Annotated in this window: 47 protein-coding genes and 5 tRNA genes (1 of these 52 running past the window's edge); 31 read left to right on the forward strand and 21 right to left on the reverse strand. The window is 56.7% G+C overall.

The features are described 5' to 3' along the window. The 8 genes from purF to QVF59_RS05690 form a co-directional block, all read left to right on the forward strand. The coding region (gene purF, locus QVF59_RS05655) for an amidophosphoribosyltransferase (protein ID WP_287877949.1) at positions 1–1498 on the forward strand (1498 nt) is incomplete at its 5' end. 185 nt (positions 1499–1683) lie between these two features. After that, positions 1684–2868, forward strand: coding sequence for an O-succinylhomoserine sulfhydrylase (locus tag QVF59_RS05660; RefSeq protein WP_287877952.1), 1185 nt, complete (start codon positions 1684–1686; stop codon positions 2866–2868). 206 nt (positions 2869–3074) lie between these two features. Then, the gene (locus QVF59_RS05665) at positions 3075–3716 is read left to right on the forward strand and encodes a TetR/AcrR family transcriptional regulator (RefSeq protein ID WP_159880843.1); all 642 of its coding nucleotides are present in this window, start codon (positions 3075–3077) and stop codon (positions 3714–3716) included. A gap of 26 nt (positions 3717–3742) precedes the next feature. Further along, positions 3743–6196, forward strand: a complete 2454-nt coding sequence (locus tag QVF59_RS05670; protein ID WP_287877954.1) for an acyl-CoA dehydrogenase — start codon at positions 3743–3745, stop codon at positions 6194–6196. A 109-nt stretch (positions 6197–6305) separates the two neighbouring features. Next, positions 6306–6686 carry an acyl-CoA thioesterase gene (locus QVF59_RS05675; RefSeq protein ID WP_159878034.1) on the forward strand — a complete coding sequence of 127 codons (381 nt, stop codon included), beginning with the start codon at positions 6306–6308 and terminating at the stop codon, positions 6684–6686. 173 nt (positions 6687–6859) lie between these two features. Next, on the forward strand, positions 6860–8194 hold the full coding sequence (locus QVF59_RS05680) for an OmpP1/FadL family transporter (RefSeq protein ID WP_159878032.1): 1335 nt from the start codon (positions 6860–6862) through the stop codon (positions 8192–8194). A gap of 122 nt (positions 8195–8316) precedes the next feature. After that, a complete protein-coding gene (locus QVF59_RS05685) occupies positions 8317–10692 on the forward strand; it encodes a 3-hydroxyacyl-CoA dehydrogenase/enoyl-CoA hydratase family protein (protein WP_287877963.1) in 2376 nt (791 codons plus the stop codon). A 65-nt stretch (positions 10693–10757) separates the two neighbouring features. After that, positions 10758–11960: an acetyl-CoA C-acyltransferase gene (locus QVF59_RS05690; protein WP_287877964.1), complete on the forward strand. Its 1203-nt coding sequence runs from the start codon at positions 10758–10760 to the stop codon at positions 11958–11960. 93 nt (positions 11961–12053) lie between these two features. On the opposite strand, the gene QVF59_RS05695 is transcribed toward QVF59_RS05690, so the two are convergent. Continuing rightward, the gene (locus QVF59_RS05695) at positions 12054–13487 is read right to left on the reverse strand and encodes a cyclic-di-GMP receptor FimW-related protein (protein WP_287877965.1); all 1434 of its coding nucleotides are present in this window, start codon (positions 13485–13487) and stop codon (positions 12054–12056) included. A gap of 190 nt (positions 13488–13677) precedes the next feature. On the opposite strand from QVF59_RS05695, the gene QVF59_RS05700 reads away from it, so the two are divergent. Beyond that, positions 13678–15903 (forward strand): patatin-like phospholipase family protein, encoded by a 2226-nt coding sequence (locus QVF59_RS05700; RefSeq protein WP_159878030.1) that lies wholly within the window; start codon positions 13678–13680, stop codon positions 15901–15903. 92 nt (positions 15904–15995) lie between these two features. On the opposite strand, the gene trpC is transcribed toward QVF59_RS05700, so the two are convergent. The 4 genes from trpC to yjgA form a co-directional block, all read right to left on the reverse strand. Next, the gene (gene trpC, locus QVF59_RS05705; RefSeq protein WP_287877966.1) at positions 15996–16799 is read right to left on the reverse strand and encodes an indole-3-glycerol phosphate synthase TrpC; all 804 of its coding nucleotides are present in this window, start codon (positions 16797–16799) and stop codon (positions 15996–15998) included. A gap of 105 nt (positions 16800–16904) precedes the next feature. Continuing rightward, positions 16905–17855: a YheT family hydrolase gene (locus QVF59_RS05710; RefSeq protein WP_287877967.1), complete on the reverse strand. Its 951-nt coding sequence runs from the start codon at positions 17853–17855 to the stop codon at positions 16905–16907. Continuing rightward, positions 17855–18436, reverse strand: a complete 582-nt coding sequence (gene mog, locus QVF59_RS05715) for a molybdopterin adenylyltransferase (protein WP_287877968.1) — start codon at positions 18434–18436, stop codon at positions 17855–17857. The genes QVF59_RS05710 and mog overlap by 1 nt, the downstream gene beginning before the upstream one ends. Continuing rightward, complete coding sequence (gene yjgA, locus QVF59_RS05720; RefSeq protein ID WP_159878027.1) at positions 18436–19002, reverse strand: ribosome biogenesis factor YjgA; 567 nt, start codon at positions 19000–19002, stop codon at positions 18436–18438. Before yjgA ends, mog begins: the two co-directional genes overlap by 1 nt. 127 nt (positions 19003–19129) lie before the next feature. On the opposite strand from yjgA, the gene pmbA reads away from it, so the two are divergent. From pmbA to QVF59_RS05735, 3 genes are all read left to right on the forward strand, one after another. Beyond that, on the forward strand, positions 19130–20488 hold the full coding sequence (gene pmbA / locus QVF59_RS05725; RefSeq protein WP_205677432.1) for a metalloprotease PmbA: 1359 nt from the start codon (positions 19130–19132) through the stop codon (positions 20486–20488). A 125-nt stretch (positions 20489–20613) separates the two neighbouring features. Beyond that, entirely contained in the window at positions 20614–21753 is a 1140-nt protein-coding gene (locus tag QVF59_RS05730) for a patatin-like phospholipase family protein (RefSeq protein WP_287877969.1), read from the forward strand. A 60-nt stretch (positions 21754–21813) separates the two neighbouring features. Beyond that, positions 21814–22314, forward strand: coding sequence for a disulfide bond formation protein B (locus QVF59_RS05735; protein ID WP_287877970.1), 501 nt, complete (start codon positions 21814–21816; stop codon positions 22312–22314). Positions 22315–22414: 100 nt separating this feature from the next. Here the strand turns inward: QVF59_RS05735 and QVF59_RS05740 are convergent. Together QVF59_RS05740 and QVF59_RS05745 are read right to left on the reverse strand one after the other, a co-directional pair. Continuing rightward, positions 22415–22491, reverse strand: a tRNA-Asp gene (locus QVF59_RS05740). A gap of 5 nt (positions 22492–22496) precedes the next feature. Beyond that, positions 22497–22572 (reverse strand) — tRNA-Val (locus tag QVF59_RS05745). 218 nt (positions 22573–22790) lie between these two features. Here QVF59_RS05745 and QVF59_RS05750 point away from each other — a divergent pair. Beyond that, a complete protein-coding gene (locus tag QVF59_RS05750; RefSeq protein ID WP_287877971.1) occupies positions 22791–23756 on the forward strand; it encodes an acetyl-CoA carboxylase carboxyltransferase subunit alpha in 966 nt (321 codons plus the stop codon). After that, on the forward strand, positions 23746–25056 hold the full coding sequence (tilS, locus tag QVF59_RS05755) for a tRNA lysidine(34) synthetase TilS (RefSeq protein ID WP_287877972.1): 1311 nt from the start codon (positions 23746–23748) through the stop codon (positions 25054–25056). Before QVF59_RS05750 ends, tilS begins: the two co-directional genes overlap by 11 nt. Before the next feature lie 57 nt (positions 25057–25113). On the opposite strand, the gene QVF59_RS05760 is transcribed toward tilS, so the two are convergent. Continuing rightward, positions 25114–25803, reverse strand: a complete 690-nt coding sequence (locus QVF59_RS05760; RefSeq protein WP_159878018.1) for a Bax inhibitor-1 family protein — start codon at positions 25801–25803, stop codon at positions 25114–25116. A 176-nt stretch (positions 25804–25979) separates the two neighbouring features. On the opposite strand from QVF59_RS05760, the gene QVF59_RS05765 reads away from it, so the two are divergent. The 9 genes from QVF59_RS05765 to QVF59_RS05805 all read left to right on the forward strand — a co-directional run bounded on the left by QVF59_RS05765 (position 25980) and on the right by QVF59_RS05805 (position 34942). Continuing rightward, positions 25980–26064 (forward strand) — tRNA-Leu (locus QVF59_RS05765). Between the two features lie 488 nt (positions 26065–26552). Beyond that, positions 26553–27860, forward strand: coding sequence for a trigger factor (tig, locus tag QVF59_RS05770; protein WP_159878016.1), 1308 nt, complete (start codon positions 26553–26555; stop codon positions 27858–27860). A gap of 24 nt (positions 27861–27884) precedes the next feature. Continuing rightward, entirely contained in the window at positions 27885–28517 is a 633-nt protein-coding gene (clpP, locus tag QVF59_RS05775) for an ATP-dependent Clp endopeptidase proteolytic subunit ClpP (RefSeq protein ID WP_159878014.1), read from the forward strand. Positions 28518–28533: 16 nt separating this feature from the next. Then, entirely contained in the window at positions 28534–29814 is a 1281-nt protein-coding gene (gene clpX / locus QVF59_RS05780) for an ATP-dependent Clp protease ATP-binding subunit ClpX (RefSeq protein WP_159878012.1), read from the forward strand. Positions 29815–29957: 143 nt separating this feature from the next. Beyond that, a complete protein-coding gene (gene lon / locus QVF59_RS05785) occupies positions 29958–32372 on the forward strand; it encodes an endopeptidase La (RefSeq protein ID WP_287877973.1) in 2415 nt (804 codons plus the stop codon). Positions 32373–32548: 176 nt separating this feature from the next. Then, the gene (locus QVF59_RS05790; RefSeq protein WP_043572292.1) at positions 32549–32818 is read left to right on the forward strand and encodes an HU family DNA-binding protein; all 270 of its coding nucleotides are present in this window, start codon (positions 32549–32551) and stop codon (positions 32816–32818) included. A 42-nt stretch (positions 32819–32860) separates the two neighbouring features. Then, positions 32861–32936, forward strand: a tRNA-Val gene (locus tag QVF59_RS05795). A gap of 6 nt (positions 32937–32942) precedes the next feature. Beyond that, a tRNA-Asp gene (locus tag QVF59_RS05800) sits at positions 32943–33019 on the forward strand. 78 nt (positions 33020–33097) lie between these two features. Beyond that, positions 33098–34942, forward strand: coding sequence for a SurA N-terminal domain-containing protein (locus QVF59_RS05805; protein ID WP_287877989.1), 1845 nt, complete (start codon positions 33098–33100; stop codon positions 34940–34942). A 104-nt stretch (positions 34943–35046) separates the two neighbouring features. Here QVF59_RS05805 and sodB read toward each other — a convergent pair whose 3' ends face one another. Beyond that, the gene (gene sodB, locus QVF59_RS05810; protein ID WP_159880838.1) at positions 35047–35628 is read right to left on the reverse strand and encodes a superoxide dismutase [Fe]; all 582 of its coding nucleotides are present in this window, start codon (positions 35626–35628) and stop codon (positions 35047–35049) included. 129 nt (positions 35629–35757) lie between these two features. On the opposite strand from sodB, the gene QVF59_RS05815 reads away from it, so the two are divergent. The 4 genes from QVF59_RS05815 to QVF59_RS05830 are packed head-to-tail and all read left to right on the forward strand — an operon-like array spanning position 35758 to position 39382. After that, on the forward strand, positions 35758–36939 hold the full coding sequence (locus tag QVF59_RS05815; protein ID WP_287878005.1) for a BaiN/RdsA family NAD(P)/FAD-dependent oxidoreductase: 1182 nt from the start codon (positions 35758–35760) through the stop codon (positions 36937–36939). A gap of 52 nt (positions 36940–36991) precedes the next feature. Next, positions 36992–38401: a replicative DNA helicase gene (gene dnaB, locus QVF59_RS05820; RefSeq protein ID WP_159878004.1), complete on the forward strand. Its 1410-nt coding sequence runs from the start codon at positions 36992–36994 to the stop codon at positions 38399–38401. Beyond that, positions 38355–38774 (forward strand): (2Fe-2S) ferredoxin domain-containing protein, encoded by a 420-nt coding sequence (locus QVF59_RS05825; RefSeq protein ID WP_287878006.1) that lies wholly within the window; start codon positions 38355–38357, stop codon positions 38772–38774. The genes dnaB and QVF59_RS05825 overlap by 47 nt, the downstream gene beginning before the upstream one ends. Continuing rightward, entirely contained in the window at positions 38774–39382 is a 609-nt protein-coding gene (locus tag QVF59_RS05830) for an alpha/beta hydrolase (RefSeq protein WP_287878008.1), read from the forward strand. Before QVF59_RS05825 ends, QVF59_RS05830 begins: the two co-directional genes overlap by 1 nt. Positions 39383–39442: 60 nt before the next feature. Here the strand turns inward: QVF59_RS05830 and rnk are convergent, their stop codons facing one another. The 6 genes from rnk to dinG form a co-directional block, all read right to left on the reverse strand. Continuing rightward, positions 39443–39853, reverse strand: a complete 411-nt coding sequence (rnk, locus tag QVF59_RS05835; protein ID WP_159877998.1) for a nucleoside diphosphate kinase regulator — start codon at positions 39851–39853, stop codon at positions 39443–39445. A gap of 115 nt (positions 39854–39968) precedes the next feature. Beyond that, entirely contained in the window at positions 39969–40823 is an 855-nt protein-coding gene (locus QVF59_RS05840) for a flagellin N-terminal helical domain-containing protein (RefSeq protein WP_159877996.1), read from the reverse strand. 125 nt (positions 40824–40948) lie between these two features. Beyond that, positions 40949–41746, reverse strand: coding sequence for a type I methionyl aminopeptidase (gene map / locus QVF59_RS05845; RefSeq protein ID WP_159877994.1), 798 nt, complete (start codon positions 41744–41746; stop codon positions 40949–40951). A 107-nt stretch (positions 41747–41853) separates the two neighbouring features. Further along, on the reverse strand, positions 41854–43020 hold the full coding sequence (locus QVF59_RS05850) for a porin (protein ID WP_159880837.1): 1167 nt from the start codon (positions 43018–43020) through the stop codon (positions 41854–41856). Between the two features lie 170 nt (positions 43021–43190). Next, positions 43191–43505 carry a DUF3579 domain-containing protein gene (locus QVF59_RS05855; RefSeq protein WP_089085335.1) on the reverse strand — a complete coding sequence of 105 codons (315 nt, stop codon included), beginning with the start codon at positions 43503–43505 and terminating at the stop codon, positions 43191–43193. A gap of 126 nt (positions 43506–43631) precedes the next feature. Beyond that, positions 43632–45758 carry an ATP-dependent DNA helicase DinG gene (dinG, locus tag QVF59_RS05860; RefSeq protein ID WP_287878014.1) on the reverse strand — a complete coding sequence of 709 codons (2127 nt, stop codon included), beginning with the start codon at positions 45756–45758 and terminating at the stop codon, positions 43632–43634. A 266-nt stretch (positions 45759–46024) separates the two neighbouring features. Here dinG and QVF59_RS05865 point away from each other — a divergent pair, with 266 nt between their 5' ends. From QVF59_RS05865 to QVF59_RS05880, 4 genes are all read left to right on the forward strand, one after another. Continuing rightward, positions 46025–47983, forward strand: coding sequence for an aminotransferase class I/II-fold pyridoxal phosphate-dependent enzyme (locus QVF59_RS05865; RefSeq protein WP_287878016.1), 1959 nt, complete (start codon positions 46025–46027; stop codon positions 47981–47983). Between the two features lie 191 nt (positions 47984–48174). Next, positions 48175–49098 carry an ornithine carbamoyltransferase gene (gene argF / locus QVF59_RS05870; RefSeq protein WP_159877988.1) on the forward strand — a complete coding sequence of 308 codons (924 nt, stop codon included), beginning with the start codon at positions 48175–48177 and terminating at the stop codon, positions 49096–49098. 44 nt (positions 49099–49142) lie between these two features. Next, the gene (locus QVF59_RS05875; protein WP_159877986.1) at positions 49143–50369 is read left to right on the forward strand and encodes an argininosuccinate synthase; all 1227 of its coding nucleotides are present in this window, start codon (positions 49143–49145) and stop codon (positions 50367–50369) included. Positions 50370–50575: 206 nt separating this feature from the next. Beyond that, positions 50576–50749 carry a DUF2788 domain-containing protein gene (locus QVF59_RS05880; RefSeq protein ID WP_420837523.1) on the forward strand — a complete coding sequence of 58 codons (174 nt, stop codon included), beginning with the start codon at positions 50576–50578 and terminating at the stop codon, positions 50747–50749. Between the two features lie 83 nt (positions 50750–50832). Here QVF59_RS05880 and QVF59_RS05885 read toward each other — a convergent pair whose 3' ends face one another. From QVF59_RS05885 to QVF59_RS05910, 6 genes are all read right to left on the reverse strand, one after another. Next, positions 50833–51471 carry a LysE family translocator gene (locus tag QVF59_RS05885; protein ID WP_287878023.1) on the reverse strand — a complete coding sequence of 213 codons (639 nt, stop codon included), beginning with the start codon at positions 51469–51471 and terminating at the stop codon, positions 50833–50835. Positions 51472–51624: 153 nt separating this feature from the next. Continuing rightward, positions 51625–53163: an amino acid permease gene (locus tag QVF59_RS05890; RefSeq protein WP_287878024.1), complete on the reverse strand. Its 1539-nt coding sequence runs from the start codon at positions 53161–53163 to the stop codon at positions 51625–51627. 223 nt (positions 53164–53386) lie between these two features. Beyond that, positions 53387–54094: a gamma-glutamyl-gamma-aminobutyrate hydrolase family protein gene (locus tag QVF59_RS05895; RefSeq protein ID WP_287878026.1), complete on the reverse strand. Its 708-nt coding sequence runs from the start codon at positions 54092–54094 to the stop codon at positions 53387–53389. Continuing rightward, the gene (locus QVF59_RS05900) at positions 54091–55254 is read right to left on the reverse strand and encodes an iron-containing alcohol dehydrogenase (protein ID WP_287878028.1); all 1164 of its coding nucleotides are present in this window, start codon (positions 55252–55254) and stop codon (positions 54091–54093) included. The genes QVF59_RS05895 and QVF59_RS05900 overlap by 4 nt, the downstream gene beginning before the upstream one ends. 3 nt (positions 55255–55257) lie before the next feature. After that, positions 55258–56643 (reverse strand): aldehyde dehydrogenase family protein, encoded by a 1386-nt coding sequence (locus QVF59_RS05905; RefSeq protein ID WP_287878029.1) that lies wholly within the window; start codon positions 56641–56643, stop codon positions 55258–55260. Beyond that, positions 56644–57671 carry the 3' portion of a glutamine synthetase family protein gene (locus QVF59_RS05910; RefSeq protein WP_287878030.1) on the reverse strand. It continues 340 nt past the right edge of the window, so 1028 of the gene's 1368 nt are visible here — the last part of the coding sequence; its start codon lies beyond the right edge, outside the window; its stop codon occupies positions 56644–56646.

The raw sequence follows: 57671 nt of genomic DNA on the forward strand, positions 1-57671 counted from the left end.
CGTCAACCAGTTGTTGTATGACGGACTGCAAGTGCTGCAGCACCGTGGGCAGGATGCGGCGGGTATTGTCACCTCCAGTGGCAAGACCTTTCACATGCACAAGGGCAGCGGCATGGTGCGCGACGTTTTCCGCACCCGCAACATGCGCTCGCTGATGGGCAATGCCGGTATCGCCCACGTGCGCTACCCGACGGCTGGTTCTGCTTCCAGTCTGGCCGAGGCCCAGCCGTTCTATGTCAACTCGCCCTTCGGCATCGTGCTGGCGCATAACGGCAATCTGACCAATACCGACGAACTCAAGGCGGATATGTTCCGTCACGACCTGCGTCATATCAACACCAATTCCGACTCGGAAGTCCTGCTTAACGTGTTTGCCCATGAACTGGCAGAGCGTGTGGTGGGCTTTGAGCTGAGTGTGGATGCCATCTTCGGCGCCGTTGAGGCGGTACATCGCCGCGTGCGTGGTGCTTACGCAGTGGTGGCGCTGATTGCCGGTTATGGCCTGGTGGCTTTTCGCGACCCCAATGGCATCCGCCCGCTGGTCATCGGCAGTACCAACGGTAGTGGCAAGACCGAGTACATGTTTGCCTCCGAATCGGTGGCATTGGATTGCTCCGGTTTCAGCACCCTGCGCGATGTGGAACCGGGTGAAGCTGTTTTCGTCAGCTTCGATGGTGATTTCCATGCCCGCCAGTGTGCCAAGGAAGTACGCCACGCGCCTTGCTTGTTCGAGTATGTCTACTTTGCCCGTCCGGATTCGGTCATTGACGGCGCTTCGGTCTACCAGTCGCGCATCGTGATGGGGGAGAAGCTGGGCGAAAAAATCCGCCGGGTACTGCCGGAACTGGATATCGACGTGGTGATGCCGATTCCGGATACCAGCCGCCCCAGCGCACTGGCACTGGCCAACAGCCTGGGCTTGCCGTATCGCGAAGGTTTCATCAAGAACCGTTATATCGGCCGCACCTTCATCATGCCGGGCCAGGCAGTGCGCAAGAAGTCGGTTCGCCAGAAGCTGAATCCGGTTGCCTGCGAGTTCAAGGACCGCAATGTGCTGCTGGTGGACGACTCCATCGTGCGTGGCACTACCTCCAAGGAAATCGTGCAGATGGCGCGTGATGCGGGTGCCCGCAAGGTGTACTTTGCTTCAGCAGCCCCAGCGGTGCGTTTCCCCAATGTCTACGGTATCGACATGCCAACCCGCGCCGAGCTGCTGGCTACCGGTCGGACCGAGCAGGAAATCGCGGCCGAAATCGGTGCGGATGCGGTGATCTACCAGGACTTGTCCGCTCTTCAGGAAGCCGTGCACTCGGTCAATCCGAAACTGCACGAGTTTGAAACCTCCTGCTTCGACGGCAAGTACATTACCGGCGATATCACCGCCGCTTATCTGGATGCCATCGAGTGCGCGCGCGGAGCTGACAATAAAGAGGAAAACCCGGTCAGCACCCAGATGATCGATTTGAATCTGAATGTGGCTGAGCAAAACCTGATGTAAATCAGGCTCAGAAAAAACCGGCTTCGGCCGGTTTTTTTTATGGCAGTCCGGGTATAGCGCCAGCGGCTGACATCGTTATGCCGCAATTTCATTTAGATAATGGGTACTGATCAGGCAAGATAGCCTGCACAAGGCGGTGGCAAGCCATGGTGGCTTGCGGCCGATAACAAGATTCGAGAATCATCATGTCAGTTGAAAACAACCCCCTGCAATACCATCCGGAAACACTGGCGATCCGTGGCGGGCGCGAGAGCAGCGAATATCGCGAACACAGCCAGGCGCTGCATTTGACTTCCAGCTTCTGTTACGAGTCGGCAGAGCAGGCTGCTGCCATGTTTATGGGAGAGATCGAAGGGTATACCTATTCCCGCTTTACCAACCCCACCGTCAGCGCCTTCCAGCAACGCTTGGCACTGATGGAGGGGGGCGAGCGGGCTATCGCGACTGCCACCGGCATGGCTGCCATTCAGGCCATCATGATGAGCCTGCTCAAGGCCGGCGATCATATTGTCTCCTCGCAAAGCCTGTTCGGCTCCACCACCAATCTGTTTGCCGGCCTGCTGGCCAAGTTTGGCGTGGAAACCACCTTTGTCGATGCGCGCGACCTGGCCGCTTGGGAAGCTGCGGCCAAGCCCAACAGTAAGCTGTTTTTCCTGGAAACACCCTCCAATCCCCTCACTGAGATTGCGGATATCGCGGCCATTGCCGACCTTGCACATCGTCACCATGCCTTGCTGGTGGTGGATAACAGCTTCTGCTCGCCAGCCTTGCAGCAGCCGCTCAAACTGGGGGCTGATCTGGTGATGCACTCGGCAACCAAGTATCTCGATGGCCATGGCCGGGTGATGGGTGGCGCGGTGGTCGGCAGCAATGCGCTGGTGGAGCAGGTTTATCTGCATGTACGTACGGCAGGTCCGACGCTGGCACCGTTCAATGCCTGGGTGTTGCTCTCTGGTCTGGAAACCCTGGCACTGCGTATGGACAAGCACAGCGCCAATGCATTGGAACTGGCGTGCTGGCTGGAGGCGCACCCGGCCATCGAACGTGTCTATTACCCGGGCCTGCCCAGTCATCCGCAGCATGAGCTGGCGCTACGTCAGCAGAAAGCGGGTGGTGCGGTGGTGTCTTTTGTAGTGAAGGGCGGTCGAGCTGGCGCATGGAAGCTGGTGGATGGCGTAGAGCTGATTTCACGGACTGCCAATCTTGGTGATGTAAAGAGTACAATTACCCACCCGGCATCCACCACGCATGCGCGAGTGGCAGCGGAGGTGCGCCAGAAAGCCGGCATCGAAGAGGGCTTGATTCGCGTTGCCGTGGGCCTGGAGAATGTGCAAGACCTGAAGGCCGATCTGGCACGTGGGCTTGACTAAATATTGATACCTGCGTTTCATTCAAACGAACGGCAGTCTAGACTTTAGACTGCCGTTTTCGCGATGGTGTACTGGAAATCCATCCACGCAGTAAGGAGGATGTTCTTGACACTGATCAAATTAAAACGTAAGTTTGAAACGCTTGTTCGAAAGCTGAGATGGACAAGACTAAATACTCTGCAAGTACAAAAAAGGCACAAGAGAACATGGAAGCCAGCCGCCCGGATACGGCAACACGCATTCTTGACGTTTCCGAGCGGCTGTTCGTGGAGCACGGTTTTGAGGCTACCTCGCTTCGCATGATTACTCAGCAGGCCGAAGTCAACCTGGCTGCGGTGAATTATCACTTCGGCTCAAAGGATGCACTGTTTGAAGCCGTGTTCATGCGCAGGCTGGCGCCCTTGATTGCGTCCTGCCTGGCGGAACTGGATGAGCTGGAGACAAGAGAAGAGAAGCTGTCGGTGGAGGGGCTGGTCACGACGTTTATCCGTCCGTGTCTGGCACTGTCCAAGGACCCTGCGAGGGGCGGGGCCCTGTTTGTCAGACTTCTGTCGCGCACGCTGGTGGAAAATCACCGTCTGCTGCGTGAAACCATCTCTCAGCAATACAGTGTGTTCGTGCAACGCTACTCGCGCGCATTTCATCATGCGCTGCCAGAGCTTGGGGTGGAGGAGCTGGCCTGGAGGATGCACTTCGCATTCAGTGTCATGTTCAACGCCTTTGCCGGAAATGATGTGCTGAAAATCTTCACCCGCAGCCAGATCGTTTCCGCCAGGGATCCTGACATGATCGTGAAGTATCTTGTGCCATTTGTGGTTGCCGGGTTGGTCTCGCCTGTCGAAGGTTAGCAGGGTCAACACGAGGGTAATTCACAATGTTTGCTGCTGTTCTTCTCATCGCACTGATCGGTGCGTTGGCGTACTATCGCGCGCCGGTGCTGGCGTGGACTGTGGGGCTGGCTGCCTGGCTTGCCAGCCTGCAATTTGCGTTTGGCTGCCCGGTTTCCACCATTGCCTGGGGCGTGTTTGCACTCTTCGCCGTGGTGCTGAACGTCGTGCCGCTGCGACGTGCCGTTTTTACTGGTCCGGTTTTTGGTATCTTCAAGAAGATCACCCCGGCGATGTCGCAGACCGAGCAGGAGGCAATCAATGCCGGCACGGTGTGGTGGGATAGAGACCTGTTTTCCGGCAAGCCGGATTATCAGCGCCTGCTATCTTTTCCGGATGCAAAACTGAGCGCGGAAGAACAGGCGTTTCTGGATGGTCCGACCGAACGGCTGTGCGCGATGATCGATGACTGGAAGATCACGCATGAACTGAAGGATCTGCCGCCGGAAGTATGGCAGTTCATCAAGGACAACGGCTTTCTGGGCATGATCGTCAAGAAGAAGTACGGCGGCCTGGAGTTCTCCAACTATGCCCACGCCAAGGTGGTAACCAAGATTGCCACCCGTGGCGGCTCTGCAGCGGTGTCGGTCATGGTGCCCAACTCGCTCGGTCCGGGTGAGTTGTTGCAGCACTACGGTACCGAAGCACAAAAAGACTACTACTTGCCGCGTCTGGCCAAGGGCGTGGAAGTACCTTGCTTTGCCCTGACCAGCCCATATGCTGGTTCTGATGCTGGCAGCATTCCTGACTACGGCATTGTCTGCCGTGGTAGCTATACCGATCCGCGTACTGGCCAGCACCATGAAAATGTGCTGGGTCTGCGCGTCAGCTGGGAAAAGCGTTGGATTACCCTGGCACCTATTGCCACCATTCTGGGCTTGGCATTCAAGATGTACGATCCGGATCACCTGCTGGGTGACAAGGAAGAAATCGGCATTACCTGCGCACTGGTTCCTACCGAGCATGAAGGCGTATGTATCGGTCGCCGCCACTTTCCGGGTGGTGCTGCCTTCATGAATGGCCCAACCTGGGGCAAGGATGTGTTCATTCCGCTGGAGTGGATCATCGGCGGGCGCGAGTTTGCCGGTCAGGGCTGGCGCATGCTGGTAGAGTGTCTGTCGGTTGGTCGTTGCATTTCCCTGCCGGCCATGTCGGTGGCCTGCGGCAAGGTGACAACCTTCACCACCGGTGCTTATGCCCGTATTCGCGACCAGTTTGGTCTGCCCATTGGCAAATTCGAAGGCGTGGACGAAGCCATGGCCCGCATTGGCGGCTACACCTATCAGATGGAGGCATCCCAGGATCTGGCGCTGACCGGTCTGGACATGGGCGAAAAGCCATCCGTGCTGTCCGCCGTGCTCAAGTACCACAACACCGAGCGCATGCGCAAAACCATCAATGACGCGATGGACATCCATGGTGGCAAGGCGGTGGTGCTGGGCCCGCGCAATTATCTGGCCCGTGCCTATCAATCCATTCCGATCGGTATTACGGTAGAAGGTGCCAACATTCTCACCCGTTCGATGATCATCTATGGTCAGGGTGCCATCCGCTGTCATCCCTTTGTGCTGCGTGAAATGAAGGCAGCCATGGCCAATGATGGTGCCGAGTTTGATCGTGCCATTACCGGTCACATCAACTTTGTCATCAGTAATGTGTTCCGTTCGCTGTGGCTGGGCTTGACCGGTGCGCGTTTTGCCGGTGCGCCACGCAGTGGTGCCACTGCACCTTATTACAAGCAGATCACCCGCTTCTCCAGTGCCTTTGCCTTGCTATCCGATATGGCCATGTTCAGCCTGGGTGGTTCGCTGAAATTCCGTGAAAAACTGTCGGCCCGTCTGGGTGACATGCTGTCCAATCTGTACATTGCCACGGCTTGCCTCAAGCGCTTCGAGCGTGAAGGCGCGCAAAAGGAAGACCTGGCCGTACTGAGCTGGGCTGTTGAAAATGCGCTGTTTGATTTGCAGCAGGCCATGGACGGCTTCCTGGCCAACCTGCCCAGCCGTGGTCTGGCTGTGGTGTTGCGCAAGATCATCTTCCCGTGGGGGCTGACGCTGAAGCCGGCATCCGACCGCATTGGCACCAAGGTGGCACGAGCCATGATGGAGCCGGGTGGTATGCGCGAGCGACTGACGCACGGCATGTATGTGCCGCCTTCCGAAGATGATGCGGTTGGTGTTCTGCAGCATGCGCTGACGGCGATTCTGGCTACCGAGCCGCTTGAGCAGAAGCTGCGCAAGCTGGTGCGCGAGGGCAAGTTCCAGACAATTACCGCCAAAGAGCGTCTGGGAGAGGCTTTGCGTGCAGGTCTGGTGACGCAAGCCGAATTCGATGCGGTAACGCGGGCGCGTAAGCTGAAGCGTGATGTCATCATGGTAGATGATTTCGACATGGCGCTTGAGCAGCACGATGCGGCACTACTGAAGCGGCACATCTTCTAAACTGATTATCTAGACTGAATGCATTGCCGGGTGGTTTTCCATCCGGCCGTTCAGTCAAGCTGCTGTGCGACGGCGGCTTGGCTAAGCGATTGCTCACCAGGAGTACCACATGGATTCCAATTCACCTCGCCTGCCCACGTTGCGGGTACGTGCTCTGCCAACCGCCACCAATGCCTACGGGCGCGTACAGGCAGGCTGGCTGATGGGGCAGATCGATATGGCAGGTAGTCTGGATGCAGAGCGCCTGGCGCGGGGGCCGGTGGCGACGGTGGCGGTGAATGCATTCCAGTTCACTCATCCCATCCTGCTGGGAGATGTAGTCAATCTCTATGTGGAAAGGCTGCGTGTAGGACAGAAGTCGGTAACCTTGAAGATATCGGTGGAAGCAGAACGGCTGGATGGCGAGCTTGTGTTTGTCACTGAAGTGATAGCCACTTTTGTGGCAATTGATGTTGACGGTAAATCGCGAAACTTGGCAGAAGTTGGTTGAATTTAAGAGTATTTGTTGCTTGTTTGTTGTGTAAAACGATCGTTTGGAACAAACGCTCTTATTTTGGTGGACATGCTTAGATTCTCTGGTAGTATCCAATTTGATCCGTAGTAATACGGACATAAAAAGCGACTAGGACTACATACAGATATATTCGCAGAGAGGGATGACACATGAAACTCAAGCACCTCAGCCAATCCGTGATGCTGATGGGAGTTGCCGTCGGGGCGTTCTCTTCCACAGCACTGGCTTCCGGTTACCACTTCGGCTCGCAAAGCGTTTCCGCGCAAGGTACGGCATTTGCCAATAGCGCAGAAGCCAATGACGCTTCCACCATCTTCTATAACCCGGCAGGCATGTCGCGACTGACTGGAGACAATATCTCCGGTGGCCTGACCCTGGTTGTTCCGGATTCCAGCTATACCGATAACGGCTCTAAAAAACACTCCGGCGCTTCTACAGGTGGCGGTAGCGCTAGCGGCTATGCGCCGGACTATGTGGTGGCCCCGTCGTTCTACGTAACACATCAGGTTAATGACAAGTGGACGGTTGGTCTGGGCATATTCGTCCCGTATGGTACGGATCTGAATTATGGCGAAACCTGGGCCGGTCGTTACGCGCTGGAAAGCATCAAGCTGGATACGCTGAACTTCAACCCGTCGGTGTCTTACAAGCTGGATGACCATCATGCCTTTGGCTTTGGTCTGTCTGCCCAGTATATGAAAGCCTATTTGAGCAAGGCTGTGGATTTGTCAGCTGTAGGTGCTGCCGATGGCCATGCTGCTCTCAGTGCTGACGGCTGGGGTTTCGGTTTCAATATGGGTTATATGTATCAGCTGGATGAGGCTACCCGTTTTGGCGTGGCCTACCGTTCCAATATCCGTCAGAAACTGGATGGTAAGGCTTACTGGGATTTGAGCACCATTACCAACAGTGCAGTGCTCCAGTTTGTTCAGAATACCTACCACCACGTGAATTCCGATGGTTCTGTCACCGTGGATACGCCTGAGTCGGTTTCGGTCAATGCTTTCCACAAGTTGAATGACAAGGTTGATCTGATGACCGATCTGACCTGGACTCGTCATTCTCGTCTGGATCAGATCGATATCAAGTTCAGCCAGGCAGGTGAGGGTGATCTGGTGATCAAGCAAGGCTGGCGCGATACCTTCAAGCTGTCGCTGGGTGCCAATTATCACTACAGCGACAATCTGCTGTTGCGTACCGGTATCGCCTGGGACCAGTCCCCGGTCAAAAATACGGATGAGACCCATCCTGCTCTGCCGGATAGCGACCGCTACTGGTTGTCCTTTGGTGCCAACTACAAGCTGAGCAAGCAGTCTTCGATCGATTTTGCCTATTCTTATGTGTTCTTCAAGAATACCAACGTCAACTATACCGACAACTGCTCGTCTACCTCGACAACTTGCACGGGTAACGGCGAAACCACAACCGGTTCTTACAAGACCAATCTGCAATTCCTTGGTCTGCAGTACAACTACAGCTTCTAAACAGACAGTAATGGTTTAGGGGCGTGGCAGGGGCATGGCCGTGTGACGGTCATGCCCCGACAGCAAGGCAGGCATGAGGGGCCTGCCCCATGATTGATGAGTTTCAACATAACGAGGAAACCATGTCTCAAACCAAGTTCAATGTACGCAAGGTGGCAGTGCTGGGTGCTGGCGTGATGGGTGCGCAGATTGCCGCTCATCTGGTCAATGCCAAAGTGCCGACCATCCTGTTTGATTTGCCCGCCAAAGAAGGCAACAAGAACGGCATCGTGCTCAAAGCACTGGACGGGCTGAAAAAGCTCAAGCCGTCCCCGCTGTCCAACAAGGATGCCGTGGCTTATATCGAGCCGGCCAATTACGAAGATCACCTGCACCTGCTCAAAGACTGTGACGTTGTGATCGAGGCCATTGCCGAGCGCATGGACTGGAAAGCCGACCTGTATCACAAGGTGGCACCGCATCTGGGCGAGCACACCATTTTCGCCACCAATACCTCCGGCCTGTCCATCAACAAACTGGCTGAGAGCTGCCCCGATTCCGTGCGTCCGCGCTTTTGCGGTGTGCACTTCTTCAACCCGCCGCGTTACATGCACCTGGTCGAGATCATCCCGTGCGTGACGTCCGATGCGGGCATGCTGGACAATCTGGAACGCTTCCTGGTTTCCGTGCTGGGCAAGGGCGTGGTGCGTGCCAAGGATACCCCCAATTTTGTTGCCAACCGCATTGGTGTGTTCTCCATGCTGGCAACCATTGCCAATGCCGAAAAATTCGGCATCCGCTTTGACATTGTCGATGACCTGACCGGTCCGCGTCTGGGTCGTCCCAAGTCTGCCACCTTCCGTACTGCCGACGTTGTAGGCCTGGACACCTTTGCCCACGTGGTAAAAACCATGGACGACACGCTGCCGGGTGACCCGTGGCATGCCTTGTTCAAATCGCCGGAATGGTTGCAGAAGCTTATTGCAGCTGGTGCGCTGGGTGCCAAGACCAAGGTTGGTATCTACAAGAAAGACGGCAAGAAAATGTTCGTGTTCGACGCGGCCAGCGGCGAATACGTTGGTGGCGGGCAAAAGGGTGATGATGCGGTCAAGGACATCCTGAAAATTGCTGACCCGGCCGAAAAATTCCGTCAGCTGCGCGCGAGTGAGCATCCGCAGGCGCAATTCCTGTGGGCCTGCTTCCGCGATGTATTCCATTACATCTCTTACCATCTGGCAGATATTGCCAACTGCGCCCGTGATGTGGATTTTGCCATTCGCTGGGGCTTTGGCTGGTCGGTTGGCCCGTTTGAAACCTGGCAAGCTGCCGGTTGGCAGCAGGTAGCACAGTGGATTGATGAAGACATCAAGGCAGGCAAGGCCTTGTCCGGTGCCGCATTGCCTGCCTGGGCATTGCAGGCCGACCGTGCCGGCGTGCATTTTGCTGATGGCTCCTACAATGCGGCAGGTCAGAACCTGGTAGGCCGCTCCACGCTGGACGTATACCAGCGCCAGTTGGCCCCGGCCCGTGTGCTGGGTGAGGTGGCTGCTCCGCTGGGTGAAACCGTATTCGAAAACGACGGTGTACGTGCCTTCACCACGGGTGACGAAATCCTGGTGGTGTCGTTCAAGTCCAAGGCGCATGCCATTGGCCCGGATGTCATCACCGGTTTGAACACCGCACTGGATATTGCAGAGCAGCGCTTCAAGGGGCTGGTGATCTGGCAGACCGAAGAGCCGTTCTCGGTTGGTGCCGATCTGCAATCCATGCTGCCAGCCTTCATGACTGGCGACTGGGCTGCCATTGACGCTACCGTGCGCCGCTTCCAGGAAACCTCCATGCGCCTGCGTTACAGCCAGGTGCCCACCGTGGCGGCAACCCAGGGCTATGTATTCGGTGGCGGTTGCGAATTCGCCATGCACTGCGACAAGACCGTTGCGGCATTGGAATCTTATGTTGGTCTGGTGGAAGTGGGTGTCGGCCTGCTGCCGGGCGGTGGCGGTTGCAAGGAGTTTGCCCTGCGTGCCGCACAGGAAGCCAAGGGTGATGTGCTGGCTGCGCTGAAAGATTACTTCATGGCCATTGCCACTGCCAAGGTGGCCACCAGCGGTCAGGAAGCGCAGGAAATCGGCTTCTTCCGCAAGGGTGACCCGGTGGTATTCAATGCTTACGAACTGCTGTATGTCGCCAAGCAGCAAGCGCTGGCCATGGCCGAATCCGGCTATCGCCCGCCGCTGAAAGTGAAGGGCTTCCCGGTGGCTGGCCGCTCTGGTGCCGCTTCCATCAAGGGCTCGCTGATCAATATGCTGGAAGGACACTTCATCTCCCAGCATGACTTCTTCATTGCTTCGCAAATCGCCGATGTCATGACCGGTGGTGATGTTGAGGCCGGTACGCTGGTGAACGAGCAGTGGATTCTGGATCTGGAACGCAAGGCCTTCATGACCCTGCTGCAAAATTCCAAAACCCAGGACCGCATTGCCAACATGCTCACCACCGGCAAACCGCTGCGCAACTAATACGAACAATGCATCAGACCGACGGCCGCGAGGGGCGGAGCCGTCGGCTGCAAGGAGATTGAAAAATGGTCAAGCAAGTACAGGAAGCTTATATCGTCGCTGCCACCCGTACCCCGGTGGGCAAGGCACCGCGTGGCATGATGCGTCATGTGCGTCCGGATGACATGCTGGCGCATGTGATTACCGGCGCGCTGGCCCAGGTGCCGACGCTGGATCCGAAACTGATTTCCGACTGCGTGGTGGGTTGTGCCTTTCCGGAAGCAGAGCAGGGCCTGAACATGGCGCGTATCGGCGTGTTGCTGGCAGGGCTGCCCAATACCGTGGGTGGCATCACCATCAACCGTTACTGCTCGTCCGGTATCAATGCGGTACAGATGGCAGCTGACCGCATTCGCCTGGGTGAGGCTGATGTGGTGATTGCTGCCGGTGCCGAGTCCATGTCGCTGGTGCCGATGATGGGTAACAAGGTATCGCTGAACCCGGAAATCTTTGCCAAGGACGAAAACTATGCCATCGCCTATGGCATGGGCCTGACAGCAGAAAAAGTGGCGCAGCAGTGGGGTGTGTCACGTGAAGATCAGGACGCATTTGCCGTTGAGTCGCATCGCCGTGCCATTGCCGCCATTGATTCCGGTGCTTTCAAGAGCGAAATCACCCCGCTGGAAGTGACCTACCGTACCCCGAATCTGGAAACCGGCGAAGTCCTCAGCAAGACCAGGTTGCTGGATACCGACGAAGGTCCGCGTCGCGAGACCACGCTGGAAGGTTTGGCCAAGCTGAAGACGGTATTTGATGCCAAGGGCTCGGTGACTGCTGGTAACTCTTCGCAAATGTCCGACGGTGCCGGCGCGGTGATTCTGGTGTCCGAGCGGGTACTCAAAGAGTTCAACCTGGTGCCGTTGGCGCGCTATGTCACCTTTGCGGTGAAGGGTGTGCCGCCGGAAATCATGGGTATTGGCCCGAAAGAAGCCATTCCGGCTGCTTGCCAGCAAGCGGGTATCACGCAGGATGATCTGAAATGGATCGAGCTGAACGAAGCTTTTGCCGCGCAAGCATTGGCGGTGACGCGTGATCTGGCACTGGATACCAGCAAGATCAACCCGCATGGCGGGGCGATTGCTCTGGGCCACCCCTTGGGCGCTACTGGTGCCATCCGTACCGCTACCTTGGTACATGGCATGCGTAATGCCGGCCAGCAGGGCTATGGCATGGTGACTATGTGTATCGGTACCGGCATGGGTGCAGCTGGCATTATCGAAGTGTTGTAAGCCAATCCGGCTGTCATGAAAACGCCCGCATATGCGGGCGTTTTTTATTGTGATGACGATGTAGTCGATAAGCCGCTGCCAGCGTTGGCGTGATCAATCCACTTTTGACAGCGTGTCAAAGTCGCTGTTGCTACAGTCTTCAAACTCCTGCTGCGGGGTTTTCAGCCTGATCAGATATGATTTTCCCTGTGCAGTCAGAATCTGCTCCTTGCCGGGGGCTGCGAGTAATTTCGGCATCAGGAACCAGCGCTGTCCTTTGCGAGAGTTGGGCTGGGTAATGTAGATGGCGGTGGTAGGCTGCTCACGGTCACCACCAGGTTCGGTCAATGAAACACCTACCGGACTTTGTCCCAAGATTTCGATACCGACTTTGGTGCCGTTCTGCTGCCGCAGAATACGGCGGATGGCACCCAGCAACAGGGGGTGGTTTTCAGTCTTGACCAGTACGATACGGCCAATGGCCAACTGTTCCACACTCTTGCCGACAAAGGTCAGCCCCATTCCGCTGCTGCTGATGTCGTTGACCTTCCATTCCTGAATATTGTTGCTACTGTTGTTTTCGATATCCTGGATTTTGACAGCAAAGGCTACGCGTTCGAAACCAATGGTCACTTGCGCAGAGGAGGTGTGCAGCGAGCGCTCGGATTTACGTAGTGACTTTCCACCATCATCCGACCAGCGGATGGCCAGTTTTTCACATAGTGCAAGCCATTCCTCACACTCCAGTTTTGCGTCCAGTGCCCGCAGAGTCGGCGGAATCGAGCGATCCAGATCAAACATCAGGTCTGCCAGGCGGCTGGTGAGATCATTGGTGGACCAGTAGCGTAGCCACTTGCCCGCCATGCCACGCAAGATGGGTTGTGGATGTTCCGGCATGCTCAGATTGATGACAAACACCGGCTCCTGCGCTGGCGGCTGTTTTTCCAGGTGAATTCCCTGGCTCAGCGGCATCATTAACTGGTCGACTGCAATGATTTCCCGGTGCAGCATGTTGTCGGTCTGTGCCAGGTACAACATGCAGCCTTGCAGCAGCAATTGCTCGCAACTGACTTCCACCTTGGCATCTGGATACAGCATGAGCGGTGTACGGGCCACACCCGCATCTTCAGCCTGCATGTAAAAGCGGAAGCCCTGCTGCCAGACCGAGCCTTCCGGCTTCAGGTAGCGCAGGGAGTTCCATGCGATCAGGCGCATCTGGTGATGTAGCCCACGTGCCGTGATCAGCCGGATATCTGCTTCCATTGCATTGTTTGGCGCAGCCTGATACAGGCGAAGGCAAATCTGGTATGCATTGGCAAGCTCGTGCCAGAAGGCCAGAATGGTGGGCAGGTAGTTTTTGCTGCCCGGTGTGGCGGCCAGGAAATCCTGGCACAGCTGATGGTGGATGTTATGGGCCTTGTCATCGACATAGACCAGTGTCTTGATGCGCTCCTTCAACGGAATGTCGGTATCCGCGTTGATCTTGGAGATGGCCTTGATGATTTCGACAAGTGCCGTGAAGTATTCAGTCTGCGGCAGGTCCCTCACCAGCAAGGTCGCAGATTGTGCGATGCCCGTTGCCAGGGAGTTTTTTGTGAGCAGGGAGCTGACCAGAGATTTAAAATCGAACATTGTGCCTTAGCTTTATTGGGCTCTATGTTTTGTCGAATGTATGTCACTATATCTTACGTCACCGTGATGCTTAGGTGAAATAGTAAATTTCCCTTTTTTACTGAATATGCATTTTCGCGCAAAAAGAATTTCTGATTTCCTGCTGGGAATGTTGTTCCTTGGCAGCTTGCTATTACTGAACTGCCAGTCAGCCCACTCTGAGGAGCTAGGTCCCGATGAGGGAGTTGGTGTAGTGCTTGGCGGAGGTGGAGCACGTGGATTCGCCCATCTGGGTGTGCTGCGTGAATTACAGCGGCTGCATGTCCCGATTCGCTGCATTGCCGGAACCAGTGCTGGGGCGCTGATTGGTGGTGTTTATGCTAATGGTATGGATTTGGACCGAATGGCAGAGGATTTCAAAAATGCCAACTGGGATCAAATGTTGTCCGGTCGCTTGCCCAGAAGTGATATCCCCTATGACAAGAAGCGGGATGATTACAAGAACTATCTGGACGTGACTTTCGGTTTGCAGGATGGTCAGCTGCGTGTGCCACGCAGTGCCATCAATTCGCAAGAAATCGAAATGTTCATCCGTAAACTAACCCGAGATCGGCAGCTCGACTCTTTTGATCAGTTGCCCATTCCATTTCGTGCCGTTGCCACTGATCTTGCCAATGGTGAGGCGGTGGTGTTCGACAAGGGACCACTGGCCGAGGCGCTGCGTGCCAGCATGGCAGTCCCTGGCCTGTTCGACCTGGTGGAAACCAATGGTCGTTTGCTGGTGGATGGTGGTCTGGCCCGTAATCTGCCCATCCAGGATGCACGGCAGTGCGCCCAGCATCTTATCGTGGTGGATGTGGGAACGCCCCCCCTAACCAAGGATCAGATCAACAGCCTGTTTGATGTGGTGGCTCAGACCTCCAATCTGATGGTTGGCCGCAATGTCAAAGAACAGATGGCGCTGATGGAGAAGGGGGATGTCCTGATCCGGCCAGACCTGAATGGTTACAATTCTGCTGCCTTTGGCGACAACCAGGCGATCATCCAGCGCGGCACTGTGGCCGCGATTGCACAGACCAAAGAGTTGAGCCGTTTCTCTGTCAGTCCGGAACGTTACACCGCCTGGCGCAGACGGCTTCAACTGCCGTCTTATCCAGTTGTGGATGAGGTGCAAGTTAAGAGCGGTAGCCGTTTTGTCAATGTAGATGGGCTGGCTAAAAGTATTACCGGATTGCAGGGAGATGAGGCGGTCGGTGAAGTGCGCAAGAAATTGCGCGACACATTTGCCACGGGCGATTACGACCAATTGAGCTACTCACTTGATGCCAGTAGCGGTCGCAATGTCATGACGGTCATGCCACTGGAAAAGAGCATAGGTCCCAATACGGTGCATTTTGGCTTGAGCCTGAGTAGCTCGACGCCGGGAGACTCCAGCTTTAGCTTCCTTGCTGCACATCAGCGGAACTGGCTGAATGCTTCGGGTGGCTCCTGGCGCAATGAAATGGTGATCGGCAAGAATAAGCTGTTCAAAACCGAGCTATACCAGCCATGGTCCTATGACAGTCCCTTGTTTGCGGCAGCATCGATCAGCTATCACCAGCAGCCCTTGTCCTTTTATGATGACAATCACATCAAATATGCAGAAATCAGTAATGATGTAACTTCGGTGAATGCTGATGTCGGTACCGTTCTGGGGCGTTACGGTGAGTTCCGGATTGGTCTGTTTGATTCACGGGTTGAAAGTTATCTATCCCAGGGACAGTTCTCGTATCTGTCGGACAACATCACGCACAGCTACGCAGGCGTACGTGGCAAGTTGGTGATCGATCAGTTCGATAATCCGCGCTGGCCACGTTCGGGTTATTTCATGAATACGGTGCTGACATCCTCCCTGCCGGCAATGGGCAGCTATACCGCCAGTCGTGATTACGATGCGATCGTGGAAGGGGTCAAGACTTTTGGGAATATTACCTTCCGGCTTACCGGTAAGGCGCGTGGCATTGTCAATCGCAAGCAGGATGATTACCGGCTGGAGTCGCTAGGTGGTTTCCTGAATCTGACCGGATATCAGGCGGGAGAGCTATTGGGTGAGAAGGTGGCGCTATCCCGGTTGATGGTGTACTGGCGGGCGTCATCACTGCCTTCGGTGCTGGGAAGCGGACTGTATGCCGGGATGTCGGCTGAGGTTGGCAGAGTATGGGGAAATCCGTTCAATGGTAGTAATACGGGCTGGATTCCTGCCGGCTCGGTATTTCTGGCGGCAGACACCATACTTGGGCCATTTTTTCTTGGCGTAGGCAATGCCAGGAATGGCAAGCTCAGTGGCTATCTGTATCTGGGGGCGGATTACTGAGTTGCTTGGTCTGGAACAGCAAAACGGCCACTGTTTCAGTGGCCGTTTTATTTGGGTTGCAGTTGCGGTAAGTCAGTCGCTTATTGTCTGATTTACTGTGCAGCAGGAAAGAACAGGTTGGCCAGCGCTGCGCCGGGATCGTCCTGACGCATGAATGCCTCTCCTACCAGGAAGCTGTGGACATCGTGGCTGCGTATCAGGCGTACGTCGTCCACACTGAGGATGCCACTTTCGGTGACGGCGATGCGACCATTGCTGATACCCGGCAGCAATTTGAGCGTGGTGGTGAGGCTGACTTCAAAGGTGCGCAAATTGCGGTTGTTGACGCCGATCAGTTCGGTATCCAGCTGCAGCGCCTGTTCCAGTTCTTCCTCATTGTGTACTTCGACCAGAACAGCCATGCCCAGCTCGCGCGACAGGGCTTCGAAGTCACGCATCTGTACCAGCGGCAGGGCGGCGGCAATCAGCAGGATGCAGTCCGCCCCCATGGCGCGGGCTTCATACAGCTGGTATTCGTCCACCATGAAGTCCTTGCGCAAAACCGGCAGATGGCAGGCGGCACGGGCAGCTTCCAGATAGCTGGCATCACCCTGGAAATACTGCTTGTCCGTCAGGACCGACAGGCAAGCTGCGCCAGCGCTGGCATAACTTGCAGCAATGGCTGCCGGGTTGAAGTCAGCACGGATCACGCCCTTGCTGGGGCTGGCTTTCTTGATTTCAGCAATCACCGCCGGCTGGCCCAGTACATGCTTGGCGCGCATGGCGGCAACAAAGTCACGCTTGTCAGTGCGACGTGCTTCGGCCGCTTCACGTACTACACTGAGCGGACGGGTTTGCAGGGCGGCAGAGACTTCCTGATGTTTGGTGGCAACAATGGTATTGAGGATGTCGGACATTCTGTAAGCCTGTGGTAATGCGTTCAGCCAAAACGGACATCATGCAGAACTGTACGGGCTTTGGCAATGAGAGCGGCAGTTTGTTTGCCAGCATGCGAGCTAGCTTCAGGGCTGCAGATAGGGCTGGAAAAAATTCAGTACGCGTTGTGGCAGCCAGTTGATGTGGCCGGGAAAGCGGCCACTGACAAAGCCGACGTGGCCGCCATGCCGCGGGAACTCCAGTAGTACGGCCGGGCTGGTTTCATGCGGCGAGGGCAGGGCGCTTGCCGGTAGAAATGGATCGTTCTGCGCATTGAGTACAAGGGTGGGGCAGGTAATCAGCTGCAGCCGGGATTTGCTGCTGGCAGTTTTCCAGTAGTTCAGCGCGGTGCCATAGCCATGTAGCGGGGCAGTGACCAGGTCGTCAAATTCGATGAACGTATGGGCGCGTCGCAGCCGCTGGCCGTCGAACAGGCCGGGGTGGCGCTGCAGTGTTGCCAGCGCTTTGGGCTTGAGCGTGTGCATGAACATGCGGGTATATAGCAGTCTGCCAAGGCCGCGATCCAGCCGTGTGCTGGCCGCAACCAGATCCAGCGGAGTCGATATGGCCGCTGCCGCGCGCGGAATGGCCTGTCTGCCTTCTGCTGCCAGGTAGTTGAGCAGCATGCTGCCACCTAGTGATACCGCTGCGACTGCCATGACCGGGTAGCGCGCCGTGAGCGCCTGCACTATCCAGCGTATCTCGTCCGCATCGCCGGCGTGGTAAGCGCGCGGCAGCGGATTGTCCATGCCGCCGCAGCCACGAAAATGTGGTACTACCCCATGCCAACCACGCTCGGTCAATTGCAGCATTAGTGCGCGGGCATAATGGCTGTCACTGCTGCCTTCCAGTCCATGAAACAGCACGACCAGCGGACTGCCTGGCTTGCCATCGACAAAATCAAGGGCAATGGTGCCGCCATCCGGCGTGGGCCAGTGCTCACGCCGATAGGACGGGAGTGGCGGGCGTATCATCAAGGCTGGCCAGATCGTCTGGCTGTGTCCTTCCGGTAGCCAGGTTGGCGCGGAGTAGTTCATCAGGCGGCTGAAGGCCTCAGTGCCGATTTTGGCCGGAATGTCTTGCTCACCTTCGGATCGGTTTCGATGTAGGGGCCACCGATCAGATCAATGCAATAGGGTACAGCGGCAAAAATGCCGGGGACCAGTGTTTCTCCTGCATCGTTCCTCAGCCCTTCCAGGGTTTCCTTGATGGCCTTGGGTTGGCCTGGTAGGTTAAGAATCAGTGCATTCTTGCGAATGACCCCTACCTGACGGGACAGGACGGCCGTGGGGACAAAGCGCAGACTGATCTGGCGCATCTGTTCGCCAAAGCCGGGCATCTCGCGATCGGCTACGGCCAGGGTGGCATCCGGCGTGACATCGCGCGGTGCCGGACCGGTGCCGCCGGTAGTCAGTACCAGTTGACAGCCTTCTTCATCTACCAGTTGGCGTAGGGTAGCTTCGATTTCTGTCTGCTCGTCTGGAATCAGCCGGGTCAGCGTGGAGAACGGGCTGCAGATGGCGCTGGACAGCCAATCCTGCAGCGCTGGAATACCCTGGTCCTGATACACGCCAGTACTGGCGCGATCGGATACCGATACCAGACCGATTTTCAGCATTATTCATTTTCTCCATAGGCATCGTCAGCCGCTTCGTCAGCCTGCTGGCGTGGCTTGCCCGGCTCGGGAATGGCTTGCTTGATCAATTGGAACAGCAGGCGGAAGGACTTGGGTGGTTTGCTTTCAGCTTGCTCTTTACGGGCATTGCGGATAAGCGTGCGCAATTGCTGGGGGTCAACGCTGGGAAAATCATTGATGAAGGCGGCGGACATCTTGTCGTCGCTCATCAGGCGTTCGCGCCAGCGTTCCAGCAGATGCTGCCAGGCAATGTGTTCGGCCGACTCGCCCTTGATCACCAGCAGGTACTGGCGGATGGGTTCCGGGTCGATGTCGCGCATCAGCTTGCCGATATACTGTAGCTGGCGGCGCAGGGCACCATGGGCGGTAAAGCGTTTGTAGTCCAGAATGGCAGTCAGCAAATCCTCCGGCAGCTGCATTTTCTTCAGCGTATCCTTGGAGAGTTCGACCAGCTCCTTGCCCAGATCCTGCAGCGCGTCCATGTCGCGTTTGCGCTGGGACTTGCTGATCATGCCGTCAGGTAGGCTGTCGTTCTGGTAATCAGTCATCGTTCAAAAGTCTCTACGGTTTTCAAGGCTGGTATGATACCGGAAAAGGCGGGCCGATTCCCGTGCAAACACGCCTGGCGTGGTACTGTGCCGACAGGGTCGCGTCATGGGCAAGGCAACATTCATCATGGTAGATAAGACATTGGCAGACAACACATTCAGTTTCAGTAAAAACGTATTGCAAGGCATCGCCAGCCGGGTGCTGGAACTGGCCGGTCAGCTTGGTGCGACAGCAGCCGAAACCGATGTTTCCGAAGGCCTGGGGCAAACGGTAAGCGTGCGTCTGGGTGAAGTGGAAACCATTGAGTACAACCAGGACAAGGGTGTGTCGGTTACCGTTTATCTGGGGCAGAAAAAAGGCCATGCCAGCACTTCTGATTTTTCTGATCAGGCATTGCAGGATACGGTGAAGGCTGCATTGGATATTGCTCGGTTTACTGCCGAAGATGCCTGCGCGGGCTTGGCTGATCGTCAGTTGCTGGCGACGGACTTTCCGGATCTGGATCTGTTCCATCCCTGGAATCTGCCAGTCGAGCAGGCCATCGAGTTGGCGCGCAGTTGTGAAGACGCAGCCCGCGGTGTGGATGCGCGCATCAGTAATTCAGAAGGCGCATCGGTGTCGGCACAGGCCAGTCACTTTATCTATGCCAACAGTAATGGCTTCATGGCCGGTTATCCGGGCAGCCGGCACAGTATTTCTGCTGCCGTGGTGGCGGAAGAGGCTGGCTCCATGCAGCGCGATTACTGGTATTCGGCCGCACGTCACCCTGCTGATCTGGATGATCCGCTCAAGGTGGGCCGTACTGCGGGCGAGCGTGCGGTACGCCGTCTGTCTGCACGTCGGGTGAAGACCGGGCAGTATCCGGTCTTGTTTGAGGCGCCGGTGGCTGCATCGCTGATCGGCCATCTGGTTTCAGCCATCAGCGGTGGAAATCTGTATCGCAAATCTTCTTTCCTGCTGGATGCATTGGGGCAGCAGGTGTTTCATCCGAATATCATCATCGACGAAGATCCGTTTGTGCTTCGCGGTATGTCTAGTGGTGCATTCGACAGTGAAGGCGTGGAAACTTCCGCGCGTCGTCTGATTGATGCCGGTGTATTGCAGGGTTATATGCTGGCCAGCTATTCGGCGCGCAAGCTGGGTATGCAATCGACTGGTAATGCCGGCGGCCCGCATAATCTGCTGGTCCACACCACGGGTGAAAGCTTTGCCGAGTTGCTGCAGCAAGTTGGTACGGGCTTGTTGGTGACTGAGTTGCTGGGGCATGGCATCAATACGGTGACGGGTGATTATTCGCGTGGTGCCGCTGGTTTCTGGGTGGAAAACGGGGTGATTGCTTACCCGGTTGAGGAAATCACCATCGCCGGCAATTTGCGAGAGATGTTCCAGCGCATGGTGGCGGTTGGTACTGATACGCTGGCACGTGGTGGCAAGGTGATGGGGTCGGTGCTGATCGAGTCAATGATGGTTGCTGGCGAGAGCTAGGCTCTGGCTGCTGGAGCGCGTGGATGAGATCGGACAGACAGGCTTGACCTGCGGTTGCTTGCTAAGTCTGTCGTTTTGCAGCTATTTCTAAAGCAATAAACAATGCATCCAGGGCGAGGTGCAAAATGGCGGGGAAAAGCAATATTGGCCTGGTACTGTCGGGAGGCGGTGCCAGGGCGGCCTATCAGGCCGGAGTGCTGCTGGGTATTGCCAGGATGCTGCCGGATCCCGCACATAATCCCTTCCCCATTATTTGCGGTACCTCGGCTGGTGCCATCAATGCCGTTGCGGTTGCCTCCGGTGCCAACAACTACCGCCAGTCGGTACATTATCTGGCCCAGATGTGGAAGCAGTTGCACATTCATGATGTGTACGATGCCAGCCTGAGTTATTTCATCAAGACGTTTTTCCATTTCGGCATTTCGATTGCGACTGGCGGGCATGGCTGGCGCAATCCGAAAAGCTTTCTGGACAATGCGCCCCTGCGTGATTTTCTGGGCCGTGCCATGCCGTTTGATGGTATCCGCCATTCACTGGAGCAGGGCAATCTGCAAGCGCTGGCTTTGACCGCATCCTGTTTCAGTACCGGCATGTCGGTCACCTTCTTTGAAGGTCAGCGCCATCTTGATGAATGGTCGCGGCATCAGCGCATGGGTGTGCGGGAGCAGATTGGCCTGGATCACCTGATGGCAACTTCGGCCATTCCGCTGATTTTTCCGTCCACCCAGATCGGTAATCTGCATTACTGTGACGGTGCCATCAGGCAGATGACGCCCTTGTCGCCAGCCTTGCATTTGGGGGCAGACAAGCTGTTTATTGTCGGCTTGACCAGTCAGCGACCCGCTGTGGTCGAACGGCGTGCCGCCAGCGTGGTGCCAACACCGGCTCAGGTTTTTGGGCATCTGCTCAATAGTGTCTTTGTGGATAGCATGTCGATGGACATGGAGCGCCTGCTGCGTGTCAATCACACCGTTTCCCTGCTGCAGGGGAATCAGGATTTGTGTGCGCAAACCAGTCTCAAGCAAGTGGATATCTTCATGCTCAGTCCCAGCCAGTCGCTGGAAAGTATTGCTTATCAGCACGCGCACGAATTCCCGCCGGTATTACGCTTCCTGATGAAAGGGGCGGGTGGAACCAAGAAGCGTGGTATGACACTGGCCACTTATCTGCTGTTTGAACCAGGATATTGCCGCGCGCTGATTGCGCTGGGTTACAAGGATGCGCTGGCGCAGAAAGACGCCATCAGACAATTTCTGGAACTTTAAATCAGGACTAAAATCCTAGGTGTTCCATATTCAAGCCCAACACTAAGACAAGGGGATGTTGTGAGTATTCGTTTATCGCGCCGGCAGGGTTTTTTACTGGTTGCAGTTGGCTGTGCTGCGGCAATGGGTTTTGCCCTGTATTCGCAGTATGTATTGCATCTTGAACCCTGCCCTTTATGCATCTTTCAGCGTGTGGGAGTAATTTCTGTCGGCATTATTGCCTTGCTGGCGGCCTTGCATAACCCGGGAGGAGTCGGCTATCGGGTGTGGGGTGTGCTGGGGGTACTTGCTGCTATTGGCGGCGGTGCCGTTTCGGTACGACAGCTGTGGCTGCAAAGTCTGCCGGAAGACATGGTGCCAGCTTGCGGGCCAGGGCTGGACTACCTGATGGAAACTTCGCCCTTGTGGGATGTGCTGTCCAAAGTATTCAAGGGAAGCGGTGAGTGTGCCAAGGTGGACTGGACATTCCTGGGGCAGGCAATGCCGTTTTGGGTGGCGGTGTTTTTTGCTGGCGTGATTGTTTTCCAGCTTTGGCTGGCATTTCGCAAGAGTCCGAATTGATGTAAAGATGAAAACCGGCTCAGGTAATACTGAGCCGGTTTTGCATGATTTGATTATCCACAAACGCAAAAAAAGCAGCCGTAGGCTGCTTTTTTAATATTGGCGGAGTGGACGGGACTCGAACCCGCGACCCCCGGCGTGACAGGCCGGTATTCTAACCAACTGAACTACCACTCCAACCTTGGTGGGCGTTGACGGAGTCGAACCGCCGACATTCTGCTTGTAAGGCAGACGCTCTACCAACTGAGCTAAACGCCCTGAAATCTGTTCGCTGTCTGCGTTTGCGTCTCAGCGAGGAGGCGAATTAAAGCACAGCCTAAAAGTCAGCGCAAGAGGGAGGTTTCACTTTTTTGCATAAATCCGGGAATAATCAAATCGCCCGCTTATGCTGACTGAATTTTGTCAGACAGGGGCGTGACGGACTCTTTGGCAGTCATGTATGATTGCCCGATTCGCTTAATCGGATGATGTGCATAATGAAGCCGACCTTTCTCGATTTTGAGCAGCCTATCGCCGAGCTCGAGAACAAGATAGAAGAGCTGCGATTCGTACAGGACGATTCCGTACTGGATATCTCCGAAGAAATCGCACGCCTGCAAAAGAAGAGTCTGGAACTGACCAAGACTCTATATGCCAAACTGTCCCCCTCGCAGATCTCCCAGGTGGCACGCCACCCGCAGCGTCCATATACATTGGACTATCTGCGCAGCATCTTCACTGATTTTGAAGAGCTGCATGGTGATCGTGCCTTTGCCGATGATCCGGCAATCGTGGGTGGCCTGGCCCGTTTCAATGGCCAGCCCGTGATGGTGATTGGCCATCAGAAGGGCCGCGATACCAAGGAAAAGATTTATCGCAATTTCGGCATGCCGCGTCCGGAAGGCTATCGCAAGGCATTGCGCCTGATGAAGCTGGCCGAGAAGTTTGGCATTCCCATCATCACCTTTATCGATACACCGGGTGCTTATCCGGGCATTGGCGCAGAAGAGCGCGGCCAGTCCGAGGCGATTGGTCGCAATCTGTATGAAATGACGCGCCTGCGCGTGCCTATCATCTGCACCGTGATTGGTGAAGGTGGTTCCGGTGGTGCCTTGGCGATTGCGGTAGGTGACCAGGTCAACATGCTGCAGTACTCGACCTACTCGGTGATTTCGCCGGAAGGGTGTGCCTCCATTCTGTGGAAGACGGCGGAACGTGCTTCCGAAGCCGCCGAGGCGCTGGGTATTACCGCCAACCGCCTGAAAACGCTGGGTCTGATTGATCGTGTAATCAATGAGCCGGCTGGTGGTGCTCATCGTGACCATGCTCAGATGATGAATGCGATGAAGCGGGTCATTCAGGAACAGTTGAAAGACTTTGCCAATCGTCCGGTTGACGCGCTGTTGAAAGAGCGTTTCGATCGTCTGATGAGTTATGGGCGTTTCAAGGAAGATGCAGCCTGATCTGCTGCCTAGCCTGTTAGCCAGCTGGCCGGACAATTTGTCCGGCCTTTCTGCTTTTGAAGTGGGGCTGAGTGGCGGGCTGGACTCCATGGTGCTGCTATCCTTGCTGGTGCGTGCACGGCGACAGCGGCCGCAGTTGCAGATATCTGCCGTCCATGTACACCACGGTCTCAGTGATGTTGCCGACGAGTGGGTAGGTCATTGCCAGGCCGTGTGTGCCGAGTGGGGGGTGCCGCTACGTGTGGTGCGGGTGCAGGTCGATCGGGCTGCACCCGAAGGGGTGGAAGCCAATGCGCGCAAGTTGCGCTATGCGGCGTATGCCCAATCTACGGCAGCGGTACTGGCACTGGCGCATCATCAGGATGATCAGTCGGAAACCGTCTTGCTGCAGCTATTGCGTGGCGGCAGCGTGAAGGCGCTGGCCGGTATGCCGGTTTGCCGCCCCCTGGCAGCTTTGCATCTGTGGCGTCCCTTGTTGTCCTATTCCCGCCAGCAGCTGGAGCAGTATGCAGCAGCGCATCAGTTGCGCTGGGTGGAAGATGATAGCAATGCCGATACACGCTACCGTCGCAATATGTTGCGCCATTGCGTCATGCCGCTGCTGGCGCAGCAGTTGCCGGACTATCGACAGCATATTGCACGAACTGCCTGGCATATGGGGCAGGCATCGGCGCTGATTGATGAGGTGGTGGCGGCTGATCTGGCGCAAGGCAGCAGAGGGCATGGTTTTGACGTAGCCAGCCTGCTGGCTCTGTCGGAAGTCAGGCAGGGGTTTGTTCTGCTTGCCTGGTTGCGCCAGCAGGGTGTGACGACAGTGAGCGCCGAGCGGGTGCAGGAATTTTTGCGCCAACTGCGGGATGCAGATGCCGCCAGTCAGCCCAGCCTGGTGGTGGGTGGTCTTGCTGTTTTGCGCCACAGAGGGGAGTTGCATGTGCTGCTGCTGCGGGATTGCAAGTGTCTGCCGGATGTGGTGCAGGCATTTTCGGGGGAGTCTGCGGAGCAGGTATTCCCTGATTGGGGTGGACGTCTGTGTTGGTCGCGGCGTGGTGGTATTGCCGCTGATGTGCTGGCTCAGGGTATCCGTTTGTCGCCAAGGCGGGGCGGAGAGCGCTTGCCACAACCGGTTGGAAGAAAACAGGTAAAGAAGTTGCTGCAGGAGGCGGGTATTCCGCCTTTGTTACGTCAGCAGTGGCCTTTGTTGTTTGGCATGGATGGCCGCCTGCTTGCATTGCCTGGGGTGGCGGTATCGAGTGACTGTTATGATGCTGCCGGTTACTGGCCGGAGTGGTTGCCGGAATAATCAGCCGAAATAAAAAAAGCGCCTTGAAGCAAGGCGCTTTTTGTTGGGTGCTGCGGTTTAGTCGCGGTCGCCGCTGAATGCCAACAGCAACTGCAGCAGGCTGGTAAACAGATTGTAGATGCTGATGTAGATCGACAGTGCGGCCGATACATAGCTGGATTCACCACCATCAACCACAACTTTCACCTGCCACAGAATCATCAGCGAGCTAAATAGTGCAAATGCAGCGGCAATGGCGAGTTGAACCCCGGGCATTTGCAGGAAGATGTTGGCGACAACAGCCACCATCAGCACAATGGCACCCACGGTCAGGAAGCTGCCCAGCGCGGACAGGTCGCGCTTAGTGGTGCTGGCGATGCCTGCCATCACGATGAATACCAGTGCGGTGGCTGCGCCTGCAGTCATGATCAGCTGGCCGCCATTACTGAAGCGCATTGCAAACTGCAGCAACGGTCCCAGCAGCAGACCCATCATGAAGGTAAAGCCCAGCATCAGGAAAACGCCCAGCGCATTGTTGCGGTTCTTTTCAATGGCAAATACCAAGCCATAGAAAACGGCCATGATGGCAAGCATGCCCACGATCGGACTGGCAGCCATGAAGGCAAAGTTCAAGTGGGTGCCGATGAGTGCGCCCATGACGGTGGGAATCATCGAAAGGCCGAGCAAGCCGTAGGTGTTGCGCAAAACCTTATTCCGCGCAAGACCCGAAGTGCCGGCCTGGTAAGTATTGTGCAGGTCTGGTTGCATGCTGCCCTCTTTATCTGGTGTTGTGTGTGCTGTTCAAACAGCTGGCATGAAAATGAAGTGCCAGCATTGTGACATGAAACCATGGCAATGGTTCATTGTGAAGCGCTTGAAAGATGTACTGGCCTGGGGTATAGTGCGGCCTCTTCGTCGGTGGCATTCGCTGCCCTGATGGTAGTGCGAGCGTGGCGGAATTGGTAGACGCACTGGATTTAGGTTCCAGCGCCGCAAGGCGTGAGAGTTCGAGTCTCTCCGCTCGCACCACATCATGACTTCCCCTTAGTTGTTTTTCTCTGAAGTAGTGATTTCCTTATATTTGCCAAGCGTATGCTTTTGGCGGCCATTCTGCATTCATGCTCCCTGTTTCGCCGTGTGATGTCTGTCCGGGCTGTTAAAACAGATTCTTCTCCCTGTCAGGGGTGTCATTGTATTGGTGGTCGGGATGGCTCTGCACCTATTGTCATTTCTGTTCGCGGATTAACTGCCTTGCGGGATGCGTTGAATGACCGGCATTTGCGCCGCTATTCGCCTGCATACAAAAACAGGCTGCATGCTATACTGCGCGTTTTCGCAATGGGATGCTGTCCCGTTATGACTGTGTAATGCAGGCAGCGGAACGGGTGGCACTTGTAGCCGGGGCTGGTGGCCCCATATAGAGCCGAAGCCCTCAAGGGTTTCACCTGTTTTCCAAAATACGAATTGTTCGTGCAAGGGCCGAACTCGTATTCAGATGACTAGTTTAAGGATTGAACATGCAAGTACAACTGGAAACGTTGAACAATCTTGAGCGCCGCATGAACATCGCTCTGCCGATGGCTGCTATTGATGCCCAAGTGACTGAGCGCCTGAAGCGCGTGGCACGTACTGCCAAGATTCAAGGTTTCCGCCCGGGCAAGGCTCCGCTGAAAATCGTTGAAGCCAATTACGGTGCCCAGGTGCGTGAAGAAGTGTTAGGTGAGCAGGTTCAGCAAGGTTTCTATAGCGCAGTGAGCGAGCAGAAGCTGCGCGTTGCCGGCTATCCGCGCTTTGAGCCAGTAGCCGCCGAGGGCGATGCAGAGAACTTCAAGTTTGCTGCTACTTTCGAGGTTTACCCGGAAGTTAAGGTTGGCGAACTGGCCGACAAGGAAATCAAGAAGCCGTCGACCCCGGTTAGCGATGTCGAAATCGACAAGACTATCGATATCCTGCGCAAGCAACGTACCCGCTACAACCGCGTTGAGCGTGCTGCCGCCGAAGGCGATCGCGTGATCATCGACTTCAAGGGCAGCATTGATGGCGTGCTGTTCGATGGCGGTTCTTCCGAGAACTTCCCCTTCGTGATTGGCCAAGGCCAGATGCTGGCTGACTTCGAAGCTGGCGTGACCGGCATGAAGGAAGATGAAGTCAAGAACGTGGAAGTGTCCTTCCCGGCTGACTACCATGGTAAGGACGTTGCCGGCAAAACTGCCGTCTTCGAAATCACCGTGAAGAATGTTGCCGAAGCGACCCTGCCGGAAGTGAACGAAGAGTTCGCCAAGCTGCTGGGCATTGCCGATGGTGACGTGGAAAAGATGCGCGCTGAAATTCGCAAGAATGTTGAGCGTGAAGTGAAGCGTCGTCTGCAGGCTCGCACCAAGGAAGCTGTGATGCAAGCGCTGCTGGATGCAACTGAGATTACCCTGCCGAAGGCGCTGGTTCAGTTGGAAATCGGCCGTCTGATCGAACAGGCACAACGTGACATGCAGCAACGTGGCATGAACGTAAAGGACATGCCTTTCCCGCCGGAACTGTTTGCTCAGCAAGCAGAACGTCGCGTGGCTCTGGGCCTGATCCTGGCTGAAGTGGTTGACGCCAACAAGCTGGAAGCCAAGCCGGAGCAGGTGAAGGCCATGATCGAAGAGTTTGCTGACAGCTACGAGCATCCGGAAGAAGTGCTGACCTGGTACTACGCCAGCGCAGACCGTCTGGAAGGCCCGACTTCCATGGTGCTGGAAGACAATGTAGTGGAATTCGTTCTGTCCAAGGCCAAGGTTGAAGCAGAAGAATTGTCCTTTGATGCCCTGATGGGTAACAACGCCTGATAACGACACAAACGGAGTTGGTCGATGAAATCGATGATTGAACCGCAAGGGCTGGGCCTGGTGCCTATGGTAGTAGAGCAGAGTGGTCGTGGCGAACGCGCTTATGACATCTACTCGCGCCTGCTCAAGGAGCGTATCGTGTTCCTGGTGGGGCCCGTCACCGACGAATCGGCCAACCTGGTTGTGGCGCAGATGCTGTTTCTCGAGTCGGAAAATCCGGACAAGGACATCTACTTCTACATCAATTCGCCAGGTGGTTCGATCACGGCGGGCATGTCCATCTATGACACGATGAATTTCATCAAGCCGGACATTTCCACGCTGTGTATCGGTCAGGCTGCCAGCATGGGCGCTTTTCTGCTCTCCGCTGGTACGAAGGGTAAGCGCTTTGCCCTGACCAATAGCCGCGTGATGATTCACCAGCCGCTGCTGTATGGTGGTGGTCTGAGCGGTCAGGTGACCGATATCGAAATCCATGCCCGTGAGCTGGTGAAGGTAAAGGGCAAGATGAACGAGCTGCTGGCCAAGCATTCCGGCCAGACCATGGAGCGTCTGCAGGCCGATACCGAGCGTGACAATTTCATGTCCGCCGAGGAGGCCCGCGAGTACGGTCTGATTGATAAAGTGCTGACCTCCCGCAAGGATGTTACGGCGTAAGCAGTGGAACTAGCTAATGGCTGATAAAAACAGCAACGAAAAACTTCTGTATTGCTCTTTCTGCGGCAAGAGCCAGCATGAAGTCCAGCGTTTGATCGCCGGTCCCCAGGTCTTCATCTGCAACGAATGCGTCGAGCTGTGCAATGACATCATTCGTGAAGAGCTGGAAAAGGTGGTCGGCGAAATCGGTGATGCCACCGGCACTGCCACCGCACTGCCCACTCCGCAGGAAATCCGCGCAGATCTGGATCAATACATCATCGGCCAGGATTTCGCCAAGAAGACCTTATCTGTTGCCGTGTACAACCATTACAAGCGTCTGTACACCCCTGCAAGCGATAAGGATGAGGTTGAGCTCGCCAAGAGCAATATCCTGCTGGTAGGTCCTACCGGTTCTGGCAAGACCTTGTTGGCGCAGTCGCTGGCTCGCCTGCTGGACGTGCCGTTCGTGATTGCGGATGCCACCACGCTGACCGAAGCCGGCTATGTGGGGGAGGATGTCGAACACATCATCCAGAAGTTGCTGCAAAAGTGCGATTACGATGTGGAGAAGGCCCAGCGGGGCATTGTCTATATCGATGAGATCGACAAGATTTCACGCAAGTCGGAAAATCCGTCCATTACTCGAGATGTATCGGGTGAGGGCGTGCAGCAGGCCTTGCTGAAACTGATCGAAGGTACGGTTGCTTCCATTCCGCCGCAAGGTGGGCGCAAGCATCCGAACCAGGAATTCATTCAGGTGGATACCACCAATATCCTGTTCATTTGCGGTGGTGCGTTTGATGGTCTGGAAAAGATCATCCGCCGCCGCTCGGAAAAGGGTGGCATCGGTTTTGGCGCGGAAGTCAGCTCCAAGGATGACAGCAAGTCGACCTCGGCCCTGTTCAAGGAGGCTGAGCCGGAAGACCTCATCCGTTTTGGTCTGATTCCCGAGCTGATTGGCCGTCTGCCGGTGGTGGCCACGCTGGAAGAATTGGACGAAGAGGCCATGGTCACCATCCTGACCCAGCCGAAGAATGCATTGATCAAGCAGTACCAGCGTCTGTTCCGTATGGAGAATGTTGAGCTGGAAGTGCGTCCTTCCGCATTGCGTGTCATTGCCAAGCAGGCACTGGTCCGCAAGACCGGTGCGCGCGGTCTGCGCTCCATTATCGAGCGTGTGCTGCTGGATACCATGTACGAACTGCCGTCCATGGAAAATGTGGAAAAAGTTGTGGTGGATGAAAAGGTTATCGAAAAAGGTGAAAAGCCTCTGTTCATCTATCGCGACAAGGATGAGCAGGTTCAGTCCGCCTGAGTTGATTCAGGATTAGGAAAAGCCGCCCGCAACGGGCGGTTTTCTTTTGTAATGTCGCCAAACTGATTTAGTATGGGGTGTTGATTTTCAGCATGACTGCCCCATCTTTCATGCAATGTTTCACGTACGCAAGGTTAGGTGATATGCCCCAACCCGCAGAACTCCGCGAAGAAACCACACTGCCCCTGCTTCCGCTCCGGGATGTGGTTGTTTTCCCCCATATGGTCATCCCGCTGTTTGTCGGCAGGGCCAAGTCCATCCGTGCGCTGGAAAGCGCCATGGACGAAGGCAAGCAGGTGTTGCTGGTTGCCCAGCGCTCTGCCTCCAAGGACGAACCGGAAGCGGATGATCTCTACAGCGTCGGCACGATTGCCTCGGTCCTGCAAATGCTCAAGCTCCCGGATGGCACTGTCAAGGTGCTGGTCGAGGGCCGTCAGCGTGCACAGATCAGCCGGGTCGAAGAGGATGGTGGCTGCTTTGTCGGCACCATTACACCGCTGGCGGCCGATGGTGAAGATTCCACCGAATCCGAAGCTATGCGCCGTGCCTTGCTGGCCCAGTTTGAGCAGTATGTCAAACTGAACAAGAAAATTCCGCCTGAAGTAATGACTTCTCTGGCAGGCATCGAGCGTGCCGGTCGCATGGCAGATACCATCGTGGCTCACCTGCCGCTCAAGCTGGAGCAGAAGCAGGAAGTGCTGGAGATGTTTGATGTGCGTGCGCGGCTGGAGCATTTGCTGTCCCAGTTGGAAGGCGAGATCGACATCTTGCAGGTGGAAAAGCGCATCCGTGGCCGCGTCAAGCGCCAAATGGAAAAGAGCCAGCGCGAGTATTACCTGAACGAGCAGGTCAAGGCCATCCAGAAAGAACTGGGTGATATGGATGAAGTCAGCGATCTTGACGAGCTGGAAAAGAAGATTCGTCTGGCTGGCATGCCCAAGGAAGCCAAGGACAAAGTCAGTGCCGAGCTGAAAAAGCTCAAGATGATGTCGCCCATGTCGGCCGAAGCGACGGTGGTTCGCAACTACATTGACACCTTGTTGGAACTGCCTTGGAAGAAGAAGACCAAGATCAACAAGGATGTCGGTAACGCCGAAGCTGTGCTGGATGAGGATCACTTCGGCCTGGAAAAGGTCAAGGAGCGCATTCTCGAGTACTTGGCAGTACAGCAGCGCGTAGACAAGCTCAAAGCGCCTATTCTGTGCCTAGTAGGGCCTCCGGGGGTAGGTAAGACCTCGCTGGGACAGTCCATCGCTCGCGCAACCAATCGCAAATTTGTGCGTATGGCCTTGGGCGGCGTGCGGGATGAGTCCGAGATTCGTGGCCATCGCCGTACCTATATTGGCTCCATGCCGGGCAAGGTGCTGCAGAACATGAGCAAGGTCGGGGTGAAGAACCCGCTGTTCCTGCTGGATGAGGTGGACAAGATGGGGGCTGATTTCCGTGGCGACCCTTCATCCGCCTTGCTGGAAGTGCTGGATCCGGAGCAGAATCACTCCTTCGTCGATCATTACGCCGAGGTCGAGTATGACTTGTCGGATGTGATGTTTGTGGCAACAGCCAATTCGCTGAACATTCCGCACGCTTTGCTGGACCGGATGGAAATCATCCGCCTGGCTGGCTACACCGAGGATGAAAAGGTCAATATTGCGCTGAAGTATCTGGTACCCAAGCAAATCAAGGCCAATGGCGTTCAGGAAGGCGAGCTGGTACTGCAGGAAAGTGCTTTGCGCGATATCGTGCGTTACTACACGCGTGAGGCTGGTGTGCGCAGCTTGGACCGCGAAATAGCCAAGATCTGCCGTAAGGTGGTGACGGGGGCTTTGCTGGGCAAGAACAAGACGACCAAGGTTACGGTAAATGCCAAGAATCTGGACAAGTACCTGGGTGTACACCGTTTTGATTATGGTGTGGCAGAGCAGGAAAACCGTATTGGCCAAGTGACTGGTCTTGCCTGGACCGAAGTGGGTGGTGAGTTGTTGACCATCGAGGCGGTTTCGCTGCCAGGCAAGGGTAATATTGTGCGAACCGGCCAGTTGGGTGAGGTGATGCAGGAGTCCATCACTGCGGCAATGAGTGTGGTGCGCAGTCGTTCGCGGGCTTTGGGTATTAAGCCTGATTTTCATGAAAAACATGACATGCACATTCATGTGCCTGAAGGTGCGACACCAAAGGATGGCCCGAGCGCTGGCATTGCAATGACAACTGCAATTGTTTCCGTTCTGGCTGGAATTCCGGTACGCTCTGATGTTGCCATGACCGGCGAGATTACCTTGCGCGGGGAAGTATTGCCCATTGGTGGGCTGAAGGAAAAACTGCTTGCTGCACATCGCGGCGGAATCAAGCATGTACTGATTCCGCATGGCAATGCCAAGGACTTGGTGGATATTCCTGCCAACATCAAGCAGAAGCTGGAAATTCATCCTGTTAAGTGGATCGACGAGGTGTTGGCCCTGGCGCTGGAGCGTCAGCCCGAGCCCTTGCCTGAAGAAGCGAAGCCGGAAGAGTTGCACCCCGCATCGGAAGGTGCGTCCGGTGTATCCGTAATGACGCATTAAAAATCAGTATGTTGCAGCCGTAGTTAAATTACCGGGCCGCTTGTGCTTTCCAGACGGGCTTGTCAAATGGCAATGTTCCGCTGGAAGGCGCTTGACACAAGGATTTTGACCTTGCTATAAAGCAAGCGGTTTTTATCCGAATTACGTAGACCGAAGAACGACGAAAGGGGACTTACGTGAACAAGTCTGAACTGATTGATGCAATCGCCGCTGAAGCCGATATTTCCAAAGCTGCAGCTGCCAAGGCACTGGATGGTATGGTTGCCGCTGTTACCGACGCCCTGAAAAAAGGCGACACCGTGACTCTGGTGGGTTTTGGTACTTTCTACGTTGGCGAGCGTGCTGAACGCAGCGGTCGCAACCCGAAAACCGGCGAAACCATCAAGATCCCGGCTGCACGTTCTCCGAAGTTCCGTGCTGGTAAAGCACTGAAAGACGCGCTATAATCTGCAACCTTGTCGTTAGCAATAGCGGCAAGGTTTTATAGCGGGCGTTTAGCTCAGTTGGTAGAGCGTCTGCCTTACAAGCAGAATGTCGGCGGTTCGACTCCGTCAACGCCCACCACAGTTTGGAGTGGTAGTTCAGTTGGTTAGAATACCGGCCTGTCACGCCGGGGGTCGCGGGTTCGAGTCCCGTCCACTCCGCCAAGAATCTACAGAAAAGGTGAACGTGTTCAGTCGTTCACCTTTTTTTTTACCAATGGGGTGGCTTGCGCCGATATCGCCATGTTCGATTTTGTTCAGAATAATAAAATTGCCATTCAAGTCATTCTGGGCGCGGTAGCGCTGACCTTTGTTGGCTTTGGCGTGGGGAGCTATACCTCCGCCGTGGAAGACCCTTACCTGGTAAAGGTAGGCTCTGCCAAAATCTACAAGCGTGATCTGGATCGGATTCTGGAAGGCCAGCCCTCCGATGCCGCTACGCGTCAGCAAGCGCTGGATGACCTGATCCGCCAGGATCTCCTGCTTGCTGCGGCACAGGATGGTGGTGCCAGCGTAAGCCCCGAGCAGTTGCGCAAAGCGATTGCCGGCATTCCGGACCTGCAGGAAAACGGCCAGTTCAGTGCAACGCGCTACAAGGATTTCCTCGCTGCGCGCAATATGTCGCCGGAAGCCTTTGAAGCCAAAATCAGCCGTGACATCATGCTGCAAAACCAGATCAATAATTTTGCTGGTACCGGCTTTGTGGCTCGCAGCATGGTGGAGCGCATGGGTGGCCTGATGGCCCAGGAGCGCCAGGTTCGCCTGCTGCTGTTGAAGCCGGCTGACTTTGCCGCCCAGGTGAAGACGGACGATGCGGCGCTCAAGGCTTTCTATGATGCCAATGCCAAGCGCTTCCGCACGGCCGAGTCGGTGAAACTGGACTATGTGGTGTTATCGCCGCAGGCGGTGGCCACCGGTCTGACAGTGACCGATGCCGAGGTCAAGCAGTATTACGAACAGCATAAGGCTGACCTGGCCGGTGAAGAGCGCCGTGCTTCCCATATCCTGCTGACTGTTCCCAAGGATGCCAAACCTGCTGACAAGGCCAAGATCAAGGCTGAAGCTGATGCCTTGCTCAAGCAATTGCGTGCCGATCCGACCAAGTTTGCCGAGTTGGCCAAGACCAAGTCGCAAGACCCGGGTTCTGCTGCCAATGGGGGTGATCTTGGTTTCTTTGCGCATGGTGCGATGGTCAAGCCGTTTGATGATGTGGTGTTCCGCATGCAGCCTGGCAAGATCAGCGAAGTGGTGGAGACCGAATATGGTTATCACATCATCAAGCTGGATGAGGTGAAACAGCCTGACTTTGCCGCCGTCAGGGCAGCGGTGGAAGCCAAGCTGAAGCAGCAGAAGGCGGCTGGTCAGCTGCGCAGCATGGCTGACAAGCTGGCAGAAGTTGCCTATCAGCAGGCCGATTCACTCAAGGGTGTGCAAGATGCGCTCAAGCTGGAGATCAAGCACTCCGACTGGCTAGCACGCGACAAGAAATCCGCTGATCCGGTACTGGCCAATGCCAAGGTACTGGATGCTGCGTTTGGCGATGATGTGCTGAAAAAGAAGCACAATAGCGAGCCGGTGGATATTGGTGGCGGCAATCTGGTGGTGGTGCGCGTGGCTGATCATCAGCCCGAGCGTCAGCAGAAGCTGGATGAAGTACGTGATGTCATCAAGAGTGAGCTGATTGCCACTGAAGGTGCCAAGCTGGCGGAAAAGCAGGGTCAGGCCCTGTTGGCGCAGCTGAAGTCCGGCAAGGGTATGGATGGCCAGAAGTGGGGCGAGCTACTGACGGTTTCGCGGCGTAATCCTGGCGCGATGGCTGGTGGTGATGTACGCGCAGTGTTTGCTGCGCCGGCCAGTCCGCTGCCGGCATTTGCTGGCAGCAAGCATGATAATGGTGACTATGCCATTTATCAGATTGCCAGTGTGGGGGCTGGTGCAGCTGTCAGCGATGATGAGCGTACGCAACTAGCTGGTGCCATGGTGCAGATGGCGGCGCGCAGTCAGCTGGGCAGCTATCTGGAAACGCTGCGGCAGAAATACCCGATCAAGATGGGCAAGCAGCAGCTGAGTGATCAGAGCGAACAATAAAACCATGAATGGCGAGGCCGGGTGTTGGCCTCGCCTGTTTGCTGCGTAGTATCGGCAAGCAATAAAAAAGGGCCGCAAGGCCCTTTGTTTTATCTGGCGATGAGTCAGGCGGCAAAGTTCTTTGCAGCAAAGTCCCAGTTCACCAGCTTCCAGAAGCTGTCCAGGTAGTTCGGACGGCTGTTGCGGTAGTCGATGTAGTAAGCGTGTTCCCACACATCACAGGTCAGGACCGGAGTCTTGTCGGTGGTCAGCGGGGTGGCGGCGTTGCTGGTGGATACCAGGTCCAGCGAACCATCGCTGTTTTTCACCAGCCAGGCCCAGCCAGAACCGAAGGTGCCCACGGCGGTCTGGGTGAAGGCTTTCTTGAACTCTTCAAAGGAACCCCACTTGGCGTTGATGGCATCGGCCAGTGCGCCAGTCGGTTCGCCGCCGGCATTCGGAGCCAGACCAAACCAGTAGAAAGTGTGGTTCCACACCTGGGCGGCGTTGTTGAAGATGCCACCGGAAGATTTCTTCACGATTTCTTCCAGCGAGGCATTTTCGAACTCGGTACCCTTGATCAGGTTGTTCAGGTTGGTGATGTAGGTCTGATGATGCTTGCCGTAATGGAATTCCAGGGTTTCCTTGGAGATGTGGGGAGCCAGCGCATCCAGTGCGTATGGCAGTTCCGGCAGTTTGTGTTCCATCATGCTCTCCTTGTTGAGAATTGGGCTTGCGAAATTGCGAAAGCCGAATCTAGCGGATTACTGTAGCAGCAAGTGTACTGGAATCAACAGATGATCGCCAATAGTTGACTAAATAAGTAAAGTAAGAAAATGAATAAGTCATTTGATGTCATTGTGTTGGGGGCAGGGGCCGCCGGTATGATGTGTGCAGCTGTCGCTGGTCAGCAGGGGCGCAAGGTGCTGCTGCTGGATCATGCGCAGAAGCTGGCGGAGAAGATTCGCATTTCTGGCGGCGGGCGCTGCAACTTCACCAATATCGATGCCAAGCCGGATCGCTATTTGTCGGATAACCCGCATTTTTGCCGGTCAGCCCTGGCGCAATTCAGCCCGCAGGATTTCATCGCCATGGTGGAGCGCCACGGCATTGCCTATCACGAGAAAAAACTCGGCCAGCTGTTTTGCGATGACTCCAGCCAGCAGATCATCGACATGCTGGATGCCGAGTGCGGCTTGGCTGATGTACAACGCCAGATGGGTGCCAGCATTGTGGCCGTGAGCAGGGGTGAGGACGGTATCTTTGCCGTTGAAACCGCGCTGGGCAGTTTTACTGCCAGCTCGCTGGTAGTGGCAACCGGCGGCTTGTCGATACCGCAGATTGGTGCTACGCCACTGGGCTATCGCATTGCCGAGCAGTTTGGTCTGCCGGTAACGACCTTGAGTCCGGCCCTAGTGCCGCTGACTTTCCATGTCGAGGATGCCGAGGCCTTTGCTCCCCTGGCCGGAGTGTCGCTGGATGTGGAGGTTAGGGCTGGCAAGGGACGTTTCCGCGAACAGGTGCTGTTCACGCATAAGGGTCTGTCTGGCCCGGTCATCCTGCAGATTTCCTCGTATTGGGAGCCCGGCATGGAGGTAGTAATCAATCTGCTGCCCGACTGTGATGTACAGGCGCTTCTGGACGAACGGCAGGGCAGTGAGCAACTGTTGAGTAATGCGCTGGCAGAGCTGGGCTGGCCCAAGCGCTTTGCAGAAGCCTGGCTGGCACGATTAGGGTTCAATGTCCGCCTGAAAGATTTGTCAGTCAAAAAACGTATCCAGTTGGCGGAGCTGGTACAGCACTGGCGCATCAAGCCCAATGGTACGCAAGGTTACAAGAAGGCTGAGGTAACCCGTGGTGGCGTATCTACCAAGGCATTGTCATCCAAGACCATGGAGGCCAAGCAGGTGCCTGGTCTGTTTTTCATCGGTGAGGTGGTGGATGTCACCGGCTGGCTGGGGGGGTATAACTTTCAGTGGGCGTGGTCATCCGGCTATGTGGCCGGGAAAAACTGCTAGAATTGCCGTCTTACCCCATGCTGCTGCCTGTTGCACATTTCATTGAGTCTCCATGACCGAACAGTACGAAAATTTTGATGGTGCCATGGCATCCCTGCGCACGCCGCCACATTCGACCGAGGCCGAGCAGTCGGTCCTTGGTGGCCTGATGCTGGACAACGGGGCATTCGACAAGATTGCCGATGTTGTCTCTGAGGCGGATTTTTACCGCCACGATCACAAGCTGATTTTCAAGCACATTGCCCGCCTGGTTGAACTGGGCCGTCCTGCCGACGTAGTGACAGTGTCCGAGGTGCTGGACAAGAATGCCGAGCTGGCCGATGTTGGTGGCCTGTCCTACCTGGCGACACTGGCGCAGAACACCCCATCGGCCGCCAATATCCGCCGCTATGCCGAGATCGTGCGCGAGCGTTCCATCATGCGCCAGCTGGCTGTGGTGGGGGCGGAGATCGCCGAGTCGGCCTATGCCCCGCAAGGCCGTGATGCTGCCCAGTTGCTGGATGAGGCGGAAGGCAAGGTGTTCCAGATTGCCGAATCCACTGCCAAATCCAAGCAGGGCTTTCTGGAAATGCCAGGGTTGCTGAAGGAAGTGGTCGAACGCATCGACATGCTGTACAGCCGTGACAATCCGGATGAAGTAACCGGTATCCCCACCGGTTTTATCGATCTGGATGCCAAAACATCCGGACTGCAGCCGGGGGACTTGGTGATTGTGGCTGGTCGACCGTCCATGGGTAAGACCGCATTCTCCATGAATATCGCGGAGCATGTTGCGGTGGAGTACAAGGCACCTGTGGCCGTATTCTCCATGGAAATGGGTGGTGCCCAACTGGTAATGCGTATGCTGGGCTCGGTAGGCCGACTGGATCAGCATGTGTTGCGTACTGGTAAGCTGGGCGATGAGGATTGGCAGAAACTGACCTACGCCATCGGCAAGCTGTCCGAAGCGCCGATGTATATCGATGAAACCCCGGCACTGACGGCACTGGAGCTACGTGCCCGCGCCCGTCGCCTGGCGCGCCAGCATGGCGGCAAGCTCGGCCTGATCGTGATCGACTATTTGCAGCTGATGTCCGGCTCCGGCCGTGGTGACAACCGTACCGCAGAGCTGGGTGAAATCTCGCGTGGCCTGAAGGGTTTGGCCAAGGAGTTGCAGGTGCCGGTGATTGCGCTGTCGCAGCTGTCGCGCGCGGTGGAGCAGCGTCCCAACAAGCGCCCGATGATGTCCGATTTACGGGAATCCGGTGCCATCGAGCAGGATGCTGACATCATTATCTTTATGTACCGTGAAGAGTATTACAGCCCGGAAAACGCGGAAGTAAAGGGTATGGCCGAGGCCATTATCGGTAAGCACCGTAACGGTCCGACTGGGGCGGTGCGACTGGCCTTTGTCGGCAAACATGCCAAATTCGAAAATGCAGCCACGCTGGGTATCAGCGGCTGGGCGGACAGCGATAGCTAAGGTTGTCTGTCAGCAAGGAAGCAAGGTGCAGCAGGTGTGTGCATCTGTTCAGGAAAGGAAGGTCATGAGCTTTTTTGACAAACATGTATTCATCTGCTGCAACCAGCGTGCCACGGGTGAGGATTGCTGTAATAACCATGGCTCCAGTGAGTTGCTGGGCTATATGAAAGATCGTATCAAAGCCTTGGGTCTGGCGGGCGATGGCAAGATCCGCATCAACAAGGCCGGTTGCTTGGGTCGTTGCGATGATGGCCCGGTTATGGTGGTGTATCCGCAAGAGACCTGGTACACCTTTATCGACCAGCAGGATATCGATGAAATCGTGGATGAGCACATGGTGGCCGGGCGCATTGTAGAAAGGCTGAAGATCTGATGCTCAAAGCATTGAACAAGATTGTAGTGGCTGGCCCGGTTGGCGGTTTGGAAACCATCGTTGTATTGCCGCAGGCTGCCATCCGCGGTGTGGCGGTCATTTGCCATCCCAATCCGCTGCAGGGTGGCACTAACACCAACAAGGTAGTGCAGACGACTGCCAAGGCGCTTTCGCAACTGGGCTATGCCTGCTACTGTCCCAACCTGCGCGGGGTGGGGGAGAGCGAGGGGGGGCATGATCACGGCATTGGTGAAGTGGATGATGTACTGGCTGTGATTGCGCATGCACGTAGCGAGCATGGCGAACTGCCGCTGGCGCTGGCCGGTTTCTCTTTTGGCGGATTTGTCGCTGCGCGTACCCGAGCGGTAATCGAGGCCGACAAGCTGTTGTTGATGGGTGTTGCCGTCGGCAAGTATGAAATTCCCACGCCATCTGTCCCCGCTGATACGCTGGTGATTCATGGCGAAGAGGATGAGGTTATCCCATTGTCTGCCGTGATGGACTGGGCCAGGCCGCAGGATCTGCCGGTATTGGTATTCCCCGGTGCAGGCCATTTTTTCCATGGCAAACTGGTCAAGCTGGGGCAGATGATCCAGCGCTGCTGGTAAATGTCGGGATAATGAGTTGATATGGGCCGATCAGATGACCGGCCTTTTTTGTTGGCTGTATTAGCGATGCAGATCGCCAGCAGCTTCTGGCTGGTAGCTGACTTCTACGACGGTTAGGCGGGTGACACCTGCCAATGTCGGCCAGTCAATGGACTGGCCTTCCGCCAGCCCGAGCAGTGCGGCTCCGACCGGGGCCAGTACCGATACATGTCCGGCCGTGCCGTCGGCCTGGTTAGGATAAACCAGGGTCAGCAGTTTTTCTTCCCCAGTTTGTTCAATGCGAACCCGTGCCGTGCTGTTCATGGTGATGATGCCGGCAGGGATTTCTTCTGGTTCCACAACTTCGGCGCGTTCCAGCTCTGCTTCCAGTGCTGTCAGGGTTGCCTTGTCCTGTGCGGGAAGCCGTTCCATCCAGGCCGCCAGCCTTTCGTAGTCAAGGCTGGAAACGATGATGGATGGTTGGCTAGGCATGGTCGACTCCTTCGTTCAATAAAAAGCACAGGCAGAGAAATTGCCTGTGCGTGTGGTTGCAAATAAAGATGCATGTCTGACTTGGAGTGTGGAGCCGACGGAAAGTTGCCGCGTGTTAGCCTAGCAGGCTCAGTGCACTACGCTGAGACATATTGGCTTGCGCCTGGACCGCAATAGCCGACTGACCGAGTATCTGCTGCTGTACCAGTTGCGCAGTGGCTGCTGCATAGTCGGTATCGCTGATGCGGCTGTTGGCTGCCTGTGCATTGAGTGAGGCATTTTGTAGATTACTGATGGCGGTGGAAAACTGGTTACTGGCCGCCCCCAGCTGGGTGCGCGCGCTGCCTATCGTTGCCAGGTCGGATTGCATCTGTGACTGGGCGGCGATGGCACTGGCCGGGTTGGAAATGTCGATGGTGCCGGTGGCATTCAGATTGCTGCTGTAACCGTTGAGGCCGCCGCTGGCAGGGCTGGCGCTCAGATTGCTGGTGCTGACGCTGATCTGGTTGCTGCTGCCGCCATTGGGGCCAACCTGGAATTGCAGCTGGGTATTGCCGCTCAGCAGGGACGTGCCATTGTATTGCGTACTCTGGATGATGGCCGAGTTGCTCTGGGTTAGCTGGTCTACCTGCTGTTGCATGGCCTGGCGATTGCTGCCGTTGAGTGCAGCGTCTCCAGCCTGGATCGCCAGTTCCTGAATTTGCTGGCTATTGCTCTGTAATTGCGATAGTGCGCCATCTGCTGTCTGCACCAGAGAGATGCCATCCAAGGCGTTGCTGCTGGCCTGATTATCACCACGTACTTGCGCTTCCAGTGACTGGGACAGTGCCGTATTTGCAGCATTGACTGCTGCACTGGTGAGCTGGGTGCCAGAGGCTAGTTGGGCTAGCGTCTGCTCGGTATTCTTGCGCGATTTGTCCAGTTGGGTCTGGGCGTTGAGTGCGCCGAGATTGGTATTGATGCCAAGCATGTTAAGGTCGCTTTTACACTGTCAGATCATGGGCTTACTATAGATGCCATTCTTCTTCTTAACCAGTATTTACACAAAAACACCCGCAATATGCGGGTGTTTGCTGTGGTATTGCTAACAAAACCTTAGCGCGAGGCAGGCTTGGCCGGTGTTCCTGCCGACTGGGTCAGGATTTCATAGCCGGTTTCGGTAACCAGAATGGTGTGTTCCCATTGTGCCGACAGGCTGCGGTCCTTGGTGGCGACAGTCCAGCCATCACCCATCATGCGCAGGTGGCGCTTGCCCTGGTTGATCATCGGTTCGATGGTAAAAATCATGCCAGCTTGTAGTTCCAGCCCGGTACCGGGACGGCCGTAGTGCAATACTTGCGGTTCTTCATGGAAACGCTTGCCAATGCCGTGGCCGCAGAATTCCTGTACCACGCTGTAACCGCTGGTTTCGGCGTATTGCTGGATGGCATAGCCGATATCACCCAGCGTGGCACCCGGTTTGACCTTTTCGATACCGCGCCACATGCATTCATAAGTGATCTTGCACAGGCGGCGGGCGTGTTCGCTGACTTCACCGACAAAGAACATGCGGCTGGTATCGCCGTGGTAGCCATCCTTGATCACGGTGATGTCGATGTTCATGATGTCGCCGTTTTTCAGCGGCTTGTCATTGGGAATGCCATGGCACACCACGCTGTTGATCGAGGTGCAGATGGATTTGGGGTAGGGGTTGTGACCGTCCGGCGCATAGTTGAGCGGGGCAGGAATGCAGCCTTGCTCATTGACCATGTAGTCATGGCACAGCTTGTCGATGGCCTCGGTGGTGACACCAGGTTTGACGAAGGGGGTGATGTAATCCAGTACTTCGGAAGCCAGCTTGCCGGCGATACGCATCTTCTCGATATCGGCGGGAGTTTTCAGTTCAACGCTCATTGTGGTGGTCTTGGTGTGTGCGGCAATGTTCCATTCTAGCAAATGATGAAAAAACGGGCATCCCATGGGACGCCCGTTTTACAGATTGTTGCTAAGCGGTTTTCAGCTTAGAACGCAACTTTCAGGCCAACACCGAAGGCTTGCGGGTCGTTGCCAGCGTTCAACACGCCAGTGTTGGCAGTGGTGTCGGTGGTGTTGTAAACCGGAGTGTTGGCAAAGTTAGCAGATTGCGATTGCTTGTTGGTGATCTTGGTGTAGTAGCTGAACAGCTTGGTGGACTTGGACAGGTTGTAGTCCACACCCAGCGCCCACTGGTGAGCCTTGTAGTTGTCTTCAGTACCTGCAGTGGCACCCTTCAGACGGCCCAGCGAGCTGTATTCCAGCTTCACGGTAGCAGCGCCGATGTCTTGGCCCAGCGACAGGGTCCAGTCATCTTGTTTCAGGGAACTGGCACCAGCAATGGCTTGGTCAAAGCGACCGAATTCATAACCGGCACCAACAAAAGTGCCGGTGGCAAATTTGTAGCTGGCAGCCAGTTTGGTGTAGGTCACGTTAGCGCCGGACCAGGCAAAACCTTTGTAGGCCGAGCTCTTGAATTGGTCTTGCTTGAAGCCGGTGTCGTTGGTGCGATCCCAGCCAGCTGCCAGTTGCAGGCCGCCGTTGGTGTAGTTTGCTGCCAAGGACAGGTGGGATGCGTTGGTGCTGCCGTTGCTGCCGCTGGAAGTGCGGCTTTCATCCACGCCGTAAGAACCACCAACCTGGAAGCCGGACCAGTTAGGGGAGAAGTAGTGAATGGAGTTCTTCAGACGGGCTTCGCCACGGCTGTAAACGTTGGCAGCACCGTTGTTTTCGGCGGTGGTATCGCCGAACAGGTTCAGGCCGATGTTGGTCAGGGACTTGTAGGCGGAGTCGTTCTGGCCCAGCAGGACCTTACCGAAGCTGGAGTTGTCCAGGCCAACAAAGGAGTTGCGGCTAGCGAAAGTAGCACCCTGGCCAATATCGTTGGTACCGCCTTGCTCGAAGTAGCGCAGGCTGCTTTCAACCTGCCAGATGGCCTTGGTGCCATTGCCCAGATCTTCGTTGCCCTTGAAGCCGATGCGGGAGTTGTCGTCCACAACACGGGTACGGGACTTGTAGTCACCAGCTGTAGCGCCGGTAGCTTTGGTGGATTCGATGCTGCTGCTCAGGAAACCATAAATGGTTACGTCAGCGTGAGCGGCGAACGGAACGGCGAACAGGGTTGCAACCAGTGCGGCTAGGCTTTTCTTGTGCATCATCAGTGCTCCATCAGGGGTTTTATGTTTCGTTATGCGTACTGGCTGTGGCGGAACTCTATGTTTGAGCCGTCCAGCACGTCAGTACTGTCGAAGTTTAACCACAAAATGTGACGCTGATGTTGCAGTAATGATGCAGATCAAGCCTAGACAAACCGGATTTGTTGTTTTTACGCCAAAAACTTGTTGGGGTAGATTTCGTCGATCAAGGTTCGACAATCGACAATACGCAAATCATTGTCCTTGGCGAAGTCCATTAGAAACTGGAAAACCTGCGGGTCGATCTTCTGCAGCTTCTTGTCGACGGCCACGCAACGTACCCCCTCCAGTAGCATCGGGCGTACATAGGCGTGGTAGGAAAGTTTCTGATCGCCACCGAAAGAGGCGAGAATGCCTGCCAGACGTTCAGCCCAGTCGCTGGGGCGGAAGGTACGGCCTTCGGAGGTGAGTCCCTGGATGACTACTTCATATGGATTGCAAATCATGGTGATGAACCGGGTGTGCTTTTAAGGTGTGGTCTCTGTATTTATCTATAGCAAAGACAGGATTTTTGTTTTGGTCTGTCTTTGTTGCAGGGCAATCGCGGGTTTACCCGCAATTTTACCTGAAAATCAGATGCGCTTGAATGGCGGTAACGAGGCAAGCAGCTTTTTTCCGTAACTTTGTTTCACCAGTCGGTTGTCCAGTATGGTGACGCGGCCATAATCGCGCTCGGTGCGGATCAGCCGGCCTACTGCCTGGATCAGCTTGATCGAGGCCTCAGGAACCGTCAGTTCGACAAAAGGGTTGCCGCCGCGTTTTTCTATCCAGCGGGACAGGGTTTTGCCGACTGGATCATCCGGCATGGCAAACGGCAGCTTGGCGATGATGACATGCACGCAGCTCTCTCCTGGCAAATCCAGGCCTTCCGAGAAAGAGTCCAGTCCGAAGATCACACTGGGTTGTCCTTCTTTCAGTCGCTGGTGGTGGGTTTCCAGCAATACGCTCTTGGGGATTTCTCCCTGAATCAGTAGTTGGGTGCGCAAGCTTTCTGGCAACAGGGCAGCAACCTCCTGCATCTGCTTGCGCGAGGAGAACAGCACCAGCGTACCAACCGGTTCGGCGATATCCACCAGCTTGGGTAGCCACTCGACAATTTCCTTGGTGTGACCTTGCGGGTCCTTGGGGCTGGCCAGCATAGGTGGCAAATACAGCTCGCCCTGCTCGGTAAAGTTGAATGGCGAATCCAGTGCAACGCAACTGACCTGTGGCAGCCACTTCAGCCCGGTTTGCGATAGCAGCAGGTCAAATGCACCGAGTGAGCGCAAGGTGGCCGAGGTGAGGACTGCTCCGGCGGCACGACGCCACAAGGTGGCCGCCAGGCTGGCGGCTGCGCTGACGGGGGAGGCGGAGAAAATATAGTCACCCTTGCCCTCGATGCGGCGGGTAATCCATTTGGCGATGGGTGGGGCGGATTCTTCGGTTTCTTTCTCGAACAGATCCCATACCGCCATCAGTTGTTCGGCACGGCCATTGAGAAAGCCGATGTCAGTGGCGGCTTTGTCGATCTGGGTGGTATCGCTGCCTTTTTCCTTGCGGGCCTCGGTCAGCGCATCGTTCAGTGCGGCCAGATGCTTGAAGATGGCGCGGGCGGCAATGGCCATATTGCGGGCTGGCTGCTGCAGGCGCTCTGGCAACTGGCCGTCATCCATCAGCCAGGTGGGCTCCATGTTTTCACTGTTGGCACTGAGTGCGTCTTCGCCACCAAGCAGCCACAGCCATTCGTTCAGTGTTTCCATGCAGGCACTGGCAGCATCCATGGCCTGAGTAGTGATTTCCACCTTGCCGGTCAGTGTTTCCACCCGGGCTGCTGTGGGGGCTACCTTGTCCAGCCAGCTCATAGCTTGGGCAAGCGAGTGTTCAGCCGAGAACTGGTTGATGGCTTTTTTGGCCAGATGGTGTGCCTCATCGATGCAGTAGTAGCTGTCTTCCGGGGCCGGCAAGATGACGCCGCCACCCATGGAAACATCGGCCAGCATCAAATCATGGTTGGCAACGATGACATCCACGGTTTCCAGGGTGTCGCGCGCCAGGTAGAACGGGCATTCCGGCCGGTTGGGGCAGGCGGCTTTCAGGCAGCCGTGGCGGTCGTTGGTGACGCGGCTCCACAGGCCGTCTTCGATCACCTCTTTCCAGGTGTCACGATCGCCATTCCAGCGGCGGTAGTAGAACTCGTCCGCCATGCTGCGCAAGGCTTCTATCTCACCGGCCTGGGGCTTGCGGTCCCACAAGGCCAGCATCGGGTCCGGGGCCAGCAATTGGCCCTGGGAATTTTCGGCGGTCAGTGCGTAGATGCGCTGCGGACAAAGATAACGGCCACGGCCCTTGGCCAAGGCAAATGTCAGCGGCAGGCCACTGTTTTCCACCACAAAGGGCAGGTCGCGATTGACCAGCTGCTCTTGCAGGGCAACGGTGGCGCTGGTGACCACCAGCTTTTTGCCGCGTGACCTTGCCATGACGCCACCGGCCAGCAGGTAGGCCAGACTCTTGCCAACGCCGGTCGGCCCTTCGATCACCGCGATGCTCTCACCCTCTCGATTGGGATAGGCATCACCCTGTTTTTCCATGCTGCGCGACAAGGCGTTGGCTATCTCGGCCAGCATGCGGCGTTGGGCAGCGCGTGGACGGAAGCCGGGCAGGTTGTCGGCAATGGTACGGTAGTGGTCGCGAATGGCGTCTTTTTCGGCATCGGTCAGCATGGCGCGATTGTACCGCAAGCTGAGGGTGGTTTTGGTGCTAAAGCGTCATGGATTTTCGTTGGTGCGCAAATGCTGCTTTGCAAAATGACGCCGCGCTCGGCTTGTGGATACGATAGCCAAAACAATTCATCAGGCGTGATCAGCCACTGCATAGTCTCCGGCGGAAACTGGATGGCATGTGACAAGAAAAGGCTGACACGTTTTGCGTACGCATGGACAGACAAATAACAAGTACGCAGTGTTCTGCACACAGGAGAAATGAGTTGATGACACCCGTTAGCCGCGTTCTGGTGGTAAGCGATGATGCAAAGTGGCAGTCTGATGTGCTGGCCGGACTGGGTGCTGTAGCCGTAAGGCTGGAGAACCCATATGGGCTAACTTTCATGGGCGCATCGCGCCTGAAGGAGGCCATGGACATCATCCGCCGTGATGGTGATATCCAGGCGGTATTGGTAGACAAGCAGCTGCAGGAAAAAGGGCTGAATCAGGCTGCAGTCGAGCTGGCCAACCAGATCAGCCACTTCCGCCCTGAATTGTCCTTATATGTATTGCTGATGGATGATGACGAGCGCGTGTTGGTGGAGAATCTTGCCAGCCACGCCGTGGATGGTTATTTCTATCGTGACGAAACCGACTACAACGGCTGGTTCCGCATCCTGACTGCCGAGCTGGCGGAGAAATCGGCTACGCCGTTTTACGACAAGCTCAAGCAATACGTGCGCATGGCCAAGGACTCCTGGCATACGCCGGGCCATGCCGGTGGCGATTCGCTTAAGGGCAGCCCGTGGGTCGGAGATTTTTACGATTTTGTCGGCGAGAACATGCTGCGCGCCGACTTGTCCGTTTCCGTGCCGATGCTGGACTCGCTGCTGCACCCGACCGGGGTGATTGCCGAGTCGCAAAAGCTGGCCGCTAAAGCCTTTGGTGCGCGCAAAACCTATTTCGCCACAAATGGTACGTCAACTTCCAACAAGGTAATCTTCCAGACTTTGCTGGCACCGGGTGACAAGCTGCTGCTGGACCGCAATTGCCATAAATCAGTCCATCACGGGGTGATTCTGTCCGGTGCATTGCCGGTGTATCTGGATTCCTCCATCAACAAGCAGTACGGCATTTTCGGGCCGGTACCCAAGTCCACCATCTTCGCCGCCATCGAGGCGAATCCGGATGCGCGGGTGCTGATTCTGACTTCCTGCACTTATGATGGCCTGCGCTACGATCTGGTCCCCATCATCGAAGCGGCACATGAGAAGGGCATCAAGGTGATTGTGGATGAGGCCTGGTACGGTTTTGCCCGTTTCCATCCGGCTTTCCGCCCCACGGCGCTGGAATCCGGTGCCGACTATGTCACGCAAAGTACCCACAAGATTCTGTCCGCCTTCTCGCAGGCCAGCATGATCCATGTGAATGACCCCGGATTTGACGAGCATCTGTTCCGGGAGAACTTCAATATGCATACCTCCACCAGCCCGCAGTACAACCTGATTGCCAGCCTGGATGTGGCACGCAAGCAAGCCGTGACCGAGGGCTACCGGCTGCTGGACCGTACGCTGAAGCTGGCAGAGGAACTGCGCGATAAGATCAACTCCACCGGTGCTTTCCGCGTGCTGGAGCTGGAAGACCTGCTGCCCGAGGAAATGCGCGAGGACGGCATCCGGCTGGACCCGACCAAGCTGACCGTGGATATCAGCCAGTCCGGTTTTACCACCGACGAGCTGCAACACGAGCTGTTCGAGCGTTACAACATCCAGGTAGAGAAATCCACCTTCAGCACCATCACCCTGTTGCTGACCATGGGTACCACGCGCAGCAAGGTATCACGGCTGTATGATGCGCTGCTGCGTCTGGCCAAGGAAAAGCGCGCACCGCGTGCTGTCGGGCGGATGCCGGAGATTCCGCGCTTTTCCCGCCTGGCCTGCCTGCCGCGCGACGCATTTTACGAGGCTGGCGAGCGCCTGCCCTTGCTGGATGATGATGGCCGTCCCAATGCTGCGCTCAATGGCCGGGTATGTTGCGATCAGATCGTGCCTTACCCGCCGGGCATACCGGTTCTGGTGCCGGGGCAGGTAATTGACGACAGTATCCTGTCTTATCTGGCGCGTCTGCAAAAGACACAAAAGACCATAGAAATGCATGGACTCGCCGAAGATGGCGGGGAAATGTATGTCAGAGTGCTAAAAGATAGGGAGCTTTCGCATTTGCCTGACAGATTATTGTTCGGCTGAGACCTTGTCAGAATGGCAGATTTCCGATAAATATAACAATTGTCGCAAATATATAAATCCAGTATCCAATTGCTACGGGATTGCGACACCAGTTAACTGACTTGAGACCTGCGTGTAGTAATGTGCCATTGCGCATGAAGACACACACCGTGTTCTATGCGCGATGGTCTTTTTTTTTGGAAATCTTACCCATGAAGCAAGTAGGACATTACCTGCAATTCAGCGACCTGAACCACGAGGAGTATCGCCACATCTTCGAGCGTGCCAAGGTTCTGAAGCGACGACACAGCGAAAAACAGCTGTATCAGCCGCTGGTAGGCCGCGTAATGTCCATGATCTTCGAAAAGAATTCCACGCGTACGCGGGTTTCCTTTGAAGCCGGCATGGCTCAGCTTGGCGGTCATGCGATGTTCCTGGATACCAAGACCTCCCAGTTGGGGCGCGGTGAGCCCATTGAAGATACGGCACGGGTGCTGTCGCGCATGAGCGACATCATCATGATCCGCACCTTCGAGCAGTCGCTGGTTGAGCGTCTGGCCACGCATTCCAAAGTGCCGGTCATCAACGGCCTGACCAATGAATACCACCCCTGTCAGATTCTGGCCGACATCTTCACCTTCATCGAGCATCGTGGCTCGATCAAGGGCAAGACCGTGGCCTGGATTGGCGATGGCAACAATGTCTGCCGTACCTGGCTGCAGGCGGCCAAGATTCTTGGCTTCAAGCTGAAGGTGGCTACGCCGGTAGGTTACGAGCTGACGGTGCTGGATGGCGTGCATTACGGCCCCGAGCATTTTGAGCCCAGCCACAGCGCCGTCAAGGCCGTGGAAGGGGCCGATCTGGTCACTACCGACGTGTTCACCAGCATGGGCTACGAAGCAGAAAGTGCAGCCCGACTGGAAGCGTTTGCCAGCTACCAGGTGAATGCCGAGCTGATGAAGCATGCCAAGCCGGACGCGCTGTTCATGCATTGCCTGCCTGCCCACCGTGGTGAGGAAGTGACCGCCGAGGTCATCGACGGCCCGCAGAGCGTGGTATGGGACGAGGCGGAAAACCGCATGCACGCCCAGAAAGCCCTGATCGAATATCTGCTGCTTGGTCATCAGTACGACTGAACCGGCAGGACAACCCACTAGATTCGCTGGAAAGAAAACGCATCATGTCTGACATCAAAAAAGTAGTGCTGGCCTACTCCGGTGGCCTGGATACCTCCGTCATCCTCAAATGGTTGCAAGATGTTTACCACTGTGAAGTGGTGACCTTCACCGCCGACATCGGCCAAGGTGAAGAAGTGGAACCGGCCCGCAAGAAAGCGATTGCGCTGGGTATCAAGCCGGAAAACATCTTTATCGAAGACCTGCGCGAAGAGTTCGTGCGCGACTACGTTTACCCGATGTTCCGTGCCAACGCCATCTACGAAGGCGAGTACCTGCTGGGTACGTCCATCGCCCGTCCGCTGATTTCCAAGCGCCAGATCGAAATCGCCAATGCCGTGGGTGGCGATGCGGTATCGCACGGTGCCACCGGCAAGGGTAACGACCAGGTGCGTTTCGAGCTGGGCTATTACGCTCTGAAACCGGATGTCAAGGTGATTGCGCCGTGGCGCGAATGGGACCTGCTGTCCCGTGAAAAACTGCTGAGCTATGCCGAAAAGCATGGTATCGACATCAGCAAGAAAAAGAACGGTGGCAGCCCGTACTCCATGGATGCCAACCTGCTGCACATCTCCTACGAAGGCACCGTGCTGGAAGACCCGGCAGCCGAGCCGGAAGAAGATATGTGGTTGTGGACGGTCAGCCCGGAAAATGCACCGGACCAGGCCGAATACATCGAGCTGAGCTACGAAAAGGGTGACATCACCGCCATCAACGGCGTGGCCATGAGCCCGGCTCAGGTGCTGACCGAGCTGAACCGCCTGGGCGGCAAGCATGGCATCGGTCGTCTGGACATCGTGGAAAACCGTTACGTGGGCATGAAGTCCCGTGGCTGCTACGAAACCCCGGGCGGCACCATCATGTTGAAGGCACACCGCGCCATCGAATCCATCACACTGGACCGCGAAGTGGCCCACCTGAAGGATGAACTGATGCCGAAGTATGCCCAGCTGATCTACACCGGCTACTGGTGGAGCCCGGAGCGTCAGATGCTGCAAGGCCTGATCGACGCTTCGCAAGCCACCGTCAACGGCTGGGTACGCCTGAAGCTGTACAAGGGCAATGTCATCGTGGTGGGCCGTGAATCCAAGACCGATTCGCTGTTCGACCCGAACATCGCCACCTTCGATGAAGACGGCGGCGCTTACAACCACGCTGATGCGGCTGGCTTCATCCGCCTCAATGCACTGCGTATGCGGATTGCTGCCAACGCCAAGCTCAAGCGCGGCTGATTGGCCCGCTGTTGAAAAACCGCCTTCGGGCGGTTTTTTGCTTTTGGCCGATCTGTGATTGAGGAAAAGTTGAGCGGGGCGTAGATGCGGCGTATCGTATCGGCTTCACCAAGACTGCCGTGTGCACAAGCGCTGTGCGCCTGACCATACAGCCGCATTCATCAAGGAACATCAGGGTGTCTGAAGAGCAATTTACCGATATTTCCATGACCGTATGTCTGACCGGTCTCATCATCTTCATGGGCTTCATCATCTGGGATCTGGGCAAGAAATCCCAGGCTGGCAAGATGGGTACGGCCATTCTGTTTCTGGTGCTGGGTTTTGGTGTGGTGGGCTTCATTTTCAAGAACGTGCTGGTGGAGTTCTTGGTACTCAAATAAGAGAGAGCAGCAGCACCAAAGGAAAACGGGTTGGCTTGTGCCAACCCGTTTTGCGTATGGGGGCAGGGAAATCAAGCAGCGACTTAGCGCTGCGGCGACAGAATCAGGCGCAGGCCCAGTGCGATGAAGATGCTGCCGGCAATGCGGTCCAGCCACTGGCTGGCCTTGGGAGTGCGGTTAAGCCAGCTGCCGATGGCACCGGCAAAATAGCCCAGACTGCCAAACAGCATCGCAGCCTGTGCAGTGAAGATCAGCCCCAGAATGGCGGTCTGCCAGCCACTATGGCCCTGGGCTGGGTTGACGAATTGCGGCAGGAAAGCCAGAAAGAACAGCACCACCTTGGGATTGATGGCATTGGCAATCAGTCCCTTGCGGAAATGCGCTGCCAGCGGCGTGTTATCGGTCTGGCGCTGGTCGGCTTGCAGGCTGCTGCCCTTGCTGCGAATGGCCTGCCAGCCCAGATACACCAGATAGCTGCCACCGGCGATTTTCAGCAGACCAAACGCTGTGGGAGAGGCCGCAATCAGCGCGCTCACACCCAGTGCGGCCAAAATGGTGTGGGTAATGCAGCCCAGTGCGCAACCCAGGCCAAACACCATGCCCTGGCGGCGGCCCTTGGCAATGCCCAGGCTCAGTACCATCAGGTTGTCTGGGCCGGGGGAGAGGGTAATCAGTACGGCGGCAGCGGTGAAGGCTGCCAGTTGTTCCGGGCTCACGATCATGGCGTTGTTCTCAAGGCAAACAAGACAACATCATTAAGTATTTTCCAGTTGGGGGCAAGCAGGTTTTCCTGGCATGAACAGGCATGCAGCATCGCTGCAGTTGATATGAAAAAGGCCATGCCGGGCATGGCCGTTACAGATGCAGTAAGGGATTCAGGTGGTCTTGTCCAGCGCGCTTTCTATCTCGCGGATATGCGCCTGATGCTTCTGGATGCGCTCGCCAATCGGCGGGCCCTTGAACTGCTTGCGCACACCCAGCACAAACCAGAAAAACAGCAGCACCAGCAGCAGGGCAATGGTCAGGTACAGCACCTTCTCATTCGGTGGTTGCACGCCGACAAAGGCCAGAACGGCACCACCGATGGTGGCCAGCAGGGCGATTGGCTTTGATGCCGCACCCAGGCTGAATGGTCCTTTGTGGGTCCAGGTTTTGCCTTCGGCAAACATGCCGGCGGTGACCGGAATGATGTAGGAAATGTACAGGAACACTGCAGAGCCAGCCGACAGCACGGTAAACGCATCGCCGTACAAGGTGGCAACGATTGCCAGGGTGGCGCTCACCCAGATAGCCAGGCCCGGTGTGCGGTGTACCGGGTGCACTTGCTTGAGCTGATGGGAGAAGGGCAGGCCACCATCGCGGGCAAAGGCGTACATCATGCGTGAGGTGGAAGTCAGGCAGGCCAGACCGCACAGATAGTTGACCAGGAAAATACCGATACCCAGTACTGCCTTCAGAAGCGGGGGCAGGCTGCCCAGCAGCAGGTCGAAAAAGCCCATGCCGGCTTTGACGCCAGCTTGCATGCTGGGTAGTACCAGCACGAAGGTGCAGATCAGGATGTAGCCGAACAGGGCAGACCACAGCACCGAGCGCAGAATGCCCTTGGGTACGTTGTGAGCGGCCTGATGGGTTTCTTCCGAGGTATGGGCGGAGGCGTCATAGCCGGTAAGGGTGTAAACCGTCAGCAGCAAGCCGGACAGGAAAACCAGCAGGCTGTTGTCGGTTTTGGGCCAGGTGCCGCCATCGGCACCGCTGAAATTGCTGAAGGTGAACAGGCGGGAGAAGTCCAGCGGGCCGGGGGCGTAAGCCAGCAACGATACGGTCAGCACCACGGCAATGACAAAAATCAGGTAGCCGGACATATCAGTCAGCCGGGTGGTGATCTTGATGCCCAGGTGATTCAGCCAGGCTTGGCTGATGGTGATGCCGGCCAGGAACAGTGTCTGCTCCGTCCAGGTGAGTTTGTCCGGATTGATGCCCAGCAGTGGTGCGATCAGGGTTTTGAAGAAGGGGTCGTACACCCCGAAATTGACCGAGGCCACCACAAAAATCAGCCCCAGCAGGTTGATCCAGGCCGTCACCCAGCCCAAACCTTTGCCGCCGAGAATGGACGACCAGTGATACAGGCCACCGGCGGTTGGGTAGGACGAAGCAATTTGTGCCATGGCGGCGGCAACAATGCTGGCAAACAGGGCACCCACCGGCCAGCCTATGCCGATGGAAGCGCCGCCTCCGGCGCTTAGTCCGGCGGGAAAGGCGGTAATGCCGCCGGCCAGAATACAGATGATGGAGAAGGAAATGGCAAAGTTGGAAAAACCGCTCATGCGTCTGGACAACTCCTGAGCGTACCCCATGCTGTGTAACAGTTTCTCGTCCTCGCCCTGCGGCGTGGCTGCGTGCTGATCGCGATTCATGATGATCCTTTTTCCGGTGTTGAATGACACGTCATGGAAATGCACTTGCTGAAACATCACCCTTTGCATTGCCAGCCGCTTGCGGGCAAGAGAGTGGCCTGGGTCCGGTATTGCCATGCGGCCTTACCCTTCCCATCGCTTCTGCTCTTGCCTGTCTATTGCTGGCGTTCTGCGGCCCGTTGCTGCCGAAATGACTGAATGGTGGCTTGCGCTGCTGCCGGTTTCAGTTCTTGTTGCTGCTCATTCTGATCAATGCATCAAACAGCGCTTGCTGGCTGCTGTCGTCCGCGGCGGAAAGCTCCGGATGCCACTGCACGGCAATCACTTGTGGTGCGTCGTCGATTTCGATGGCCTCGATGACGCCATCCTCGGCCCAGGCCACCGGCCGTACGCCATCGCCGGCGCGGTCGATTGCCTGGTGATGCCAGGACTTGCTGCTGATCTGCGTGCCACCCAGCAGGCTGGCCAGGTAAGAGTCACCGGCCACGCGCACGCTGTGCAGTGTCGGGTCGCGTGGTGGCACCCGATGCGCCACCGCCTCGCCCACCACATCCGGCAGATGCAGATGCAAGCTGCCGCCCAGGACGGTGTTGAGAATTTGCAAACCGCGGCAGATGGCCAGCGTGGGTAGCTTGCATGCAAGCAGGGAGCGTGCCAGCGCGGTTTCGGTATCGTCCCGCTCTGCACTGAGGTTGTAGATGGTGGGGTGGGCACCGCCATCGAACAGCGCAGGGGCAATATCGCCGCCGCCAATCAGCACCACGCCGTCCAGCACGGCCAACCAGCGCTCAATGGCGGATTCGCCCACCGGCGGCAGCAGTACCGGCACACCACCAGCCCTCACTACGGCATGCACGTAATCCACCGGGGTGTGGTAGCCGTAGCCCTGGCCGGCAGGGTAGGTGGTCAGGCCGATCAGCGGGGGCTTCATGACAGCCTGCCTTCCACTGCTGCCAGATAGATGGCGCTGTAGTCCGCCGCCTGTAGCGCCAGAGGATTGCCGCCGTCGCTGGGGTCAGCCTTGGCCATGCGGCCGATCTCGCTGGCTCGCTCCAGCGGAATGCCGATCTGCCCCAGCGTATGGGGAATGCCCAGCTCACTGCGCAAGGACAGTATCCAGGCCAGGAAACCGTCGAAACTGCAATCGCTCAGGCCGATATAGCGCGCGGCGGCAGTCAGCCGCTCGGCAATGGCGCTGTGGTTGCGCACCATCACATAGGGCAGCAGGATGGCATTGGCCAGGCCGTGATGGGTGTCGAATACCGCACCGATGGGGTGGGCCAGCGCATGTACGCCGCCCAGCCCTTTCTGGAAGGCGGTGGCTCCCATGATGGAGGCGGCCAGCATGTGCGAGCGCGCCTCGATATTGTGGCCGTCAGCATAGGCGGCGGGCAGCCAGTCGTGCACCAGCTTCATGCCCTCAAGTGCCACACCCTGGGCTAGCGGGTGATAAAACGGTGAGCAATAGGCTTCAAAATTGTGCACAAAGGCATCGATGCCGGTGGCTGCCGTCAGATGTGGCGGCAGACCGGTGGTGAGTTCCGGGTCGGCCAGCACCAGCCGTGGCAGCATGGACGGGTGGAAGATGATGACTTTGCGGTGGTCCTCCTCATCGATGATCAGCGAGGCGCGGCCCACTTCCGAGCCGGTGCCGGCGGTGGTGGGAATGGCGATGGTGGGGGCCACGCCGGCCACATTCACCCGCAGCCAGTTGTCGCCCACATCCTCGAAATCCCATAGCGGGCGATCCTGTCCCACCATCAGGGCAATGGCCTTGCCCACATCCAGCGCGCTGCCGCCGCCCACCGCAATCACGCCATCATGCCGGCCTTCCTTATAAGCATGGATGCCGGCGTAGACATCGCGGCCCACCGGGTTGGGACGCATATCGCTGAAAACGGTAGTTTCCAGCCCGGCCGCGTGCAGGTATTCCAGCAGTTTTGCTATCAGCGGCAGGCGGGCCAGTCCGGGGTCGGTGACCAGTAGCGGTCGGCGCATGCCCAGTTGCTGGCACAGTGCTGGCAGCTCGCTGGCGCGGCCGGCACCAAAGCGGATGCTGGTCGGATAGTTCCAGTTACCTTGCAATTGCATGATCTACCCCTTGAGATGGAAGGACTTGATGCGGGTGAGCTGCTGGTAGCCCAGCACCGATAGCGAGATGCCGTGGCCGGTGTCCTTGACCCCGGTCCAGGCCAGGGCTGGGTCCAGGTAGTCGCAGCGGTTCATGAATACGGTGCCGGTGGCAATTTCCTGCCCCAGGCGGATGGCGGCGGCGCTGTCCTGGGTCCACAGCGATGCCGTCAGGCCATAGACGCTGTCGTTCATCAGGGCCACGGCTTCGGCATCGGAATCCACCGGCATGATGCCGATCACCGGGCCAAAGCTTTCGTCACGCATCACGCTCATGCCGTGATGCACGTCCACCAGCACCTGCGGGGCCAGGTAGGCAGTGCCTGGGGCATCTGCGGCAAAATGGCTGACCGGAATCAGCGCCCGCGCCCCGGCAGCCATCGCATCGGCAATCTGGCTGCGTACAAAACTGGCGGCACTGTCGCGCACCATGGGGCCGAGGTTGGTGCTGGCATCCAGCGGATTGCCAAAGCGGTAAGCCTTGGTGAGTTCGACAAAGCCATCGACAAAGGCCTGGTAGTGGCTGTGGTGCACATAAATGCGCTCTATGCCGCAGCAGGATTGCCCGGAGTTGAAAAATGCACCGTCTACCAGGTTTTCGATGGCACTGGCCAGATCGGCATCTTCGCGTACATAGGCCGGGTCCTTGCCGCCCAGCTCCAGCCCCACGCCGATAAAACGGGTGCTGGCTGCCTGCTGCACGGCATGGCCGCCGGCTACCGAGCCGGTAAAGGCGACAAAGTCGATCTGCGGAGCCGCCACCAGCCGCAGGGTAGCGGCATGATCCAGATGCAGGCTCTGGAACACGCCAGCCGGCAAGCCAGCGGCATCGAAGGCTTGCTGGAACAACTCGGCCACCAGTGGGGTTTGCGATGAGTGCTTGAGGATGACGCTATTGCCGGCGGCCAGTGCCGGCACGATGGTGTTGATGGCGGTGAGGAAGGGGTAGTTCCACGGTGCCAGCACCAGTACCGTACCCAGCGGCTCGCGCTGCATGAAACGCTGGAAACCTGCTTTAGCGGTAGGCTGGATATCGGCCAGGCCCTGTTCGGCGATGTCCAGCATGTAACGGGCCCGCTCTTCCAGTCCGCGTAGCTCGCCCGGTGACTGGCTGATGGGGCGGCCGATCTGGCGGGTGATGGCATCGGCACAGCGGTCTTTATTGGCAACCAGCCAGTCCACCGCCTTGCCTATCAGCGCCTTGCGTTCAGATAGCGCGGTATGTCGCCAGCCGCGCTGCGCGGCGCAGGCCGCATTGAGAACTGCCTGGGTCTGGGCGGCGGTGGCGTAGGGGCGTTCCAGCAGGATGGAGCCGTCCAGCGGGGTGGTGACAGCGAATGAGGTGCTCATTTAGATGATCTCGAAGTAGCGTTTCAATTCCCAGTCCGTCACATGGCGCTGGAACTCGCGTTCTTCCCACTCGCGGGTGGCGGCAAAGTGATCGACAAAATCATCGCCGAACCAGTCACGCGCCGCGGCCGAGCCGCGCAGTGCCTGGGCGGCATCCCACAGGGTGCGGTGCAGCTGCAGATGGGGTGGTGCCTGCATCAGGTAACCGTTGGCGGTGACGGCTTCTTCCGGTTCTATCTTGTTCTCGATGCCGTACAGCCCGGCAGCCAGGCCGCTGGCCAAGGCCAGATAGGGATTGGTGTCGGCACCGGGCAGGCGGTACTCCACCCGCTGCGACTTGCTGCTGCCCGGGATGGCACGAATGGCTACGGTACGGTTGTCCACGCCCCATAGCGCACTGGTGGGGGCCCAGTAACCGGGCACCAGCCGACGGAAGCTGTTGATGGTGGGAGCGGCCAGGCTCATGAACTGCGGCATCAGTTTCTGGATGCCGCCAATGAAATGGCGCATGGTGTCGCTGATATTGTGTTCGTGGCCAGCCTGGTGGAAGGCGCTGTGGCCGTCGCGGTCTTTCAGTGAAATATGGATGTGCCCGCCCTGACCGGAGTGTTCTTCATTCCACTTGGCCATGTAGCAGACCATGCGTCCCTGTTTTTCGGCCAGTACCTTGGAGAAGGTCTTGAAGCAGACGGCGTTGTCGGCAGCGGTCATGGCGTGATCCACGGTGAGGGCGGCTTCCAGTGCGCCGGGGCCGGTTTCCTCGTGAAAGCCCTCGATCGGCATGTTCATCTGCTCGCACAGATCCAGCAGGCCGCGATAGAACTCGGTATTCACCGAGTTGCGCAGCACTGAGTAGCCAAATGCGCCGCTGCCCAGTGGCTTGGGCTGCTGGTACAGCCTGCTTTGTAATGCCTCATGGCTTTCGTCGGTAACCAGGAATTCGTACTCGAAACCGGCCATCGGCTCGAAGCCCATGGTGCGGGCCCGCTCTACCACCCGCCGCAGCACGCCGCGCGGACATAGGCCTT

This window comes from Aquitalea sp. (genome assembly GCF_030150775.1).
Classification (GTDB): Bacteria; Pseudomonadota; Gammaproteobacteria; order Burkholderiales; family Chromobacteriaceae; genus Aquitalea; species Aquitalea denitrificans.

Bases quoted from the DNA above. Each gene is read 5' to 3' on its own strand.
- QVF59_RS05660 (WP_287877952.1), top strand. From the start codon at position 1,684: ATGTCAGTTGAAAACAACCCCCTGCAATACCATCCGGAAACACTGGCG.
- QVF59_RS05665 (WP_159880843.1), top strand. From the start codon at position 3,075: ATGGAAGCCAGCCGCCCGGATACGGCAACACGCATTCTTGACGTTTCC.
- QVF59_RS05670 (WP_287877954.1), top strand. From the start codon at position 3,743: ATGTTTGCTGCTGTTCTTCTCATCGCACTGATCGGTGCGTTGGCGTAC.
- QVF59_RS05675 (WP_159878034.1), top strand. From the start codon at position 6,306: ATGGATTCCAATTCACCTCGCCTGCCCACGTTGCGGGTACGTGCTCTG.
- QVF59_RS05680 (WP_159878032.1), top strand. From the start codon at position 6,860: ATGAAACTCAAGCACCTCAGCCAATCCGTGATGCTGATGGGAGTTGCC.
- QVF59_RS05685 (WP_287877963.1), top strand. From the start codon at position 8,317: ATGTCTCAAACCAAGTTCAATGTACGCAAGGTGGCAGTGCTGGGTGCT.
- QVF59_RS05690 (WP_287877964.1), top strand. From the start codon at position 10,758: ATGGTCAAGCAAGTACAGGAAGCTTATATCGTCGCTGCCACCCGTACC.
- QVF59_RS05700 (WP_159878030.1), top strand. From the start codon at position 13,678: ATGCATTTTCGCGCAAAAAGAATTTCTGATTTCCTGCTGGGAATGTTG.
- trpC (WP_287877966.1), bottom strand. From the start codon at position 16,799: ATGTCCGACATCCTCAATACCATTGTTGCCACCAAACATCAGGAAGTC.
- QVF59_RS05710 (WP_287877967.1), bottom strand. From the start codon at position 17,855: ATGAACTACTCCGCGCCAACCTGGCTACCGGAAGGACACAGCCAGACG.
- mog (WP_287877968.1), bottom strand. From the start codon at position 18,436: ATGCTGAAAATCGGTCTGGTATCGGTATCCGATCGCGCCAGTACTGGC.
- yjgA (WP_159878027.1), bottom strand. From the start codon at position 19,002: ATGACTGATTACCAGAACGACAGCCTACCTGACGGCATGATCAGCAAG.
- pmbA (WP_205677432.1), top strand. From the start codon at position 19,130: ATGGTAGATAAGACATTGGCAGACAACACATTCAGTTTCAGTAAAAAC.
- QVF59_RS05730 (WP_287877969.1), top strand. From the start codon at position 20,614: ATGGCGGGGAAAAGCAATATTGGCCTGGTACTGTCGGGAGGCGGTGCC.
- QVF59_RS05750 (WP_287877971.1), top strand. From the start codon at position 22,791: ATGAAGCCGACCTTTCTCGATTTTGAGCAGCCTATCGCCGAGCTCGAG.
- tilS (WP_287877972.1), top strand. From the start codon at position 23,746: ATGCAGCCTGATCTGCTGCCTAGCCTGTTAGCCAGCTGGCCGGACAAT.
- QVF59_RS05760 (WP_159878018.1), bottom strand. From the start codon at position 25,803: ATGCAACCAGACCTGCACAATACTTACCAGGCCGGCACTTCGGGTCTT.
- tig (WP_159878016.1), top strand. From the start codon at position 26,553: ATGCAAGTACAACTGGAAACGTTGAACAATCTTGAGCGCCGCATGAAC.
- clpP (WP_159878014.1), top strand. From the start codon at position 27,885: ATGAAATCGATGATTGAACCGCAAGGGCTGGGCCTGGTGCCTATGGTA.
- clpX (WP_159878012.1), top strand. From the start codon at position 28,534: ATGGCTGATAAAAACAGCAACGAAAAACTTCTGTATTGCTCTTTCTGC.
- lon (WP_287877973.1), top strand. From the start codon at position 29,958: ATGCCCCAACCCGCAGAACTCCGCGAAGAAACCACACTGCCCCTGCTT.
- QVF59_RS05805 (WP_287877989.1), top strand. From the start codon at position 33,098: ATGTTCGATTTTGTTCAGAATAATAAAATTGCCATTCAAGTCATTCTG.
- sodB (WP_159880838.1), bottom strand. From the start codon at position 35,628: ATGGAACACAAACTGCCGGAACTGCCATACGCACTGGATGCGCTGGCT.
- QVF59_RS05815 (WP_287878005.1), top strand. From the start codon at position 35,758: ATGAATAAGTCATTTGATGTCATTGTGTTGGGGGCAGGGGCCGCCGGT.
- dnaB (WP_159878004.1), top strand. From the start codon at position 36,992: ATGACCGAACAGTACGAAAATTTTGATGGTGCCATGGCATCCCTGCGC.
- QVF59_RS05825 (WP_287878006.1), top strand. From the start codon at position 38,355: ATGCAGCCACGCTGGGTATCAGCGGCTGGGCGGACAGCGATAGCTAAG.
- QVF59_RS05830 (WP_287878008.1), top strand. From the start codon at position 38,774: ATGCTCAAAGCATTGAACAAGATTGTAGTGGCTGGCCCGGTTGGCGGT.
- rnk (WP_159877998.1), bottom strand. From the start codon at position 39,853: ATGCCTAGCCAACCATCCATCATCGTTTCCAGCCTTGACTACGAAAGG.
- QVF59_RS05840 (WP_159877996.1), bottom strand. From the start codon at position 40,823: ATGCTTGGCATCAATACCAATCTCGGCGCACTCAACGCCCAGACCCAA.
- map (WP_159877994.1), bottom strand. From the start codon at position 41,746: ATGAGCGTTGAACTGAAAACTCCCGCCGATATCGAGAAGATGCGTATC.
- QVF59_RS05850 (WP_159880837.1), bottom strand. From the start codon at position 43,020: ATGCACAAGAAAAGCCTAGCCGCACTGGTTGCAACCCTGTTCGCCGTT.
- QVF59_RS05855 (WP_089085335.1), bottom strand. From the start codon at position 43,505: ATGATTTGCAATCCATATGAAGTAGTCATCCAGGGACTCACCTCCGAA.
- dinG (WP_287878014.1), bottom strand. From the start codon at position 45,758: ATGCTGACCGATGCCGAAAAAGACGCCATTCGCGACCACTACCGTACC.
- QVF59_RS05865 (WP_287878016.1), top strand. From the start codon at position 46,025: ATGACACCCGTTAGCCGCGTTCTGGTGGTAAGCGATGATGCAAAGTGG.
- argF (WP_159877988.1), top strand. From the start codon at position 48,175: ATGAAGCAAGTAGGACATTACCTGCAATTCAGCGACCTGAACCACGAG.
- QVF59_RS05875 (WP_159877986.1), top strand. From the start codon at position 49,143: ATGTCTGACATCAAAAAAGTAGTGCTGGCCTACTCCGGTGGCCTGGAT.
- QVF59_RS05880 (WP_420837523.1), top strand. From the start codon at position 50,576: ATGACCGTATGTCTGACCGGTCTCATCATCTTCATGGGCTTCATCATC.
- QVF59_RS05885 (WP_287878023.1), bottom strand. From the start codon at position 51,471: ATGATCGTGAGCCCGGAACAACTGGCAGCCTTCACCGCTGCCGCCGTA.
- QVF59_RS05890 (WP_287878024.1), bottom strand. From the start codon at position 53,163: ATGAATCGCGATCAGCACGCAGCCACGCCGCAGGGCGAGGACGAGAAA.
- QVF59_RS05895 (WP_287878026.1), bottom strand. From the start codon at position 54,094: ATGAAGCCCCCGCTGATCGGCCTGACCACCTACCCTGCCGGCCAGGGC.
- QVF59_RS05900 (WP_287878028.1), bottom strand. From the start codon at position 55,254: ATGCAATTGCAAGGTAACTGGAACTATCCGACCAGCATCCGCTTTGGT.
- QVF59_RS05905 (WP_287878029.1), bottom strand. From the start codon at position 56,643: ATGAGCACCTCATTCGCTGTCACCACCCCGCTGGACGGCTCCATCCTG.